The organism is Streptomyces sp. NPDC058326, assembly GCF_042879855.1.
GTDB lineage: Bacteria > Actinomycetota > Actinomycetes > Streptomycetales > Streptomycetaceae > Streptomyces.
On the sequence record NZ_JBHVZO010000001.1, the window covers coordinates 483,270 to 539,664 of the forward strand.

Consider the following 56,395-nt stretch of genomic DNA (forward strand, 5'->3'; position numbering starts at 1 on the left):
GGAGTGGATGTCGTTCTTCGGGGAGCCCGAGCGGGAGGCCCTGGAGGCCCAGTGCTGGGCGGCGCTCGGCGACTGGGGCCGGGCCGCCCGCCACGCCCACCGGGCCACGGTCCTGCAGAACCCGCACTTCGCGCGGAACCTGGCGCTCTACCGCGCCCACCTCGCCAAGGACCTGGCGCACGCGGGGCGCCCCGAGGAGGCGGAGGCGGAGGCGAAACGGGTGGTGGACTCCCTGGACGGCGTCGCCTCGGCCCGGGTCCGGGCGATGCTCTCCGAGACGCGCCGGGTGCTCACCGCGTACTGAAACCCCCCGCGGCCGCTACTGCTCCAGGTGGCCGGTGTCGTTCCAGCGCTCGATCGCCGGGGCGCCGTACGCCCAGCCGAGGACGGAGAGGCTCGTCGGGTCGAGGCGGATGCGGGAGGCGAAGGAGACGTCCTCGCCGAGCCAACGGGAGCCGATCGAGCGCAGGATGTGCCCGTGGGCGAAGACCAGCACGTCACGGTCGGCCGAGCGGGCCCAGTTGACGATCTCGTCGGCGCGGTCCGAGAGCTGCGCCAGGGTCTCGCCGTCCGGGACGCCGTCGCGCCAGATGAACCAGCCGGGCTGCACGGCCTGGATCTCGGACGGCGTCATCCCCTCGTACGCCCCGTAGTCCCACTCCATCAGCGCGTCCCACGGCTCGGCCCGGTCGCCGAAGCCGGCGAGGTCGCAGGTCTCGCTCGCGCGCACCAGCGGGCTGGTGCGCACCTCGACGCCGGGCAGGCCCTGCCAGGGGCCGCGGTGGAGGCGCTCGCCGAGCAGCTTCGCGCCGCGCCGCCCCTCGTCGAGCAGGGGAATGTCGGTCCTGCCGGTGTGCCGGCCGAGAAGTGACCACTCGGTCTGGCCGTGCCGGGCGAGCAGGATGCGCGGTGCCATGGGAAGGACGCTCCAGGGGTTTCACGGTGCGGACGTGCCTCTCCCATCATCGCCCACGTGGAATCCGGGTGACATGCGCGTACGGCTGGGGCGGCGGTGACGGGGACCGGTCCGCTGCCGACCCCGTACGTGCTGCGGCGCGCCGGGCGGCCGCGCGGAACGGCGGAAGCGCCTCCGGTTGTCAGTGGCGGATGCGAGACTTCCACGGGTGAGCGCATCCCTGGACAGCGGTCTGTCACGAGCACCGCGGACGACACGTCTACAGCTGTTCGCTGAGCTGCGCGGACCGGCCACCGTGCCGCGTCCGCTGGACGCGCGGGCGCTCGCGGCGCTCGCCGCCAACCCCGGCTGCCGGCGGCGGGCCCTCCTCGACGGCGCCGGTGTCGACAAGTCCGCGCTCGCCGCGAAGCTCGGCTCGCCCGCCCCGTTCGGGCAGTCGCAGTTCGCGATCGTGCGGGGCAACTCCTTCGAGGCGAAGGTCAAGGCGGACGGCGGCCGTGAGCTGCTGCGCCTGATCGGCGTCGAGGAGCCGGGCACGGTGTCCGTGCCCGATCTGGCGGCGGCCGGACCGGAGGGGCGGGTGGCGCGGACGGCGCTCGCGCTGCGTGAGGCCACCGGGGCCGGGGCGTGGACGCTGCTCGACCATCCGCTGCTCGCCCTCGATGTGGCGGGCTCGCCGGTGTATCTGGAGCCGGACGCGGTGGTGGTCCGTCCCGACGGCGGGTGGACGGTCGTGGAGATCAAGTCGTTCCCGATGGTCGACGGCGCCGCCGACGCGTCGAAGGTGGGCGCGGCGGCCCGCCAGGCCGCCGTGTACGTGCTGGCTCTGGAGCGGGTGGCGGCCCTGACGGAGGGCGCCCGGGTCGCGCGGTCGGTGCTGCTCGTCTGCCCGAAGGACTTCTCGAACGTGCCGACGGCGTCGGTCGTCGACGTGCGCAAGCAGCGGTCGGTCACCCGCCGGCAGCTCGCCCGGCTGACGCGGATCGACGAGATCGCGGAGGCCCTGCCGGAGGGCACGAGCTTCGACGTGGCGGAGCGCTCGCCCGCGGAGCTGACGGCCGCCGTGGAGTCCGTCCCCCACCAGTACGCGCCGGAGTGCCTGGCCGCCTGCGAGCTGGCCTTCCACTGCCGGACCCGGTCCCGGGAGGCGGGCGCCGTGGAGACCCTGGGCCGTTCGGTACGGGGTGAGCTGGGCGGCCTGCCGACGGTCGGCGCGGTCCTCGCGGCGGCACGCGGCGAGGCCGGCGACCCGGAGGACCCGGCGGTGGCGGCGCTGCGCAGGGCGCGGGCGCTGCGCGCGGAGGCGCTGTCGGAGGCCGCCCGAGTGCCCCGGGAGAGCGTCGAATGCCCCTCCTGACCAGTCGTTCCTGTGCCGCGCCCCGGAAGGCCCTCGCATGTCGCTGATCACCACGCTGGCCCGGATGGAGGCCGTCGAGTCGGGCCGGGCGCAGCCCCTGGCGACCGTCCGCCACCGGAGGATCTCCGAGCGGCCGCTCGTCCTCGTGCCGCTGACGACGGCCGGTGAGGCGGGCGCCCCGCTCGGCGCCCTGGTCGGCACCGACCGCGAGGAGCCCCGGCTCCTGGTGGTGGCCCAGCCCCGCGACCGTGACCTGCGGTTCGCGTTCCTCGCCGATCTCGCGGAGGAGGTCCTGCCGTACGTCGACTCCTTCGCGGACGTCGTCGAGGCGGCGGAGAAGAGCGAGGTCGACCCCGAGACCGGCAAGAAGGTGAAGGTCGAGGTCGAGCTGTGCGCGGACGCGCCGCAGCTGATCGTGCCGAGCCGGGCCGGCGTCGAGTACGTACGGCTGCTCGGGCGCTCCACGCGGTTCCGGCGGACGGCCGAGCAGGACCCGGAGACGCCGTTCCCCGCGCCGCCGCGCGTCCCGCTGCTCGGGCGCTGGCTGACGCACTTCGGCGACCGGGCGCGGGTGCCGGGCTCCTCGCTGCTGCTCGCGGCGACCGACCTCCTGGGCCGGCACTGGGCGACGGGCCAGTCCTCCCTTGAGGACCAGCACCTGGGCGCGCTGCTCGCCTGGATCGACCCGTACGACGGGGAGCCGGGCGCGGAGGCCGCGCTGCGGGCCGAGACGGGCCGGGACTCCCAGGGTCAGCTGCTCTGCCCGCCGGCCGGTCCGGCCACCGACCCCGCCTTCGACAACAAGCTCCTCGCGCCCGCGATCGAGCGGTACGACCGGGCCCGGCAGGCGCTCGGCGCGGCCCTGGACGGCGAGGCGGCCGACAGTGGCCTCGGCGAACTGCACCGGGCCGAGCGGGAGCTGCGCCGCCTGGTCGTCTCCCAGCTGAAGCCGACCTGGGACGCGGTCTGGCGGGCGGTCGACCTGCTGCGGGAGCTGCCGGAGGGGGCCAGGGTCGAGGACCGCTGGACCCGGGACCGCTGGTCCTTCACGGCTCACCGTGACCGGGTCGCGGCCGGCGAGCCGCCGCAGCCGCGCCGGGACGACGCCGTGACGGCGGCCCGCAAGCTCGCCGCGCGCGAGCAGGCGCAGGCCCAGCTGGAGGCGCAGGAGGCCCTCGACGATCCGCTGGTGCTCGCCGGGCGGAGACTCGCGGGCGAGGCGTTCACGGCCGAGGTGGCCGAGGTGACGATGGCGTGGACGGAGTCGAAGCGGCCCTCTCCGCGCCCGCTCCTCACCGTCCGCACGGAGGACCGGCCGCACCTGGGCGAGAAGCTGCGGGTGTACCGCTCGCTCGACGGGAAGCCGCAGACGGCGGAGTTCGTCCGGTACGAGGAGGACGGCTCGCTGCTGCTTCGGCTCCTCGACAGGATGGGCCGGTCCAAGGAGCCCGCGGAGGGCTCGGTGCCGGAGAAGGGCGAGCGGATCGCCTGGACGCTGTTCGAGCACGACCAGCGGGTCGGGCCGCAGCTGCCGGACCCGGAGGAGACGCCCTGGACGCACGGCGGTCCGCCCCGGACGGACACCGTGGAACTGCCCGACGCCGTGACACCCGAGGACGTGCTGTGAGCCTGACCGATACCGCGCCGGGGACCTTCGATCCTTCCGCCGAGGCCGGGCGGGCGACCGACGCCATCCTGGCGGACACCCTGCACGGCACCGCGCGCGGTGTCGTCGTGGACTCCCCGCCCGGCGCGGGGAAGTCGACGCTCGTGGTGCGGGCCGCGCTCGAACTGGCCGCCGCGGGGCGCCCCCTGATGGTGGTGGCGCAGACGAACGCGCAGGTGGACGACCTGGTGCTGCGGCTCGCCGAGAAGGAGCCCGACCTTGAGGTGGGCCGGCTGCACTCGAACGACAGCGATCCGTACGACAAGGCGCTCGACGACCTGGAGAACGTACGGAAGTCGGCGAAGGCGGGTGAGCTGGCCGGGCTTCCGGTGGTGATCTCCACGGCCGCCAAGTGGGGGCACGTGAAGAACGTCGAGCCGTGGGCGCACGCGATCGTCGACGAGGCGTACCAGATGCGCTCGGACGCGCTGCTCGCCGTCGCGGGCCTCTTCGAGCGGGCGCTGTTCGTCGGCGACCCCGGACAGCTCGATCCGTTCTCCGTGGTGGGTGCCGAGCAGTGGGCGGGGCTCAGCTACGACCCCTCGGCGAGCGCGGTGTCCACCCTGCTCGCGCACAACCCGGAGCTGCCGCAGCACCGGCTTCCGGTGTCCTGGCGGCTGCCGGCCTCGGCGGCGCCGCTGGTGTCGGACGCCTTCTACCCGTACACGCCGTTCCGCAGCGGCACCGGGCACGGGGACCGGAGGCTGTCCTTCGGGGTGGCGTCGGACGGTTCGGGCCCCGACCGGGTCCTCGACGAGGCGGCGGAGTCGGGCTGGGGCCTGCTCGAACTGCCGGCCCGGCACACCCCGCGCACCGACCCCGAGGCCGTCGGTGCGGTCGCCCTGGTGGTGCGCCGGCTCCTCGACCGGGGCGGGGCCGCGGTCTCGGAGCGCTCGGAGACCCCGGTGCCCCTGACCCCGGACCGCGTCGCCGTGGGCACCGCCCACCGTGACCAGGCGGCGGCGGTCAGGGCGGCGCTCGCGGAGCTCGGCGTGACGGGCGTGACGGTGGACACGGCGAACCGGCTCCAGGGGCGTGAGTACGACGTGACGGTCGTCCTCCACCCGCTGTCCGGCCGCCCGGACGCGACGGCCTTCCATCTGGAGACGGGCCGGCTGTGCGTCCTCGCCTCCCGGCACCGGCACGCGTGCGTGGTGGTCTGCCGGGCGGGGGTGGCGGAGCTCCTCGACGAGCATCCGTCGACGGAACCGGTCCAGCTGGGCGTCGCCGTGTCGTTCCCGGACGGCTGGGAGGCGAACCACGCGGTCCTCTCCCATCTGGAGGAACACCGGGTGAGCTGGAGGCCCTGACCTCAGGGACGGTTCGAGGCCGCGCGGAGGACCGAGGCGCCGACGGGCGTGAGGGTGTGCAGGACCGTCGCGGCGTGCCGGCTGCTCGTGATGAGCCCGGCGTCGCGCAGGGCCGTGGCGTGCCGGCTGGCCGAGGCCGCGGAGACCCCTGCCGCGCGGGCCATCTCGCCGGTCGTCGCCCCGGTGGCGGCCGCGCGCAGGGCCGCCGCCCGGGTCCGCCCGAGGAGTGCCGTCAGAGGCGCGGACGGTTCGTCGGCGAGCCGGTGGTCCGGGGGCAGGGCGGCGCTGTCCCGGCGTACCGGGTAGCAGAGGACGGGCGGGAGGTCCGGATCGGCGAGGCTGTTCGGGGTGCGCCAGCAGAAGTACGTGGGGATGAGTGTCAACCCGCGTCCGTCGAGGCACAGTTCCCGGTCGGGAGGAGTGAAGTCGACCTGTAAGGACGGCGGCCGCCAGCGGATCGAGGGGCCCACGCCGTCCAGGAGTCCGCCGACACCGCCGTCGAGGAACCCCCGGCCGAGCGCGGCCCGTTCGGCGTCGAAGCGTGAGCGGATGGACTCGGCGTACGGGGCGATGCCGACGTCGTGGTAGGCGCGCAGCAGCCGTACGAGCTCCCTGCGGTCCTCGAGCCCGCTGAGCCGCGCCGCCCACGGCGGCGCCCCGACCATGCGGTCGAGCCGCGCCACCTCCTGTGCCACCCGCCGCGGGGAGGTCGCCAGGATCGCGTCGAGCCCTTCGGCGAGACCGCCGACGCCCCGCCCGGGGGTCAGGAAGTCCGGGAAGTAGGCGGCCCGGGGGAAGAGCGGCAGGAGAACCGTGCGGAGCGCCCGTTCGAGCCCCTTCTCCCGCAGCCGGACCCGTACGGTCCGCAGCCAGCCCGCGTAGGCCCAGCGCCCGTCCCGGGTCTGGAAACGGTGCAGGCTCGTGGCGATCTCCCAGAACGGATTCGGCGCGGCGGCGACGCGGACAGCGGCCAGGTCGGCGTCCCCGAAGTGGATGCGGAGCATCTCGTTCCCCCTCGTGAGCTCGGCATTTGCGGTCAGCCGCAACAGCATGGCCGAGTTCCGCCGGGATCCGTCATGGTTGGCCAACGGCGCAGGACGGCGGGCGTGTCCGCGCCGCCGAGAAACACCGAACGGGAGGAAAAGACATGCGAACTCTCAAGACCCGTGCGGCCGTTGCCGCGACCACCGGCGCACTGGCCCTGGCCGGGATCCTGGGCACGGCCGGCACGGCGAGCGCGGCCCCGGCCGCCGCCGCTTCCGCGCAGCGGACGGAGGTCACCGAGGCCGGCGATGCCCAGGCGACGCTCGCCCTCTACAACCGCAAGGTCTGGAAGACGGTGAACCACCGGGCCGCGCCGGACGGGGACTCCACGCTCATCGGCAGGCTCTACGCGGGCACCTACTACACGGTGAGCTGCTGGAGGTACGGCGAGACGGTGACCGCCGAAGGCACCACCAACAACGTGTGGATCTTCTCCAAGAACGGCAGCGGCCGGTGGGGCTACGCCAGCGCCATCTACTTCTCGGGCAACAAGTACGCCGACCTGCCGCTGACGGCGAGGTGCTAGGCACCCCGCCCTGCCCGTGAGCACGCCCCGGAGCCGTACGGAGAGTCGTACGGCTCCGGGGCCGTGTCGGCGCCGGTCCCGTTTCCGGGGGCGCGCGCGGTGGAAGCCGCGCGCTCTTGCGGGGCGCGGGACAATGGGCGAAGGCCCGGGTCTCCGGGCCGTGCCTGTGCGAGGAGGAGACGGACGATGGCGGAACCCGGGGAACGGAGCGGACAGCGGCGGCTCAGGCCGGCTCCGCTGATCTTCGAGCCTGCCGAGGCGACCGCCGATCCGGAGCACTTCTTCGACCTGGAGTCGATAGAGGACCCGCGCGAGCTGCTGTCCCGGGCGACGGAGCTGACGCTCGCGTTCCGCGCGGCGGCGGACCGGGCGACCGAGTTCCAGGCGATCGCGGCGGCGCAGCTGGCGGATCCGCGCCGGTTCGACCGGCTGACGGCGGCGGACGTCGCCGAGCGGGCGCAGTGGACCGAGGACTACGCGAGGAAGATGATCGAGTTCGGTCGCGACCTGATCCGTACGAACGGCCGCCCCGCGGAGGAGTAGGCGGGGCAGGGCACTCGACGCGGCGCCTGGCATATGCGGGCCGCACGATACTCCTCGCCCACCCCTCCTGTCCGGGATTCGCGAACTCTCGGCGACGACGCCGTCACGCCCGGTAGACCTGCAGGCATGACGACGTGGCTGCGCGACGAGACCTCGCACGACATTTCGCACGACATCTTCCGGTTCCTCCGGGAGGGTGACGAGGGACGGCATCAGACCGCCCGGGTGACCGCCGACGGGGCCGCCTGGCTCGCGTCGGCCGCCGGGGGCCGCGGCGCCGACGCGCTCACCCGCTGGGAGGCCCGGCCCGCCTCGCCCGCGACGCTGCCGTGCGGAAGGGTCTTCGACGTCGTCAACGTGGACCCCGTCTTCGGGCGGCGGATGCTGGACCGCCTGTGGTCGGAGGGGCCCGGGTCGGGGCCTGTCGCCGTCCACCGGGGCCGGATGATGATGTTCGCCGCGCCGGGCACGGCTCAGCGGCTGCCGGCCCTGCTCGACTGGGAGGCGGGGATCCCCTCTGCGCGAAGTGCCTACGGGAGGCGCGAGGCGGTTCCTCAGCTTCTCTGTCACGGGGTCGGGGACGCCGTGACCGTGCCGCCGCTCGTGCCCTCAGGCCCCTCAGGACCGCGCTGGCTGGTGGCCCCCGACACCCGGAACCCCTGGCTGCCGGGCCCCGAGGTCGTGCTCTGGGCCTGTGTACGGGCCGTCCGGGCGGCCTCCGCCGCCGACGTGCGGGTATCGATTTTTCCTCCCGCCGATCCGGGTGCTAATGTCTACGACGTCAGCAGGCGCCGCTAGCTCAGTTGGTTAGAGCAGCTGACTCTTAATCAGCGGGTCCGGGGTTCGAGTCCCTGGCGGCGCACAGACGGAAGAAGCCCCTCGCGGAAGCGAGGGGCTTCTTCGTGTTCCGGCTCCGTCCCGGCCGGTCACCCGGTCAGTCGACAGCGGGCGGGGTGACCCTGACCGTCCAGCCGCCCGTCCCTGTGCGGTCCATGACCTCGACCCGGACCCCGGTCCCCGGCACGGTGAGGGTCTCGCCCTCGTCGAGCGGGGCGTCCGCCAGCGGCGGGTAGACGGAGCGGTCCCAGCAGGCCTCGGTCCGCGGGTGGGCGTCGATGACCTCGACCGGGCCGTCGCCGGAGGCCGCGGCGCCGTGCACCCGGTAGACGAGCACGCCCTCGGTGCAGGTGTCGGCGTTGTTCCCGGTGTCGGTCCTGGCCTCGACCGCGAGAACGGTGTCGGGTCCGGTGCGGACCACCGCGAGCCGGGTGCCGAGGGTGCCGCCGGACGGCGGCGGGGTGTCGGTGGGTTCCAGGGTGACCATCCGGGGCGCGGTGCCCTGGACACAGGCCACCTGGGCCGGGGAGAGCCAGCCGAGCTTCCATTTGTGCCAGCCGAAGAGGTCCGGCGAGAGTCCGAACTGGCTTCCCATGACGTCCCAGTCACCCACATGGGTGTCCCAGTCGCCCTTGCCGTCCTCCGGGCGGTGGTAGAGGTCGGGCAGGTCGAAGACATGGCCGGTCTCGTGGGCGAGCACGTTGCGGTCGGGCGGGTGCCGCTCGAAGACGGTGACGACCCGCTTGATCTCGGTGCCGTCGACCTCCAGGGGGCGTTCGAGGTTGACCACCTTGGTCGCGTCGGAGTCCACGCCGGGCGCGTCCGGGTCGGCGACCAGGTAGACGACGTCGTACCGGGCGAAGTCGACGCTGGCGTCGGCGGCGGCGACCGCGTCCCGGAGGTAGGCGGCGCGCTGCCCGGCGTCCCAGTCGCGCCGTATGTCGTACGCGCTCGACTCCCTGGGCATCGGGGTCCAGGCGGGCTGGGGGTGCGGGCGCAGGGTGAAGCGTCCGTAGGAGGCGCGCGAGAAGTACTCGCTGGTGGCGGGGAAGTGGTCGGCCGCGAGCTCGGCCGGTTCGATGAGCGGCTCCGAGTCCGGGAAGGAGAGGAAGATCATGACCGCGTCGAGTGCGCGGTCGGGGCGGGGGTACGACCTGTTCCAGGTGTCGAGGCCGAGCGAGTGATGGGCCGCGGTACGCGGCAGGGCGCAGGGGCCCGCCGCGGGCGCGCCGACGGCGGGGCCGGCGACGAGTCCGGTGGCGGCCAGGGCGGCGAGCGAGGTGAAGGCCGCCGCGCCGGCACGCAGCCGCGAGCGTTCCACTCCCCCGGGTGGCTGCTGACCCCTCACGTGGACCTCCGGATCGGGAATGCGGGACACCCCACCCACCTTGTGATGATTTGCGGCATTTCGCATGTTTCCGCTGCCCCGGTCGGGTGAGAGGGCGCCACCGGGTCGACGCGACACGGGCGCGCTTCAGCTCACGGAAAGTCACATTCGGTCACGCCGTCATCGACCCGTGTCAGACCCGTGCAGAAACGATCGCGCAGGGTTCCGTGGTGGGCGGCCTCACAGTGCCGGGCGGTCCCCTGAGGCGCCCTGGAGCTGGAAGGCTCCCCCGCGCTGGCTCTATGATCGGCTCACTCTTCCTTGGCCGACCGTCCCGACCACATGTGACCGGCCCGACTGCACTACGGGAGCGAGCGGTGAGCGGAACCCCCGAAGGACCGGTGCACCCAGAGCCGCCGGAGAAGCACGCGGCAGAGACCGCACTCACGGAGCGTCACCCCGAGCAGCACGGCGAGACTCGACCCGAGCTCACCCCCCGGCCCCACCCCGGGCGCCCCGAACAGCACGGGGGGCGTGGCGCCGCCGAACTCCGCGACTACCACGCCGCCTTCCGGGTCGCCCAGCTCGCCATGGCCGTCGTCGACCAGGACGGGATCGTCGTCGCGGCCAACGACTCCTTCGGCGCCCTCCTCGGCACCGAGGCCGGTGCGCTCCGGGAGCAGGCCGCGTCCGATCTCGTCGACCTCGCGTCCGACGGGCGCACCTGGCACGCGTACCGCGAGGTGCTGCGCGGCCGCCGCTCCCGCTTCCGCTGCACGCGCCGCCTCAAGCACCCCGACGGACGCTCGCTGTGGGCCGAGGTCACCGTGGCGCCCGTGCCCGACAGCCGGAGCGTCCTCCTGTCGATCGCGGACATCAGCGACCGCCGCGAGCTCCAGGCCCGGCTCCGTCACCTCCAGATGCACGACCCGGTGACCCGGCTGCCCAACCGCGCGCTGTTCTTCGAGCGTCTCTCCGCCGCGCTCGAAGCCTCGGCCCACGACGCCGAGGACGATCAGGAGCCGGAGGAGGCCGGGAGCTCCGGCCGTACGGGCGGGGCCGGGGCACAGGGCGCGGTCAGCTCGTCGTACGAGAGCTACGGGTATGGCAGAACAGGGCGGATCGGTCTCTGCTACCTGGACCTCGACGGCTTCAAGGCGGTCAACGACACCCTCGGCCACCGCGTCGGCGACCGGCTGCTCGCCGCCGTCGCCGGACGCCTGACGGAGTGCGCGGACAGCGACGGCTACACCCGCAGCGGTGGCCATCTGGTGGCGCGGCTCGGCGGGGACGAGTTCGCGATCCTCGTCGAGGACTCCACCGGCACGGAGCAACTCGCCGACCTGGCGCGCTCGGTGCTCGACTCCCTGCAGGATCCCTTCGACCTGGCCGGTCAGCGGCTCGCGGTCTCCGCCTCGATCGGCGTGGTCGAGCGCTCCGGGCACGGGACGACCGCGACGGCCCTGATGCAGGCCGCGGACACCACGCTGTACTGGGCGAAGGCGGACGGCAAGGCCCGCTGGACCCTCTTCGACCCCGAGCGCAACGCGCACCGGATGACCCGCCAGGCCCTCTCCTCGACCCTGCGGCCCGCCGTGGAGCGCGGGGAGTTCGGCCTGGAGTACCAGCCTCTCGTGGACCTGGCGGACGGGGCCGTGCGCGGGGTGGAAGCGCTGGTGCGCTGGAACCACCCGCAGTTCGGCGCCCTTGCGCCGAATCGGTTCATCGGAATCGCCGAGGAGGACGGCTCCATCGTGGAGCTGGGCCGGTGGGTGCTGCGCACGGCCTGCCGGCAGGCCCGGCAGTGGCAGAAGGACCATCCGCGCGAGCGCCCGATCTTCGTCAGCGTCAACGTGGCGGTCCGTCAGGTGTGGGACTCCGACCTGGTCGCGGACGTGGCGGGCATCCTCGCGGAGACCGGTCTCGCCCCGCATCTGCTCCAGCTGGAGCTGACCGAGTCCGCCGTGATGGGCTCGGCGGGCCGGCCGCTCCAGGCGCTCCAGGCGCTGAGCGACATGGGGGTGCGGATCGCGATCGACGACTTCGGCACCGGCTACTCGAACCTGGCCTATCTGAGCCGGCTGCCGGTATCGGTGCTCAAGCTCGACGGATCGTTCGTGCGCGGCTTCCAGGACGAGGAGCACGCCAACCCGGCGGACGAGCTGATCGTCGAGGCCCTCGTGCAGCTCGCGCACCGGCTGGGCCTCACGGTCACCGCGGAGTGCGTGGAGACCTCGGGGCAGGCGAGCCGGCTGCGCCGGATCGGCTGTGACACCGGGCAGGGCTGGCTGTACTCACGGGCGGTGGCCCCGGACCGCATCGCCGAACTGATCGGCACGGAGCCGCTCCCGGTGTGACCCTCCGGCAGGGGCGTCCCTCCGGCCGGACACATGGAACTGCCCCCGGCCGGAGGGACATTCCGGGCGGGGGCAGCGGTTCATGAGGGGTTCGGGGCGTCAGGCCGTCAGCAGGCGCCGAGGTCCTTCCAGACGCCCCACTCGCCGGTCGTGCCCGGCGTCTCGTTCTGGGTCCACCACTGGGCCTTGTACTTGCGGCCGTTGTGGGAGACCTCGTTGCCCGCGTTGTAGATCGTGCCGGCCACGTATGCCGGGAGCGAGCCGCAGCCCGTGGCGGGCGGCGTGGTCGGCGGGGTCGTGGGCGGCGTGGTCGGGGGCGTGGTGGGCGGCGTGGTCGGCGGGACGGTGGTGGAGCCGAGCGCGGTGTTGATCTGCTTCAGCAGGGTGGCGTTCTCGTCCAGGCCGAGGAGCGAGTACATCATCGCGCCGCCGAGACCACGCTGCTTGCCGTAGTTCACGCGCTCCTGGATGGACTTCTGGTTCAGGCCGGTGAAGAACTCGCCGTCCTTGTAGAAGTAGGAGGACTTGGCCTGGTCGTCCCAGAAGGTGGTCGACGCGTTGTCGACGATGCCGCCGAGCTCCTTGTAGTGGGCGATGCCCGGCTGCTGGCTGAGCGGGCGGGCGTTGGAGCCGCCGGTGGCGGTCTGGGCGAGACCGTTGGTGGTCCCGGCCGGGACGCCCTTCCAGCCGCGGTAGTAGAACTCGTAGCCCAGCGTCAGCTTGTTGGCGGGGAAGCCGCCGGCGATGCCATAGGTCGGGTTGCCGTCGATCCAGGAGTCGATGGCGGCGTCGACCGAGTACTTCTCCTGGCCCGGCGCGATCACGTCGGTCGGGTCGTTGGAGCCGGAGTAGAGCGGGGACTGGTGGTACGTCGGCCCGTCGCCGTCCCAGGCGCCGTGCATGTCGTACGTCATGATGTTGGCGTAGTCCAAGTACTGGCCGATCTTGTCGGTCTCGATGTACTTGATCTTGTCCTGGCCGGCCGGGAGGGCCGCGGTCAGCATGTACTTCTTGCCGCCGTTGGCCGCGCCGTGCGCGTCGAGCTGCTTGCGGAACTCGGCGAGGAGCAGCGTGAAGTTCTGCTTGTCCTCGGGGCCGTAGTGGTTGCCCAGGTGACCTTCGGGAGAACCGGGGTACTCCCAGTCGATGTCGATGCCGTCGAAGATGCCGGCCGCCGTGCCCGCGCCGCCGAAGCCGCCCTCGACCGGCAGGTTGCCCTTGATGTACTGGTCGATGCAGGAGGAGACGAGCTTCTTGCGGCTCGCGTCCGTCTTCGCCGCGTCGTGGAAGTACTTGGAGTAGGTCCAGCCGCCGAGCGAGATGTTGATCTTCAGGTGGGGGTACTTCGCCTTCAGTTCCTTGAACTGGTTGAAGACGCCCACGATGGGCTGGTCCCACTTGTCGGCGACGCCGTCGACGGAGTCGGCCGCACTGAAGGTCTTCTGGTAGTCGGCGTAGGAGTCACCCGCACCGTCACCCGCGTTGGGGTTGGCGTCGTCACCCGCGGCCTTGTTGGCCATGAAGCAGGTGAGGTTGGTGGGGTGGATGTTGCCGAACGAGTAGTTGATGACGTCCAGATTGCTCGCGATGCCCCGGGTGTCGAGGTGCTTGGGGTAGAACGCGTTGCCGTAGACGCTCCACTGGTCGTAGTACGCGATGCGCACGTTGCCCGCAGAGGCAGTGGTCGTCGTGTCGGCCGCCTGGGCGGAGCCGAGGCCGACGGTCGCCGCGAGGGCGCCGCCGACGAGGGCCGAGCTGAGGAGCGCGGCGATCAATGGCTTACGGGGGTGCACGTGCGGCCTCCATCGGGGGGGGAGTGCGGGGGTGGTGCCGTACAGGAGCTGGAGCAGTGATAACCGGCGCGTGAACAGTGCGTCAATGGTCTGAACCAGATTGAGGACTAGACCAATTCTCGAAAGAAAGGCCTTGTCAGAGAGGTGCAGCACAAAACGGAACCGCTCGCCACCATCGGTGACGAGCGGTTTAAGGTTCACTTAGGAGTGCCGGGAGGCCGGTTCGGGGAGGAACCAGCCGGCCACGAGGACCAAGGTTTTCACCCGCCCGACCCCGGCCGGGAACACGCCGCCGCGCCCGGCCCGATCGGCCGGACACTCCCTCCGGCCCGCCCCGCGGACCGTGGCCGGACGGGCCCTACGCGTCCGGCAGCTCCGGGAGTTCGTACGCGTCCGCGATGAGCTCGTAGCTCCGCAGCCGCTCCTCCCCGCCGTGCGCGTTCGCCGTGATCATCAGCTCGTCCGCGCCCGTCCGCTTCCGCAGGTCGTCCAGACCCGTCCGGACCTCGTCCGGCGTGCCGTACACGACGTTGCCCAGCCAGCCGTCCACGAACTCCCGCTCGGCCGGGCTGAATCCGTACGTCTCCGCCTCCTCCGGCGTCGGGATGAGCCCCGGCCGGCCGGTGCGCAGCCGCAGCATCGACAGCGCACCCGTGAGGACCTGCCTGCGGGCCTGCGCCGCCTCGTCGGCGGCCAGCGCCGAGACGCCGATCATCGCGTACGGGGTGTCCAGGTGCTCCGAAGGCCGGAAGGAGTCCCGGTAGAGGTCGAGCGCCGGGATCGTGTTCCTCGCCGAGAAGTGGTGGGCGAAGGCGAAGGGCAGCCCGAGGAGGCCGGCGAGGCGGGCGCTGAAGCCGGAGGAGCCGAGCAGCCAGATCGGCGGGCGGCCCTTCGGGCCCTGGACCGGGCCGGGCACGGCGTGGATCCGGGCGTACCGGTGCCCGTCGGGGAAGTCGTCGTCCAGGAACCGGGTCAGCTCGGCGAGCTGCTCGGGGAAGTCGTCGGCACCTTCGTTCAGGGTGGCGCTGCGCCGCAGGGCGGCGGCGGTCGCCCCGTCGGTGCCGGGGGCGCGACCGAGACCGAGGTCGATCCGGCCCGGGGCGAACGCCTCCAGGGTGCCGAACTGCTCGGCGATGACGAGCGGGGCGTGGTTGGGCAGCATGACGCCGCCCGAGCCGAGGCGGATGCGCCGGGTGTGGGCGGCGAGGTGGGCGAGGATCACCGCCGGGGAGGAGGAGGCGACGCCGGGCATGGAGTGGTGTTCGGCCACCCAGTGCCGGTGGAAACCGCGCCGCTCGGCGAGCCGGCTCAGCTCGACACTGGTGGCCAGCGCCTGGGTCGCGGTCCTTCCGCTGCCGACGGTCACCAGGTCCAGTACGGACAGCGGTACGGGCGCGGTTCCCCGCACCTCTCCTCGAATAGCGTCGGTCACCTTCGGGACCCTCCTCGGCACACGTGCGGGCACATCGTCAGGGGGGTAACAGGAGGCTGTCTCCGTTTATTCCGTCGCTTCTCGGCCACCGCCCGCCCGCGCCAGGGCCGCGAGAGCGCCCGCACGCCCCGGAGAAATCTTCTGTTCACCAGGGGCCGAACGCCTGCTCGACGCCCTCCGCGCACCGCGCTGACCTCAGACTCTCTCGCGCACTCATGACCCCGGCATATGCCAGGGTGGTGCGCCCCAGGACAGGGCCCTGATGCTCCGCATCATTCTCGCCAACAGCCGCCCCGCAAACGGCGCTTGGCGGCTATCGTGGTACGAAAGCTTGCGGTCACAACCTGGTAGGGGGAAACCGTGGCGTTGAAGCCCGAGCCCACCGCGCCGTTCCACTCGGTGCAATACGCCCTGCGCGTCCTCGAGACGGTCTCGCGGCACGGTGGCGGAGTGACAGACGTCCAGATCGCGCGCGAAACCGGCCTGCCCGTCGCCCACCTCTCCTCGCTGCTCCTCATGCTCCGCCGCGAGGGGTACGTCGAGCAGGTCGCCGACGGCGCGTACGTGACCGGGGACTCCCTCGTCCTCCTCGGCTCCGGCATGACCCGCCGCGAGGCCCTGGAGACCAAGCTCCAGGAGACCCTGACCGAGCTCCGCGACTCCGTCGGCGCGGCGGTCTACATCAGCCGGTACATCGACGGCGAAGTGAAGATCACCCAGTTCGCCGACGGCCCGCGCACACCCAAGGTCAACGAATGGGTCGACTTCCGCTCCGCGGCGCACGCCAGCGCGGTCGGCAAGTGCCTGCTCACCCAGCTCGACCAGAACGGCCGGCGCGACCACCTCTCCCGGCACAAGATCGCCCGGCTGACCTCCCGGACGATCACCAGCGAGCGGATCCTCTTCTCCAAACTCGACAGCCAGCCGCCGACCGTCCCCGTGCTCGACCTCCAGGAGTACGCGGTGGGCACCGTCTGCGCCGCCGTCCCCCTGACGGCGGGCTCCGCCGTGGGCTGCCTGGCGCTCTCCCTGCCGATCGAGCACGCCCACCGGCTGCGCTCGGCGGCCGACACGCTGAACCGCAGGGCCGCGCCGGTGGTGCTCTCGCTGGCGATCTGAGGCCCGGACGCGGCGCGAGGGAGGCCTGAGGGGTGTCTCGCGGGGTGGTCAGTGGCACCCCGCGGGACCAGGTAGTATTTTCTCTGTCAGCAGGCGCCGCTAGCTCAGTTGGTTAGAGCAGCTGACTCTTAATCAGCGGGTCCGGGGTTCGAGTCCCTGGCGGCGCACAGACGGAAGAAGCCCCTCGCGGAAGCGGGGGGCTTCTTCGTGTCCCCGTGCTCACCCCCTGAGGTACGTGAGGACGGCGAGGACCCGGCGGTGGGTGTCTCCCGCCGGCGGCAGGTCCAGCTTCGCCAGGATGTTGCCGATGTGCTTGCCGACGGCCGCCTCGGTCACCACGAGGCGGCGGGCGATCGCCCCGTTCGAACGGCCCTCCGCGACGAGCCCCAGAACCTCGCGCTCCCGCGGGGTCAGCGCCTCCAGCGGATCACGGTGCCGCCGCAGGAGCTGCCGTACGACCTCGGGATCGACGACCGTACCGCCGTCCGCGACCCGGGCCAGGGCGTCCAGGAACTCCTCCACCTGCCCCACCCGGTCCTTGAGCAGATAGCCGACGCCGGTGCCGTCACCCGCGTCGAGGAGATCGGCGGCGTAGCTGCGCTGCACGTACTGGCTGAGGACGAGGACCGGCAGGGCGGGCCGCTCGGCGCGGAGCGCGACCGCTGCGCGCAGCCCCTCGTCCTGGAAACCGGGCGGCATCCGGACGTCGGTGACGACGATGTCCGGATCATGTACGGCGACGGCCTCGCGCAGGGCGTCGGCGTCACCGACGGCGGCGACGACCTCGTGCCCGAAACGGGCCAGGAGTCCGATCAGCCCCTCCCGGAGGAGGACGCTGTCCTCGGCGAGGACGACGCGGAGCCTTCGGTCGGTGCGGAGTCTTCCGTCGGTACGGGACACGGGATCTCCACTCGCAGGAGGGTCGGCCCGCCCTTCGGGCTCATGATCGCCAGTGTGCCATCGAGAACCGCGATCCGGTCGGCCAGCCCCGTCAGACCGCTGCCCCCGGCCGGATCCGCGCCGCCCCGCCCGTCGTCCTCGACGTCGAGCCGCAGGACGCCGCCCTCGTGCCGGGCGGTGATCCGCGCCCGGCGGGCGCCGCTGTGCCTGCCGATGTTGGCGAGCGCCTCGCAGCCGGCGAAGTAGCCCGCGCTCTCCACGGACACCGGAAGCCGGGGCAGCTCGATGTCGAGGACCACCGGCACGGCGGACCGGTCGGCGGCGTCGGCGAGGGCCGGGCCGAGCCCGTAGTCGGCGAGGACCTGCGGATGGATGCCGTGGATCAGCTCGCGCAGCTCCGTCAGGACCAGCCCCGCCTCCGAGTGCGCCTTCGCCAGCCGGTCGGCGAGCGGGCCGCCCGGCGGGGCGTCCAGCCGGGCCAGGCCCAGGGTCATGGTGAGGGCGACCAGACGTTGCTGGGCCCCGTCGTGCAGATCGCGCTCGATCCGGCGCCGCTCGGCCTCGAACGCGTCGACGAGCCGGGCGCGGGAGGCGATGACCTCGCCGATGCCGTCACCCTGCCCCGACTCCCGGGGCGCGAGCAGGGCACGGGCGAGGGCGGCGCGGGCCCCGGCGACGGCGGTGAGCGGGTAGGCGAGGAGGACGAGGAGAAGCACGCCGACGAGGGCGGCGGCGAAGGCCTCCGGCCAGGAGGTGACCAGATACACCTTGACGACCTTCGCCTCCTGGCCGTCCACCGCGAACCGGACCGGGGTACTGAGGAGCGCGAGGGGCAGGCCGAGACCGACCGCGAGGGCGAGGAGGTCGAGCGGCCACAGGACGGTCGCGAGCAGCAGGGCGTACGCCAGCTCCCGCCAGGTCGCCTGCTCCCCCGCCCGCAACCGGAGCCAGGCGGCCAGACCGGGCGCGGCGGGGACGCGGTGCGGATCGGGGGCCGGGTCCAGGTCGACGAACCGGAGGCGCCGGCGCTCGATACCGCCGAGGGCGAGCCCGGAGAGCAGGAGCGGCGGCAGCCCGACCAGGAAGAGCGAGAACACGCCGAGGACGAGGAACACGAGGCAGGCGGCTCCCCCGAGGACGCCGCCGGTGGCGAGATATCCGACGGCCCGCCAGGGCCAGGAGCTCCGGGGGAAACGGGGGCGGGCGAGGGCCTGCCAGGGGGTGCGGGGGTCCATGGGCGCCACGGTAGGGGGCGGGGGCGGTGGTGCCCATGCCCCTGGAGGGCGTCCGGGTGGTGGGGCTGGGCCTACCACCCGGGGGCCGCGCCTTCACGGGGCTGGGCCTACCGCGGGGGGCCGCGCTTTCGCGGGGCTGGGCCTACCGCCGGGGCGGCGCGGGTGGGGCTCGCCCCGGTACGGCGGAGGCTCACGACGAGGGGGTGACGGCGGCCCCCGGGAGGGCCGCCGTGCTGAGCCGGAGCGGGGACTCCGGCGTGGTGTCGAGCGGGATGCCGAGGTGCGGCTCGCCCCCCGGCAGGGGTGGCATCAGGCCTGATGGGCCTGGCCTGCCGTCAGAACTTGACGTCCGAGCAGGCGTAGAACGCGTTCGCGGTGTCCGCGACCGTCCACACCGCCAGGATCAGGTGACGGCCGGTCTTGCCCGCCGGGATCGTCCCGGAGTGCGAGAGGGTCGCCGGCGGCTGCTGACTGTTGTAGGGGACGGTCAGGAACGGCTGGGGGTCGAGCGCGGCCCGGGTCAGCTTCTGCCCCGGGTTCCAGCCGTTCTTGGTGATGTAGTACCGGAAGTCGGTGGTGCGGTGCCGTGCCGTGAACTGCCAGCGGAAGCTGTAGCTCTGCCCCGCCGTGAGCCGGGTGGCCGGCCACGCGCCGCCCCGGGGGTCGTCGAGCTGGGCGAACTGCGTGAGCCCGGCCGAGCAGATCTTGCCGTCGGCGGGACCGGCGGCGGGGAAGCCCTTGAGGCCCTCGACCGACTGCGGCTCCCACTGGATGGGGCCGCAGTTGGTCACGGTGCCGTTGGCGCAGAGCTTCTGGCGGCTGATCGGCGCGTCGGTGTAGCCGTGACTGCCGGCGCTGCCGGAGGCGAAGAGGGTGGCGCCGGCGACGCCGAGCGCCACCACCGCCGCCCCGAGTGACTTTTTGCGCATGCTGTCGCTCCAGGAGAACGTGGGGGAGTTCCGTTGGGCCGTGCGCGCGCGTGCGGGTCGTGCGAGTCTGTCATTTTGGTCTGGACCAAGTACCAAGGTATGGACGGAAGTTGAACATGTCCATCCCCTCACACCCCCTCTACAGGACCCGTCCGACCCGTGTAGAACGCCACCGTCAGATCCTTGACCAGCGCCTTGCGCTCGTAGTCGTCCAGCTCCACCAGACCACGACTGGTCAGCCGGTGGACCACGTCGTCCACCGCGTCCACCACCGAGGTCAGCACACTGTCCCGGTGCTTCGCGTCGATCGCCGCGATCCGACGCCTCCGCATCGCAGCCGCCACCTCCGGCGCGTACTCGATCCGCGTCGGCTGCGCCGAGAACACGTCCACCCCGACCGGGGCGCACTCCGCCGACAGCATCCGCGTCAGGGCCTCGCCGACCGCCTCCGCGTCCCGGAGCGTCGGGGCGTCCTCGTGGAACGCGTCCGCGGGAAGCTGCGAGAGCACCCGGGCCATCGCAGCCTCCACCTGCTCCCGCAGGTAGTCCTCGTGCCCGTCGACACCGAGCGCCGCCCGGACCGTGTCCCGCACCCGCCACACCACGAGCACGACGACGTCGAGCGCGGTGCCCTTCGCGTCCACCGCCGACAGCGGCTCACTGCGCCAGTGCCGGAGCCGTACGTCGACCCTGCGGCGCAGCAGGAGCGGGCTGACCCAGAGCAGGCCCGTACGGCGGACCGTGCCGCGGTAGTCGCCGAACAGGGTCAGCACCCAGGCGTAGCCGACCCGGCCCCGGCTGAGACCGCCGAACGCGAACAGGGTGAGCACCACACCGAGCGCGAGGAGCGCCCACTGGCCGAGATGGATGCCGTGGTACGGGCGTTCCGGCAGCCGCAGCATCCGCGCGGCCTCCGCCGGGACCGCCCCGGTCCACCACACCACCGCCGCGCACCCCGCAAGCGCGAGGGCCCCGCCAGCCACCCCGACCCATCCGGGCAGTACCGGCCCCGACCGCTCGACGAGCGCGGGGTCGGCGGTGGGGGCGGGACGGGAGGCCGGCGCGGTGGCCCTGGCGTGAGCCCTCCCGGTCCGCGCCTTGACCTGCGTCCCGGCCTGTCCCTCCGCCTGCCCCTTGGAGCCGGGCTCGGGCACGACCCCGGTCTGGCCCTGCACCTTCGACGGGGCCGGGATGGCGGGCGCGCGGCCCTTCCCCGGCAGGGTGGGCGCGGCCATGGCGACGGTGTCGGGCCCCCCGTCGTCGTCACCCGCCGCCAGGGGTACGACGGTCCCCGGCTCGTCCCGGAAGAGCAGATGCACCGGGATGGAGCCGGTGGTCTCGGCGCCGATCACGTTCTTGCGCCGCGCCACCCGCGCGACGGCGGCGACGGGCACGGCGACGGTACCGACGCGCGCACCGGCGATGGACCCGAAGTCGGGCAGGGGGTCGTGGCGCTCGGCTGTCGGCTCCGGAGCGCCGGAGGGGAGTGCGAGGTCGACGACCGGCCGGGCGGCGGGCTTGCCGCCGGGCTCCCGCGGTTCGACGGTTCCGGTGCGCGTACGGGCGGCCCCTTCGGAGCGGTTCGCCGGCGCGCCGTCGGCGGACCCGGCCGGCCGGCCCTGGGAAGCGCCCGCGGTGCCCGCCGGGATGACCACCGACAGTCCGGACGCCCCTGCCGGCCGGTCCGGCGAGCTGCCGGACGCGGGCGCGGCCGGGCGAGCCGGCGACGTGCCGGAGGCGGGCCCTCCCGACTGCGTCGGCGACGCGCCGGAAGGTCCCGCCGCCCCGGCTGCCGCCGTACCGGCGGTTCCGGCCGAGGCACCGTCGCTCCGGCCCTGCGTGGACGGCCCGGCCGAGGCACCACCACTCCCGCCCGGCACAGACGGACCGGCCGAGACGCCGCCACTCCCGCCCGGCACAGACGGACCGGCCGAGGCATCGCCACTCCCGCCCGGCACAGACGGTCCCGCCGAGGCACCACCACTCCCACCCGGCACAGACGGACCGGCCGAGGCACCACCACTCCCGCCCGGCACGGACGGCACCGGCTCCCGGCCCCGCGCGGGCCCGGCCTCCGGACTCCCGGCAGCCCCGGACTCCCCGTCCGGCGATGACTCCTCTACTCCGGCCGTGTCCGGACCCGGCACACCGCCCGTGGCGGACGTCGGCGCACGGCCCACGAGGGAGCCCGCCTCGCCCGCGGCGGGACCGGAGGCCGGACCCCCCGAAGCGCCGGCCGCGCCGGGCGGCGCCGCCGTACCCGCGGCAGCCGCGCACACACCTCCTCCCCCGCCGGCCGCGGCACCGCTCACGGCGGAGGCCGCCGTGTCGGCTCCGGCGGGCGTCATCGCGGCGGGTGCGTGCGTGCCGCCGCCGGCGGGAACCGCGCCGTCGCCGGAGCCCGGCGACTCCCCACCACCCCCGGCCTGAGCTGCCGGGGTGCCCTCGGCGAGCGGTGTCGCGCCCGGCGACTCCCCGCCGCTCCCGGCCGGGGTCACCGCCGTGTCCCCGGGGGCGGCCGGTGTCCGTGTCTTCTCCTGTTCCGTCGGCGTTCGTGCCGGCGGGGTGCCCGGGGGCGAGCCCTGGGAGGTCGCGCGGGGGAGCGTGCCGTCCGTCAGGCGTCTGGCCGTGCGGGCCGCGTCTCGGGAGGCCGCCGCACCTGAGTCCGCGGGGTTCGGGGTCGATGCCGTCATTCGGGGTCCACCTCATGCTCTCGGGGTCATCGGAACAAGCGCCGCCAGGTCTCCGGGCCCGGGTAGCCGTCGGCCGCTGCGCCGCGCCAGCCCTGTGCCCGCTGGAACGCCTCGACGTTGCGGCGGTCCGCCTCCGTCCAGCGCGGACCGGGTCCCGACAGGTAGTGCTTGCCGAAGCCCCGCTTCACCAGTTGTTTGCCCAGCTTCTCCACATATGCGTTGGATTGGCCCGGACGGAAGGAGCCACGCCCGGGAAATCCCGTCGCATGCGCACTCGACCCGCCCGAACCACTCGAACCGCCGATGCTCTTCCCCTTGCCGGTGACGAGCAGCTGCCATGTGTCCGGGCCAGGCAGGCCGTCCGCCTCCTTGCCCTTCCAGCCCTGGGCCAGCTGGAACGCCCGGGTCGCGCGCCGGTCCGCTTCGCCCCACTTCGGGCCGGGTCCCTGGCTGTAGTACTTCTTGCCGCCGCGTTCGACGAGGAGCCTGCCGAGCTGGGTGATGTGCGCGTTGTTCGCGCCCGGACCGAACATGGCCACGCCGGGGTACGGCGTCGCCGTGGGCGCCGCCCCGCCGCCGGTCCCGCCGGTGCCGCCTCCACTGACGACACCCTTGTAGCGGTAGGCCACGTACCGGTTGGCGTTCTCCCAGTACGCCATCGGCGTCGGCTGCTTCCGCGTGCGCGGCTTGGTCTGCTCGTAGGCGACGTAGGCGGTGTGGGTGTAGTCGGTCCAGCCGCCGAAGATCGTGACGTGCGAGCCGCGCGTCGGGTTGGCCGGGTTATGGAAGAGCAGGATGTCGCCGGGCTGGAGTTCGGTGCGTTCGATCCGCTCGGCGAAGCGGTCGAGGCTGCCGGTCCACTCGTTGCTGCGCAGGTTCCAGGCCATCGAGATGTAGCCGGAGCAGTCCTGGCGGTAGCCGTCCGACCAGTACTTCTCCATGGAGTACGGGACCTGGGCGGACACCCACAGCTTGGCGCGGTTGATGATCTCGGCCCGGGAGGTCCGCCGCAGCGTCGCCGCCGAGATCTGACTGTCCGTCGGGGACGCGATCGGTGAGGGCTGGGAGCCGGGGCCCGGCGCACCGTGCAGCGGCGCCCGTCCTCCCTGCGGGGTGTCGGCCCCCGCGTCGGCCGGGGTCCGCGTCACCGCCCCGTCCGTCAGGTCCGCCGGGGTGAGCGGGCCCGTCGGCGGCGGGAGGGCCGTCGCCGCCCCGGCACCGCCCCCTCCCAGGACCACGCCGGCCGCCGTCACCAGGACCAGGGCCCGGCGGGCGCCGTGGGCGGCGGGGTGTCCGCCCGCCCGGACGGGCAGGCCAAGCGCGAGGTCACGCCGCTGTCGGGCGCACCCCGGGCAGCCGCAGTCGGCCGCGGGTTCGAACTCCTCGAAGACCGGCACGCTCATGGAATCCCCTCCACACTCGTCAAGATCTTTTGACCCTTGGTTTTGGGCGAGTGTCTCAACTGTCTGGCCACATCGCATTTTGACGGATTAAAGGGTCTATACGACCATTCGACAGGCCGGTGGTGACCGGTATTGGTCGGAAGCACACCCGCACGTCGGGTAGAGTTCTCTCTGTCAGCAGGCGCCGCTAGCTCAGTTGGTTAGAGCAGCTGACTCTTAATCAGCGGGTCCGGGGTTCGAGTCCCTGGCGGCGCACGCAGAGTCAAGACCCCCTCACCGATGGTGAGGGGGTCTTGGTCGTTTTCCGGCCTTGTTTCCTCTCGGCCTACCCCGTCAGATACGCCGAGACGACCACGTTCGCCGTGTACGCGCCGGTCGCGCGGTCGAAGGTGCCGCCGCAGGTGATCAGGCGGAGCTCGGCGCGGTGCGCTTCGCGGGCGCCGTAGACCTTCCGGGCGTCGAAGTGCTCCCGGGGGTAGACCTGGACGTCGTCCACGGTGAACGCGGCGACCGATCCGTCCGTACGGGTGACGCGGACCTCGGCGCCGGGCCGGGCCGCGCTCAGTCCGTAGAAGACGGCCGGCCGGGTGTCGGTGTCGACGTGGCCGACGAGGAGGGCCGGGCCGGCCGCGCCCGGCGGAGTGCCGGCGCCGAACCAGCCGACCGTGTGCGGCGTCTCGTACGGCGGCGGTTCGATCGCCCCCGTGGTGTCGAGGCCGCGCGCCACGACGGGCGCGCTGATGCCGAGGGAGGGTATCTCGATCCGCTGGGGTGCGACGGGCGGGAGCGGGTCGCGGGCCGGGGGCAGCGCCGCGCCGAGCGGCCGGCCGACCGCGGCGATGTCACCGGTGGTCGGCGCGGAGCTGCCCCCGGGGCCCTCGGCGGCCTCGCGGCCCCAGAGCCAGAGCCCGGACAGGAGCAGCGCCCAGGTCACGCCGGTGACGAGTCGCCCGTTGCCCGCCGGGCGGGTTCCGGACGGCACCGTCACTCCTGGCCCGTACCGGAGCCGTCGGCGCGGCGGCGGGAGCTGCGGAAGGCGACCGCGACGGCGGCGACGGCGGCCATGCCGAGGCCGAGCAGGGTGTACGGGGTGCCGAGTCCGCTCTCGCTCGTGGTCTGGGCGACGCCGGGGGCGGCCGGTGCGGCGAACGCGGCGGTGCCGCCGCCCGCGCGGACCGGGGCGACCGGGCTGACGTGGTGGCTCGGCCGGTGTTCCGGCTTGTCCGTGGGCTTGTGCGTCGGCTTGTGCGTCGGGTCCTGGGTGGGCTTCCGGTGCTCGACCCGCACGGTGCCGGCGTCCGGGTGGTCGTGGCCGTCGCAGGTCACGCCGACCTTGTACGTGCCGTCCCGGAGGCCGGACCTGATCGTGGTGTCGCCGAACAGCGGGGAGCCCCCGCCGTCCCGGCCGGTGAGCTCCGCGTCGGCGACGAATGCCGGGGACTTCACGGCACCGGTCGTACCCTTGCAGCCCTGGACGCGGACGTCGACGTCCGCGCCCGGCTCGGCGATGGAGGGGGTGACGGTGACCTTCACCCCGTCGTGGGCGTACGCGCCACCGGCGGCGGGTGCCAGTGCGAGTACGAAGGCCGCCCCTGCGGCACGGAGAGCAATGGGACCTGAACGCATCGTGACCTCCTGATAGGGGCAGGTTCACCCGGATCCGCACTGATCGCATCCGCAGGGGACGGGCGGGCGGCCCTTACACGCGGTCGACGATGTCCGCGATCGACGGGACGATCTTCGAGGGGCGGAAGGGGAAGCGGTCGATCTCCGCCTGCGTCGTCAGGCCGGTCAGCACCAGGAAGGTCTGCATGCCCGCCTCCAGACCGGCCAGGATGTCGGTGTCCATCCGGTCGCCGATCATGGCGCTGGTCTCGGAGTGGGCACCGATGGCGTTGAGACCGGTGCGCATCATCAGCGGATTCGGCTTGCCCGCGAAGTACGGGTCCTTGCCGGTGGCCTTCGTGATGAGCGCGGCGACGGAGCCGGTGGCCGGCAGCGGGCCCTCCAGGGAGGGGCCGGTCTCGTCGGGGTTGGTGCAGATGAACCGGGCGCCGGCGTTGATGAGGCGTACGGCCTTGGTCATCGCCTCGAAGGAGTACGTACGGGTCTCACCGAGCACCACGTAGTCCGGGGCGTGGTCGGTGAGGACGTAGCCGATGTCGTGCAGCGCGGTGGTGAGACCGGCCTCGCCGATGACGTACGCGGTGCCGCCGGGGCGCTGGTCGTCGAGGAACTTGGCGGTGGCGAGGGCCGAGGTCCAGATGTTCTCGACGGGGACCTCCAGGCCCATCCGGGCGAGGCGGGCGTGCAGGTCGCGGGCCGTGTACATCGAGTTGTTGGTGAGGACCAGGAAGGGCTTCCCGGTCTCCCGCAGCTTCTTGATGAACGCGTCGGCGCCGGGGATCGGCACGCCCTCGTGGATGAGGACGCCGTCCATGTCGGTCAGCCAGGATTCGATCGGCTTGCGCTCTGCCATGGGTGCGGGACTCCTGCCGTACAAACGTGCGGTGTGCTGGGGGCGCCGCGACAGCGCTGTGGCGACGCCCCCAAGCCTAGTCAGGATGTCCTGATCCTGACCCTGTCGTTCAGGACGCGGTGACCTTGACCCCGTCGATCGTCCAGTACCAGTTGTTGGCGCCGGTGTAGCGGAAGCGGAAGCTCACGCTGGAGGCGCCGGCGGGGACGGCGACCGTGAGGGACTGCGGCTTGGAGATCACGTCGGCCGTGTAGCTCTTGACCACGGTGGGCGTGCCCCCGTTGAAACTCGCCAGGACCTGGGCGGACTGGGCTCCCTCCTGGCGGTAGAAGGTCGTGAAGTCCAGGGTCACCGAGGACGACCCGGAGACGCCGTACGCGGGGGTCACCAGGGTCGAGTCGTACGTACCGGAGAAGGCCTTGTCGGCCCACTCGTCGGAGTCGGCGACGGCGAACACGCCCCGGGCCCGGACGTTGAGCTCGCGGGACTGGTCGCGCTGGGAACGGGACCAGAACTCGTCGGTGGCGAAGGACCAGCCGCGCCACTCGGTCATGCCACCGGTGCCCATGGCGTTGTTGATGACGGACCAGCCGCTGGGCGCGGTGTGGGTGAAGCCGAGGACGCCGGCGGGGATGCCCGTCTCGTCGACACGGCCGGAGAGGGACCCGTGGAGCGCGTCGAAGGGGTCGGTGGAGCGCTCCTGGATCGGCTTGCCGTCGAGGCCCCAGGACGGCGCGGGGGTGATGCCGAGCTGGTGGAAGACGGTGGCGGCGACATCGACGAGCCGGGTGTCGATGGGCCGGAGCCCGGCGGCGATGCCGGGGCCCTGGGCGAGGACGAAGGTGCGCCGCTCCTCGATGGCGGAGCCGCCGTGGCCGCCGCCGTCGGTGTGGCCGTGGTCGGTGGTGACGATGACCGTCCAGCGCTCGGTGGCGTACGCGGGGCGGGCCTTGATCGCGGTGAGCAGCCGTCCGAGGTAGCCGTCCTGGACGTCGATGGCGTCGAGGTACTTCTGGCTCGCGGCGCCGTAGCTGTGGCCGGCCGCGTCGGTCTCGCCGAAGTAGACGAAGAGGACGTCGGGGTTCTGTTTGCGCAGGATGTCCTCGGTGATGTCCGTGATCACGAGGTCGTTGACGGCGTAGTCGTTGTTGTAGACGAGTTTGGCGTCGGCGCCCGGGGTGACGGTGCCGTGGGTGTCGAGCTCGGGCCAGTCGACGGCGGCGAAGAGGGAGAGCTCGGGGCGGATCTGGTGCAGCCGGGCGAGGAAGCCGGGGTACTGGCCGTAGTTCTTGCCGGCGAAGCTGTTGTCCCTGACGCCGTGCTTGTCGGGCCAGACGCCGGTGGAGATCGTGGACCAGCCGGGACCCGACGAGGTCACGGCCATCGGGTTGGCATAGAGCAGGGAGCGGCCGAATGTGCCGTTCGCCATCAGGGACTTGAGGTGCGGGGCCTTCGCGGCGTCGATCCGGTCGTACCGCAGGCCGTCCATGCCGACAACGAGCACCTTGTCCTTGCTGGTGCCGTTGGGGAGCGTGGGCGAGGCGGCCGCCAGGGCGGCGGGGGCGGTGGCGAGTCCGGTGGCGGCGACGGCCGCGGTGGCACCGGCGGCGGCGAGCACGGTGCGGCGGGAGATGCCGGTGAGCGGCATGTCGGAGTCCTCCGTCAGGGGGTCGGTGTGAACACACGCCAACGCCCCTGAATACTCAGGGGCGTTGGTCCGTACCCGTTATCCTTCCGCGATGCACCCGGAGCTTTCCAGAGCCGTGCGGTGAACTCTCAGCTTCCGGTGGCGGACTTCCACGCGTCGACGTACGTCGTGAGGTTCTTGTCGATGTCGGCCCAGTCCGGCTCGAAGACCTCGACGCCCTCCATCAGCTTGGCGAGTGCGATGGCGTTGGCGTCGGTGGCCTTGACGTCCTCGCGGGCCGGGAAGCCGCCGCCGATCGCGCTGACCTCGCGCTGGGCTCCCTCGCTCAGCATGAAGTCGAGGAGCTTCTTGCCGTTCTCGGTGTGCGGGGCCTTGTCCACCAGGCCGGCCGCGTACGGCAGAGCGAAGGTGGTCGGCCTGCCGGTGCCCCTGGCCGGGAACCAGATGCCGAGGTTCGGCATGGACTTGGACTGGGCGAAGTTCATCTGGACGTCGCCGTTGGCCACGAGGAGTTCGCCCTTGTCCACCTTGGGGGCGAGCTTGGAGGTGGAGGAGGACGGGCCGACGTTGTTGGCCTGGAGCTTCTTCAGGTACTCCATCGCCGGTTCCTGGCCGCCGAAGTCGTGCATCGCCTTGATGAGGACGGCGGTGCCGTCGCCCGCGACACCGGGGGTGGAGTACTGGAGCCTGTTCTCGAACTCCGCGCCGAGCAGCTCCTCCCAGGTCCTCGGGGCCTCGGCGAGCTCCTTCTTGTTGTGGATGAAGCCGAAGTAGTTGTTGACGACGGAGGTCCACTTCCCGTCGCCGGACTTGTCGCCACCGTCGACCCGGTCGGCACCCTGGGGCTCGTACGGCTGGAGCAGGCCCTTGGAGTCCGCCTGCTGGATGAAGGGGGGCAGGGTCACGATCACGTCGGCCTGGGTGTTGCTCTTCTCGCGGAGGGCGCGCTGCACCATCTCCCCGGAGCCGCCCTCGACGTACTTGACCTTGATGCCGGTCTTCTTCTCGAAGTCGGCGAAGACCTTGTCGTACCAGCCGTCTCCGGCCTCGCCTTTGAGGCCGTCGGCGCTGTAGACGGTGACGGTCTTCTCGTCGGACGCGGCGGAGGAGCCTCCGCAGGCGGTGAGGGTGACGGCGAGGGCGAGCGCGCCGGCGACGGCGGCGATCGGCTGGGCGTACGTGCGCATAACGTTGTTCTCTCCTCAGACGGGCCTCAGCGGAAGGAAGCCCTGGTACGGACACGGGAGACGGCGAGCAGGGCCAGCAGGGTCGCGGCCATGAGGACCACGGCGAGCGCCGATCCGGTGAAGAGGGAGCCGCGGTCGGTGCGGGTGAAAATGAGCACCGGGAGCGGCGTCCAGTCCGGCGGGTAGAGCATCATCGTGGCGCTCAGCTCGCCCATGGACAGGGCGAAGCAGAGCCCTGCGGCCGCGTTCAGGGACGGCAGCAGGAGCGGCAGCTTCACCCGGAGCAGGACGTACGAGGGGCGGGCGCCGAGGCCGGCCGCCGCCTGCTCGTACATCGGGTCGAGCCGTACGAGGGCGGCCGAGACCGACTGGTGGGCGAAGGCCGTGACGAGGACGGTGTGGGCGAGGATCACGATCCAGTGGGTGCCGTTGAGGAGCACCGGCGGCTGGGAGAACGCGACGAGGACGGCGAGGCCGACGACCACGGACGGCACGGCGACCGGCAGCATGAACAGGGCGTCGAGGATCCTCTTGCCCCGCTTCCCCAGGGCGGCCCCGGCGAGCGCGGCCCAGGTGCCGACGGTCAGCGCGATCAGGCTCGCGGTGACGGCGGTGACCAGGCTGGTGCTGAGCGCCTGGAGGGACTCCCCCCGCACGGCCGCCGTGTAGTGCGCGGTGGTCGGCCCCGAGGGGAAGGCGCCGGACCAGTTCGTGGAGAACGACGCGGCGACGATGACGAGGAGGGGCAGCGCGAAGAGCGGGACGAAGAGGACGGCGAACCCCGCCCACAGCGCCCATCTGCCCGTACGGCTATGCACCAGCACGGCGGCTCACCCCCCGGTAGAGGACGTAGAGGCCCACGGAGAGGGCGACGTTGACGACGGCGACGACACAGCCGGCGGCGTAGTCGGATTCGAGGATCGCCTTGCTGTAGACGAGCATCGGGAGGGTCGTGACGCCTTTGGCGCCGGTGAAGAGGACGATCCCGAACTCGTTGAGGCACATGACGAGGACGAGGCTGCCGCCGGCGGCGAGCGCGGGCAGCGCCTCGGGCAGGATCACCTGCCGGACGATCCGCAGCGGCCGCGCGCCGAGCGAGGAGGCCACCTCCAGCTGGGCCGTCTCCATCTGCGAGAAGGCGGCGAGCAGCGGCCGCATCACGAACGGGGTGAAGTACGTGATCTCGGCGAGGAGGACGCCCCACGGTGTGGTGAGGAACCGGAAGGGTCCCGAGGGGTCGCCGGTGACGTCGGTCCAGACGCCGTTGGCCATGCCGACCGTGCCGTAGAGGAAGAGCAGGGCGAGCGTGATCAGGAACGACGGGAAGGAGAGGAAGACGTCGATGAACTTCGACACCGCCTTCCCGCCGGGGAACGGGACGAACGCGATCACGACCGCGAGGACGAAGCCGAGGACGAGACACCCGACGGTGGAGGCGACGGCGAGCCACACGGTGGTGCCGAGGGCCTCGCGGAAGGACGGGGAGGCGAGGACGTCGGCGTAGGCGCCTGGGGCCAGGGACTCCTGGACGACGAGGGCGAGCGGATAGAGGAAGACGAGGGCGAGGACGGCGACGGGCGGGAGGGCCCAGACCCAGGTGGGGAGCCGCCGTTCCGTACCGGTTGCGGGCAGGCGTTCCGCAGGGGCGGGAGCGCCCGTCGCGGGGCGCTCCTCGACGAGGCCTGGAGCCCTACCGGCCATCGTTCACCCCCGCCGCCAGCAGCACCGCGTCCTCCGGCGCGAAGTGCAGCGTCACCTCGGCCCCGAGCAGCGGCGTCTCCCGCAGCTCGCGGACGTCCGCCTTCACCCGGTGGCCGCCGACCTCGACGTACAGCCGGTGGGTGGAGCCGCGCCACTGGACCTCGGAGACACGGCCCCGCAGCGCGTTCGGCCCGTCGCCGAGCCCGACCAGGTGCGGGCGGACGCAGAGGGTGGCGCCCGCGCCGGGGGCCGCGTCGTCGGTGGCGACCTTCAGCTCGGTCCCCTCGAAGGCGACGCCCTCCGTGCCGACCGTCACCGGCAGCAGGTTCGCGTTGCCGACGAACGACGCCGTGAACTCCGTACGCGGCCTGCGGTACAGGTCCTGCGGGGTGCCGCAGTCCTGGAGCCTGGCCTTGTCCATGACGGCGATCCGGTCGGCGAGGGTCAGCGCCTCGACCTGGTCGTGCGTGACGTACAGGATCGACACGTCGGGCAGCTCGCGGTGGAGGCGGGCCAGTTCGGCGAGCATCCCGGAGCGGAGCTGGGCGTCCAGCGCGGAGAGCGGCTCGTCGAGGAGGAGCACCTTGGGCCGGACGGCGAGCGCGCGGGCGATGGCGACGCGCTGCTGCTGGCCGCCGGAGAGCTCCCGGGGGTACCGGCGTGCGTAGGCCGCCATGCCGGTCATCTCCAGGGCTTCGGCGACCCGGCCGGGGATCTCGCCCTTGGGGGCTTTCCGCGCCTTCAGGCCGAAGGCGACGTTGGCATCGACCCGCAGGTGCGGGAAGAGGGCGTACTGCTGGACGACCATCCCGATCCCCCGCTGGTGCGGCGGGAGGCGGGTGACGTCACGGTCGCCGATGAGCACCCGCCCGGAGGCCGGCCGCACGAATCCGGCGACGGCCCGCAGCGCGGTGGTCTTGCCGGAGCCGGAAGGCCCGAGGAGGGCCATGACCTCGCCGGGTTCGACGGTCAGGTCGAGCCGGTCGAGGACGGTGGTGCCGCCGTACGCGACGGACACGGCGTCGAAGCGGATGCCGCTGGTCATGCCTCGAACTCCTGGAGCAGCGCCGGGAGTTCCGCGACGGAGGCGAGGACGCGGTCGGCGCCGTGCTCGGTGAGCGCGGTCGCGCCGTGGGCGCCGGTCAGGACGCCCGCCACGATCCCGGCGCCGGAGCGGACGCCGCTGAGCATGTCGTACGAGGTGTCGCCGGCGACCACGATCGCGCGGACGTCGTCGACGGCGCCGGTGCGGAGGAAGGCGGCGAGAACCATGTCGGGGTACGGGCGGCCCCGGCCGCCGGCGTCGGCCGGGCAGAGGGTGAGGCCGACGAGGTCGCGCCAGCCGAGGGCGTCGAGAATGGCGTCCTGGGTGACCCGGGCGAAGCCGGTGGTGAGGACGACGGTCCTGCCCTGCTCCGTGAGCGTGGCGATGGTCTCGGCGGCGCCCGGGACCGGGGCGACGCGGCCGTCGGCGACGAGTTCGCCGTAGGCGTCCTCGAAGGCGAGGTTGGCCTTCCGGGCCCGGTCCTCGTCGCCGCCGAGGAGGTGACGGAAGACGGAGATCTTGGACTCGCCCATGGTGGCGCGGACGTGGTCGATCATCGTGGCGGGGTCTTCGCCGAGGCGTTCGGCGGCGAGGGTGAAGGCCTGCTCGACGAGACCGTCGTCGGCGACGGTGGTACCGGCCATGTCGAGGACGACGAGGCCGTGCTTCGGCTTGCTCAGGGTGCTCATGCGGTTCACCAGCCCAGTTCGTTCGCGGTCGTCTCGGCGATGGCGGGCGAGCAGGTCATGCCCCGGCCGCCGGGTCCGGTCACCAGCCACACGCCGTCGCGGACCCGCTGGCGGTGGACGACCCGGCTGGTGTCGGCGCACTGCGCGTACACCCCGGCCCAGCGCCGCCTGATCTTCGGCAGCGGGCGGCCGAGGAAGGACTCGACGACGCGGGTGAGGTGCTCGTAGGGGTCTTCGAGGGTGTCGAAGGCGAAGGGGTGCTCGTACTCGTGGGTGTCGCCGATGGTCAGTCCGCCGTCGAGGCGCTGCACCATGAGCAGCTGCATCTTGTGGGCGGCCGCGGTGGGGTCCTGCGGCTGCGCGGCCCGGAGCGCGTCGAGCGCCTCGGAGGCGTAGGCCGGGTAGTAGCGGAAGGAGTCGGCGTCGGCGACGGAGGTGGTGAGCGGCTCGCCGAGGGGCTCGGTCTGCATCATCTGGAGCCGGACGCGGCGGACGGGTATCTCGCCGGCGACCTCGCGGACGAGGCCGGAGAGCCAGGCGCCGGTGCACAGGACGACGGCGTCGCCGGTGTGGATCTCGCCCCGGTCGTCACGGACGGCGTTCTCGCCGACGACGTCCCGCACCTCGCGGTTCGGGAGGAACGTGTACGCCCCGGTGGCGAGCAGCGCCTCGCGGAGGGCGAGCTGTGCGAGGCGCGGCTCGACGGCCGCGTCCCGCTCGCACCAGAGCGCGGCCCGGAACGCGCCGCGCAGGGCCGGGTTGATCGCGCGGGCCTCGTCGGCGGTGAGCAGCTTGTGGCCACGGGCGGCGGCGTCGGGGCGGGCGGCGGCGGCCTCGGCGACGGCGAGCTCCCGCTCGTTCCGTACGGGGGTGAGGGAGCCGATGGGCCGGAAGCCGAGGCCGGGGACGCGGGCCCCGATGCCCTCCCAGAGTTCGCGGGCGCGGAGGGCGGTGTCGAGCTCCTCGCCGCCCGCCCGTCCGCTCACCCAGATCTGGCCGAAGTTACGGAGGGAGGCTCCGCGCGCCTCGGCCTCGCGCTCGATGTGTACGACCTCATGGCCGCGTTCCACTGCGTGCCAGGCGTGCATGGTTCCCACCACGCCGGCTCCTACGACGATCACCTTCATGCCGATGACGGTCGCGGCGGCGGGTGGCCCGGACGGGGCGGGTGGACGACGGGACGGTTAACAAACCGACAAGCTTGGACCAGACCCGTTATCGTTCCGTGACATTACGGGGGTCGGGGCTCCGGCGGGGATCGCTCACCGCCCGTCAGCCCTGCGCGCCCAGATGGGCGGTGAAGCTGAAGCGGTCGCCCCGGTAGAGGGTGCGGACCCGCTCCAGGGGGCGCCCCGAGGTGTCCCGGGAGACGCGGTGGAGCAGCAGCATCGGGAGCGCGGGCGGTGTGCCGATGAGGAGGGCCTCGCGCGGGGTCGCGAGCACCGTCTCGATGCGCTCGTCGGCGGCGCCGAACGAGATGCCGAGCCGGTCGAGGAGATAGGCGTAGAAGGAGGAGTCCGGGTCGAACTCGGTGTCCAGGTGCGGGGCGCGGGCCTCGGAGACGTACGTGCTCTCCAGACCGACCCGCTCGTCGTCGGCGAGCAGCACCCGCTCCATGTGCCAGACGGACTCGCCGGGTTCGGCGCCGACCTCGGGCGCGAGCGCCTCCGGGCAGGGGAAGCGGTCGAGGGTGATCAGAGTGCGGCCGGGGCGGCGGCCCTGACGGCGCACCCCCTCCGTGTAGCTCGCGAGCGACAGGGGCTGTTCGAGCTTCGGTCCCGCGACGACCGTGCCCCGGCCCTGACGGCGCAGCCGCCCCTCCAGGAGGAGTTCGCGCAACGCCTGCCGGACGGTCTCGCGGGACACCTCGTGACGCACGGCGAGGTCACGCTCGGTGGGCAGCAGCCCACCCTCGCCCAACTCGTCGATCATCAGGGCCAGTTTGCCCTTGACCGCGTAGTACTTGGGCACGCGGCCGTGCTCCGGGACGCCGGAGCGGACGGGGGCGCCAGGGGTGCTCTGGTAGTTCACCGGGGGATGGTCGCAGACGGGGGTGAACGGAAAGGTGTACGGGACATGACTCAGCGGTGCCGGGGGCGACGGCTCCGCACGAGGAGGGCACCGAGGCGCAGGCGGCTCCGGACGAGGAGCGCGCCGGGGCGCCGGGGCGGGCGGGCCCGGACGAGGAGGGTGCCGAGGTGCCGGCGGTGGCGGCTCCGGACGAGGAGCGCGCCGAGGAGGACGAGCGCCGCGGCGAGCGGGGCGAGGCGCTGCGCGTACGCCTCCGACTCCCTTCCGGTATGGGCGAGTTCGCTGTCCGGCGGGTGGGCGCCCGGGTCCCTGGGATCGGCGGTGGAGCCGGGCGGGCGCGGGGTCGCGCCGGGGGGCGGGGAGGGTTCGGCGGCTTCGGAGGTCTCGCCGGATTCGGCCGGGGTCTCGGGGCCGGCGGGCCCCACGGTCAGGCGGTAGTCGCCGGACTCCCCGACCCAGTCGCCGTCGGCGCCCCGGCGCTGCACGACGGCGGCGTTGACGACGACCTCGTCGGGAGCGGTCCCCGCGGCGAAGGCCAGCCGCACGGGCACGGTGAGGGTCCGGCCCGCGGGCACCGCGAAGCCGCCGAACCCGGTGAACGCGCCCACGTTCTCCGCCTCTTCGGTCGCCTCGAAGGCCACGGGCCGCCAGCGCGCGGCCCCGGCGTCGTAGAACTCGAACCGGATCTGCTCGGGGCGCAGCACCCGCTCGCGGTCGGTGAGGACGAGCACGGGGTGGATGCCGGAGCAGGGCGCGGCGGTGGTGTTGGTGAGGTCGAGCCTCCACTCCCGCGGCGCTCCGCCGGCGGCGTAGACGGCGGGCCCGCCGTGCAGCCGGGTGTCGAGGGGGAAGGCGGCCCCGGAGGGGAAGCCGCAGGTGGGGGCGGGAGGATCGGGGGCGGGGGCGAGGCTCACCAACGCGGGGGCCGACAGGCGGGGGAAGGCGGGGACGGCGGAGGCGGGGGCGGCGAGTGCCAGGGGCGACGGGGTCGGGGCGGCGGGGCGGGTGGCGGAGGGGCGGGTGGCGGAGGGGCGCGGGGGTGGGGAGCCCGGGGCTGTGACGCCTGGGGCTGCGACGCCTGGGGCTGGGGAGCCCGGGGCCGTGGCGCCTGGGGCTGCGACGCCTGGGGCTGGGGAGCCCGGGGCCGTGGCGCCTGGGGCTGGGGAGCCCGGGGCCGTGACGCCCGGCTCCGACAGGGCCGGGGTCGACAGACCCGGAGTCACGAGCCCCGGGGCCTGGGCGCCCGGAGACGACAGGCCCGGGGCCTGGGCGCCCGGAGACGCCAGAGCCGGGGCGGTCAGGGTCAGGTGGGCCGTGGCGGCGGCTGCCATCGCGGCTGCCGTCGTCAGGGTGCGGGCGCTGCGCGGTCGCAGGGGGGCGGATGCCATGGGGCGGGGCCTTTGCTGCTCGCGGGCGTACGGGTCGGCCGCGACGCTGCCACGCGGGGCGGGGCCGACCGGGCAGCGACACCGCGCGGCCCCTCGGACGACCCGGCGAATCCGCCCGATCAGCCTATTTTCCGAAGATCGGAGCGAGAGTGAGCCAGGCGGCCCCCACGGCCACCGCGTCCGCCTCCGCCGCGACCCCCACCGATGTCGTCAGACCGAGCCCCGTCAGAACCTCCCGCACCCCGCCCGAGAACACCCCCGGCGCCGCGAGCACCACCCGCCCGCCCAGGAGGACCTGGTCGATGTCCAGGAGCCGCACGAGGTTGGCCGCGCCCGTGCCGAGGACGCGGGCGGCCCCGGCGAGGTCACCGCGCCCGACCGCCGCGAGACACAGGACCTCCAGACAGCCGCGCCCGCCACAGCAGCACGGCGGCCCGTCGAGCTGCACGGTCTGATGGCCGAGCTCGCCCGCGCCCGTCCTGTCCCCGCGCAGCGGCGCGCCGCCGAGGACGAGGCCCGCGCCCAGACCCGTACCGAGGTGGACGTAGGCGAAGGAACCGGGGGCGGCGGGCCGGAGGGCGAGGCCGAGGGCGGCCGCGTTGGTGTCCTTGTCGAGGACGACGGGAAGCCCGAGCCGCCGGGCCAGCTCCTCACGGACGGGGTGACCGTCCCACTCGGGGAAGCCGGTCACCCTGCCCGGCACGCCCGCGCGGTGGTCCAGGGGCCCGGGCATGGCGACCCCGACCCCGAGAACACCACGGGCACGAACAGCACCGGCCGTGTCGGCCCCACCGGTCGCGCCGGTCGCGCCGGTCCTGTCGGCCACCCCCGTCCCGTCGACCCCGCCGACCCCGCCGACCGCATCAGCCGCCCCCACCCCGAGGGCCGCCCCGGCCACCAGGCCCCGCACCTCCTCCGTCACCGCGTCCAGGACCCGCCCCGTCCCCGCCCCCAGGTCCACCGGGCGCCGCCGCAGGGCCACCACCGTGCCCGCGAGGTCGGTGAGGAGCGTCGTCAGCTCGTCGCGGTCGAGGTGGACGCCCACGGCGTGTCCGGCGGAGGGCACGAGGCGCAGCACCGTGCGCGGCTTGCCGCCGGTCGAGGCGCGGTGGCCGGCCTCCGTGGCGAGGCCCTCCCCCCGGAGCCGCGCGGTGATCTTGCTGACGGCCTGCGGGGTGAGCCCGGTGCGCTCGGCCAGTTCGAGACGGCTGATGCCCGGCTCCCCCGCCGTGCGCAGCAGGTCGAGCACGAGCGCCGCGTTGTGGCTGCGCAGGGCCGGTACGTTCACTCCACCCAGGTCGGTCTTCACCCGCCCATTGTGGCGGGTGCTTGCACTTTGGCAACACCGTTGCTTAAGTGGCCGTATGACTGGCACCGACCCCCGTACCCCCCTCCGCGTCGGACTCGTCGGCTACGGCCTCGCGGGCTCCGTCTTCCACGCCCCGCTGATCGCCGCCTCCGAGGACCTCGTCCTCGCCACCGTCACCACCGGCAATCCCGAGCGGGCCGCCGAGGCGCGCGCCGCCCACCCCGGGGTCCGGGTCGTCGCCACTCCCGAGGAGCTGTGGGAGGAGGGGGCGGACGAGCTCGACCTGATCGTCATCGCCTCCCCCAACAAGACGCATGTGGCACTCGCCACCGCCGCCCTGGAGGCCGGCCTCCCGGTCGTCGTCGACAAGCCGCTGGCCGGGACCGCCGCCGAGGCCCGCGCCCTCGCCGCCCTCGCCGATGAGCGCGGCCTGCTGCTCTCGGTCTTCCAGAACCGCCGCTGGGACAACGACTTCCGTACCCTCCGCCACCTGATCGACGAGGACGCGCTCGGCGAGGTCCAGCGCTTCGAGTCACGCTTCGAGCGGTGGCGGCCGCTCCCCAAGGGCGGCTGGCGCGAGTCCGGCGCGGCCGAGGAGATCGGCGGGCTGCTCTACGACCTGGGCAGCCATGTCGTCGACCAGGCTCTCGTCCTCTTCGGCCCGGTGGTCTCGGTGTACGCCGAGTCGGACGTACGCCGGCCGGGCGCCGAGGCCGACGACGACACCTTCCTCGCGCTGACCCACGCGAACGGCGTCCGCTCGCATCTGTACGTGAGCGCCACCACCGCCCAGCTCGGCCCCCGCTTCCGGGTGCTCGGGCAGCGCGCCGGCTTCGTGAAGTACGGGCTCGACCCGCAGGAGGCCGACCTGCGCGAAGGGCTGCGGCCCGTGCCGGGCGGGGCGTGGGGCGTGGAGCCGGAGGAGCTGTGGGGCCGGCTCGGCGCCGGCGAGTCGCCGCTGACCGGCGGCGGTACCCCGGTCGAGTCGCTGCCGGGTGACTACCCGGCGTACTACGCGGCCGTCGCCGCCGCCCTGCGCGGCACCGGCGAGAACCCGGTCACGGCGTACGAGGCGGCGGCCGCGCTCGACGTCCTCGAGGCGGCGCGGCGTTCGGCCCGCGAGGGGATCACGGTGACGCTGTGAACGACGGCGAGGTCTCCCGACTGGAGGCCCAGGAAGCACGCCTGGTCCTCCCCCGGTTCACGTACGAGGACGCCTGGACGCTCGGCACTCTGCTCGTCGGCATGGCCCGGGAGCGCGGGGCGCCCGTCGCGATCGACATCCGGCGGGGGCCGCAGCAGCTCTTCCACTGCGCGCTGCCGGGGTCGAGCGCGGACAACGACGCCTGGATCGACCGTAAGCGACGGGTCGTCGAGCGGTACGGCACGAGCTCGTTCCTGGTCGGCGCCCGCTTCCGCGCCAAGGGGACGACCTTCGAGGAGTCCTCGCGCCTCGACCCCGACCGGTACGCCGCGCACGGCGGCTCGTTCCCGGTCGCGGTCGAGGGCGTGGGCGTGATCGGCTCGGTCACGGTCTCGGGGCTGCCGCAGGCCGAGGACCACGCCCTGGTCGTCGAGGCGCTGGAACGCCTGCTCGGCTCGTACGCCTCCGCCACCGGCTCCGTCTCCGCCTGAGGACCACGGGCGCGGCCGCCGCCGAGGGCGGGACCGGCGGCGGCGCTCCCTCCCTGACGGCCCTTCCGGCGCCGGAGGGTCAGGCGCCCTTCAGCTCCTGCCGCTGCCGGCCGAGACCGTCGATCTCCAGCTCGACGACGTCGCCGGGGCGCAGGTACGGCTTGGGCTCCGGCTGCCCCATCGCGACGCCCGCGGGCGTGCCGGTGTTGATGATGTCGCCGGGGTAGAGGGTCATGAACCGGCTGACGTACCGGACGACCTCCGCGACCGGGAAGATCTGGTCCGAGGTGTGACCGTCCTGCTTGAGCTCGCCGTTGACCCAGAGCCGCAGCCCGAGCGCCTGCGGGTCCGGCACCTCGTCGGCGGTGACCAGCCAGGGGCCGAACGGGTTGAAGGTCTCGCAGTTCTTGCCCTTGTCCCAGGTGCCGCCGCGTTCGATCTGGAACTCGCGCTCGGAGACGTCGTGGGCGACGGCGTACCCGGCGACGTGGGCGAGGGCCTCCTCGTCGGTCTCCAGGTAGCGGGCGGTGCGGCCGATGACGATGGCGAGCTCCACCTCCCAGTCGGTCTTCACGGAGCCGCGCGGTACGAGCACGGTGTCGTCGGGGCCGACGACCGTGTCGGCGGCTTTGAGGAAGACGACGGGCTCGGCGGGGGTGGCCTGGCCGGTCTCGGCGGCGTGCCCGTGGTAGTTCAGCCCGATGCACACGACCTTGCCGATCCGGCCGACGGGCGGGCCGACGCGCAGCCCGGTGGCGTCGAGCGCGGGCAGCACACCGGCCCCCGCCGCGGCCCTGATCCGGTCGAGGGCGGAGGCGTCGGCGAGCAGACTGCCGTCGATGTCGTCGACGAGGGCGGACAGGTCGCGGAGCGTTCCCTCCTGGTCGAGCAGGGCGGGACGCTCGGCTCCGGGCGGACCGACACGCAGCAGCTTCATGGACTTCTCCCTGTGGTCGAGGCGGGCCCGGCAAGGGCCCTGAGGTACCCCGGCCGATGGAGTGCGGCCATCGGAGGATTGGTCGATCCTCCAAGACAACGGGTCACTCTGCAAGACCCCGTTCACGCAGTGGACCCTTACGCGCGAGTAGCAACGGCCTGGGGGCTCTTCTCCTCGCGGAAGAGAAGGGCCCGTTCGACGGCCGCCCACGCGGTGCTGGTGACCACGTAGAGGGCAGCGGCGAGGGGGACGACGGCGACCGTGACGAGGGTGGCGAAGGAGAGCAGCGGCATGACCTTGGCGATGGCGCCGGCGCCCGGGGTGGGCTGCCCCAGGTCGAGGGGCTGGGCGGCGAGCTGCCGCTTCGTACGCCGGTAGGTGAACGTGGCCACGGCGGCGACGAGCGCGAAGAGGACCAGGTAGACCACGCCGGCCTGGCCGAGGACGCCGCCGTGGGCGAGGGCGTCGGCCCAGTGGTCGCCGAGCGGGGCGGCGAAGAGGGTGTGCCCGGTCATCCGGTCGCCGGCGAACAGGTGGTACATGAGCAGGAACGCGGGCGCCTGGAGGAGGGCGGGCAGGATGCCGGCGAAGGGCGAGACCTTCTCCCGCGCGTGCAGCTCGGTCATCGCCTTCCTGAGCCGCTCGGGGTTCTTGGCGTGCTTCTTCCGCAGCGCGGCGAGCTGCGGCGCGATCCGCGTGCGGGCCTTCTGGCCACGGGCCGAGGCCCGGGACAGCGGGTGGATCGCGAGCCGGACGAGCAGGGTGAAGAGGACGATGGCGGCGGCCGTCGCGGTGGTGGCGAAGAGCGGCTGGAGGAGCTCGGCGAGCCGCTCGACCAGGGAGGCGAAGAGGGACAGGAGCGCGGACATGGTGGACCCTCCGTGGGTCTCGTCGTGCCTGGAGAAAGGGAGATCTCGGCATGACGGATCCGCGTGAGGTGCTCGGGGAACGCTCCCTACGCGGCCGTCGGGAGGAGACGGCCGGGAGCGCGGGGTCTGCGCCGGCCCGCGGCGTCGGGATCGCGCTGGGGCAGGAAGGCGGTGCGCCGCTCGCGGTCGCGGATGGCGGTACGGACCCGGGTCGGGGGTACGACGGGGGCGGTACGGGCCGCGCCGGAGAGGGCGCAGACGACGGCGGTCGCGGCGAAGGCGACGGCGGTGGAGAGGCCGCCACCCTCGGAGAGGAGGAGATCGGCGAGCGCGAGCAGGCCGAACAGCGACGCGCCGACGCGCAGGACCAGGTCCTTGGCCATCCCGTACCCCCCTCCCACGTTCCTCTCACGCTCTCTGCCCAGATGGACGTGCGGCGGCGCCGGGAAGTTCCTGCCCGGCGGGGGAGGTTCCTGCCCGGCGGGAGGTTCCTGCCCGGCGGGAGGTTCCCGCCCGGCGGGAGGTTCCTGCCCGGCGGGAGGTTCCCGCCCGGCGGGAGGTTCGGCGGGAGGTTCCTGCCCGGCCGGGAGGTTCCCGCCCGACGGCATGCGGGGGCACTCCGGACGGGATGCAAGGGGGGTGCTCCGGCGGCAGGCGGGGACCCTCACGCGGGATGCAGGCGGGGACCCTGACGCGGGATGGGTGGACGCTCCGGCGACAGGCAGCGACACTCAGGCGGGATGCAGGGGTTCGAGGAGCCGGCGCGGCCGGAGGAGGGCGCGGCTGACGGGGTCGGCCGGGTCGGGGTCGAGCCCGGCACCGGGCCGCGTCTCGACGTCGGCGGGCGGCACGGGGACGCGGCAGGCCGGGCATTCGCCGTACGGGCCGAGTTCGGTGCCGCAGTCGGCGTGGTGGAAGTGGCGCACCGGTACGGCTCCGGGGACCTCTGCCGTGCCCCAGGCGCCGAGCGCACGCAGCACGGGCCAGAGGGCGAGCCCGCGCGGGGTGAGGACGTACTCGTCGCGCGGGGGCGACTCCTGGTAGCGCCGCCGGTCGAGGACGCCGGCGTCGACGAGGGCCTGGAGGCGGGCGGCGAGGACGGCCCGGGGTGCGCCGAGGTGAACGAGGAAGTCGTTGTAGCGGCGGATGCCGTAGAAGGCGTCGCGGACGACGAGCAGGGTCCAGCGCTCGCCGACGACTTCGAGGGCGCGGGCGATGGAGCACTGCTGATGGGCGTAGTCCTTGCCGAGAGCCATGGGACCCATCGTAACCAATGAAGGTTCGTTGACTGAACTTACCTGCTACGGTGAGCCCCACCCGATGGGTTCATTCACCGAACTGACAGGCGGAGGTCTTCGCAGTGCCCCAGCTCGCGTCCACCGCCCGCGCCTCCGCCCCGCCCCGGGACTCCCGCCCCGGGACCGCCCTGGCCGTCACCGCGACGGCCACCGCCGTCGCGCTGATGAACTACACGGCCCCCATGCTCACCCTCCCCGACATGGCCGCCGCCTTCGCGACTCCGGCGTCCGCGCAGGCCTGGCTCCTCAACGGCACCCCGCTCGGCCTCGCCGTCCTCCTCCTGGTCGCCGGCAGCCTCGCCGACGCGCACGGCCGCCGCCGGGTCTTCCTCCTCGGCACCCTCGCCCTCGGCCTCACCACCGCCCTCGGCGCCTTCGCGGGCTCCACCCTCACCTTCACCGCGGCCCGGATCGCCCAGGGCGCGGCGAGCGCGGCGGTCCTCGCGGGCAGCCTGGGCCTCCTCGCCCACGCGTACCCGGCTGGACGGGACCGGATCAGGGCCACCGGCATCTGGGGCGCGTCCGTCAGCGGCGGCATCGCCCTCGGCCCGCTGCTCGCGGGCGCGCTGAGCCTGGTGGACTGGCGGCTCGCGTACGCGGCCCTGGGAGCGGCGGCCCTTGCGACGGCGGCGGCAGGGACGCGACTGCTGCCGACCGACCGGCCACAGGGCCGGGCGAAAGGGACCCGCCCCGACATCGCGGGCGCGACGGCTCTCGGCCTGGCCCTCGCGGCGCTGCTCACGGCGCTCACGCTCGGCCGGGACGGCTGGCTGCGCCCCCCGGTGGCCCTGCTCCTGCTGGCCTCCGCCGCCCTGACGGCGCTGTTCGTGGCGGTCGAGCAGCGGAGCCGTACGCCCATGGTGGAGCTGGCGCTGCTGCGGAGGCCCGCGTTCCTGGCGTCGACGCTGGGGGCGCTGTTCACGGGCCTTGCGGTGATCGGCCTGTTCAGCGTGGTGCCCGCGCTGCTCCAGGGCGGGGCCGGGATGTCACCGCTGGGGGCGGCCTGGCTGTTCGTGCTGTGGTCGGGCACGGCGTTCGTGGCGGCACTCCAGGCGCGACGCCTCCCCGGCCGGTTCTCCGCCCCGTACCAACTGGCCCTGGGCTTCGCCCTGTCGGCGGCGGGGATCCTGGCCCTGCTCGGAGGCATGGAGGGCCCCTGGGCGCGGCTCGTCCCCGGCCTCCTCGCGGCGGGCGTGGGCAGCGGCCTCCTGAACGCGGCGCTGCCCCGGCTCGCGGTCGACTCCGTACCGCCGGAACGCGCGGCGATGGGCTCGGGCGCCAACAACACCGCGCGCTACATCGGCTCCTCGGCGGGCGTGGCCCTGACCCTCGCCCTGGCACCGTCGGGACCGGACACGGCTCTGCTCGTGTCGGCGGGCCTGGCCCTGGCCGGCGCGGCGCTCACCCTCGTACTGGGGCGCCGACGGACATGAGCCGCGCCCAGACGACCAGCCGGTAGGCGCTGCTGAACTCAGGAGTGCAGGTGGTGAGGGTGAGATAGGCGCCGGGAGCGTCGTACCCGTACGAGGGCCTGACGAGGGACCGGGGCACGGCCCGGATGACCCCCACGTCACGGGGAACCGTCCGGGCGAGAATTTGATCGACGCGATACGTGTACGTGGCGTCCCGGGTCCGTACGGAGATCTCGTCGCCCTTCACCAGCCGATTGACGTACCGGAAGGGCTCGCCGTGGGTGTTCCGGTGCCCGGCGAGGGCGAAGTTCCCGGTCCGGCCGGGGCCGGCGGTGCCGGGATAGTGCCCGACGTACCCCTTGTCGAGGACGGAACGCTTGGAGACGCCGTGGGCGACGGGCGCGGTGAGACCGATCCGGGGGATACGGAGGACGGCGAAGGCGGCGGAGGAGTCGGGCACCGGGTCGCGCGGGGCGGGACCGGCCGCCGGCCCGCTCGGATCGCCCCCTCGCTCCCTCCCCCCGCCATCCCCCTCACCCGGCGACGCCGCAGCGGACGGCTCGGCCGTACCGACGACGGAAGGAACGGGGGACGGTACGGGGGAGGACGGGGCCGGGGGAGACATCCCCCACTCCCGTTCCAGAGCACTCACCTGCTGACGGGCCACGGCACGAGCCTGCTGGTTGGTCCACCACAGCTGGTGGGCGACGAGAAGCAGCAGGACGACGCCACAGGTGACGAAGGCCTCCGCGCCCACCCACAGCACCCGGGCACCCCTGCGGCGCCGCCCTCGCGACTGGACGACGACCGGCACCCGCTGCCCCACCCTGGCCCGCACGCGGGGCACGATAAGCGCTGGGGTGCCAACTCTCCAGGCGCGTACAGCAGTACGGTGGAGCGCATGCGCCCCGACACGCCTGCCGCCCACGCCACCGAAGCCGAGCGCCTGCTGCGCACCGCCGCGCAGTACCCGGAGGACCGGGAGCCCCTGCTCCTCCAGGCCGCGGCCCATCTGGAACTGGCGGGCGACCGCCCGGCCGCGACCGCCCTCTACGACTCCCTCCTGTCCCCCGAGCCTGCGAAGCCGCACCTGATCAGGGCACTGAAGGCGGCGAACCTGTGGGAGTACGGCCACGAGGCCGAGGCGCGGGCGATCATCGACGGCCTCCGCAGGGCGCGGCCCTCGGACGCGACCCCGTGGGAGATCACGGCGGAGACGCTGGAGGCGCACGACGAACTGGAAGCGGCGGAGTCCACGCTGACGGAAGCGGCGGAGCTCCTGGCCACCGCTCCGGAACTCCCCCACGCGACCCAGTCGCTCCTGATCACCCGCCACCGGGTCCGCAGGATGCTGGCGCTCCCGCACGACGACTGGGACGTACGGGCGGACCGCCTCCACACCGGAGCGGTCCCCCTGGACGAACTCCACGACCCGAAGCGCCTGTGGTCGCTCGGCTCCGAGGACCCGGCGGAACTCCAGGCGGAGATCGCCCGCCTCCGCTCGGAACTGGGCACCTACCGCACGGCCCTCTCCCGCCCGTTCCCGGTGGCGGTCCTGCACTGGCCGGAACCGGAACTGGACGAGCTGCTGGCGGCGTACCCGGAACTGGAATCCGAGTACCCCACGTACCGCGCGCACCTGACAGACCTCGAAGCCTCCCTCCGCGAACTCTCCCAGGCGGGCACCCCCAACCTGGGCATCGTCCGCGCCACGGTCCCCTCCTACGAAGCCTTCGCAGCCTCGGAATCCACCCACCCGTCGAACGCGGACCTGCTCCCCCAGTACGCCACCACACTGGCGGCCCGCGGACGGGCGGCGGCTTGGCCACCGGCGCGCACGGCTCCGTGCTGGTGCGGGTCCTCTCGGGGCTATGGGGAGTGCCACGGGGCGGAGTGATCACCACACCGGCATGGCGTCTCGTCAAAGCTCTGTCGGTGGCACCTGATACCAATGGTGCGGTTGGTCAGGGAGGGGAAAACGATGAGCGAACTGTCAGACTCCGGGGGGCCGGTTTCTGGTCTCTATGAGCAGTTGATGACTCTGCGGCTCGAAGCCCAGCTCAAGGCGCTTGCGGTTCGTGGTTGGCATGCGATCGACGATGTCGTCGGCCCCAAGTCTTCCCCCCGCGTTCTTGCGAAGCATGTGGCCGACACCGTGCGTCACATTCTGGAGGGGCTGCCTCCAGAGGAGCACGTGCACGCGGCCAACCACATCCTCGAATCGATGAACACCATCGAGGGCGCCCGAGAGTGGGTGCAGCTCGTCGCCGACGGTCCACGCCAGCTCCTTGCCATCGCGGAGCAGGAGGCTGAGGGCGTGTACCGAATCCGCCCTGCCACCCCACTAGCGGAGACTGCCCTCCTCACCAATGCCCCCGAAGATCCCAGCCTAGGATTCGAGCTGCGGGCGGAGCTGGCCACAGCTGACCGGGTCGATCTCCTCTGTGCCTTCGTGAAATGGCACGGTCTGCGGGTCATAGAGCAGTCACTCGAAGCAGCTCATGCGCGGGGCGTCCCCATCCGCGTCATCACGACGACCTACATCGGAGCTACAGAGCGGCAGGCGCTCGACCGTCTCGTCCAGCGATTCAACGCCGATGTCAAGGTCAATTACGAGCTCCGCTCGACGCGCCTACACGCCAAGGCTTGGCTCTTCCGTCGACACAGCGGCTACGACACCGCGTACGTCGGTAGCTCCAACCTTTCGAAGGCCGCCCTCCTTGACGGCCTGGAATGGAACGTTCGCCTGTCGTCCGTCGCGACGCCGGACGTCATCCGCAAGTTCGAGGCGACCTTCGACTCATATTGGAGCGACCCCTCTTTCGAGACGTACGACCCCGAGCGCGACGCCGCACGGCTCAGCGAAGCACTCCAGGTCGCAGGTCAGGGCAAGGGCCTAGCAACAGACCAGCGGATCACTCTGTCCGGTCTGGAAGTACGGCCGTACCCCCACCAACGGGACATGCTGGAGCGCCTCCAGGTCGAACGCGAAGTCCACGACCGACACCGCAACCTCCTCGTGGCCGCAACAGGTACGGGAAAGACCGTCATGGCTGCGCTGGACTACAAGCGCCTTCGGCAGCAGCACGGCCGCGACCTGCGGTTGCTGTTCATCGCACACCGACAGGAAATCCTGCGTCAGTCGCTGCGCACGTACCAGGACGTACTGGTGGACGCCAACTTTGGGGAGGAGCTGCACAGTGGGCTCTCACCCGACAGTTGGCAGCACGTCTTCGCGAGCGTGCAGTCTCTGAAGGGAGAGAGACTGGAGCGGCTGTCCCCCGACCACTTCGACGTCATCGTCATCGATGAATTCCACCACGGCGTCTCCTCAACCTACCGGAAGATCATCGAGCACTTCCGCCCTCTGGAGTTCCTCGGGCTCACCGCAACCCCCGAGCGTATGGACGGTCGCAATGTCCAGGACGAGTATTTCGACGGGCGCATCGCGGCAGAGATACGACTGTGGGAAGCACTGGAAAACGACCTGCTGAGTCCGTTCCACTACTTCGGGATCACCGATACCACCGACATGACCGCTGTCGAGTGGAAGCGCGGCGCTTACGATGCATCGGCGCTCAGCAACTTGTTGACTGGCAACGACGCCAGGGCACGACTCGTCGTTCAAGCCGTTGTGGAGAAGGTGGCAAACCCTGGCGCCATGCGCGCGCTCGGTTTCTGCGTCTCCGTTGCTCATGCCACCTTCATGGCAGAAATCTTCCGGCGCGCGGGCCTGCGTGCTCTTGCCCTATCTGGGGAGACTCCGCAGGAGGAGCGTAAGGCGGCGTTGGCCGCTCTGCGCGCCGGCGAGATCCAAGTAATTTTCTCGGTTGACCTCTTCAATGAGGGGCTGGACATCCCCGATGTCGATACGTTGCTCCTGCTGCGCCCGACCTCCAGTGCGACTGTCTTCCTTCAGCAGTTGGGCCGCGGGCTCCGCCGCACGGAGAACAAGGCAGTCCTCACAGTGCTGGACTTCATCGGCCAGCACCGCAAGGAGTTCCGCTTCGAAGAGCAGTTCCGCGCCCTCACCAACCTGACGCGCAACCGCCTCCTTACCAACATCGAGCATGACTTCCCCCAGCTGCCGTCCGGCTGCCAGATCATCCTTGAGTCGAAGGCCAAGGAACTGATCATCGACAACATCCGCAGCCAGATCAGCATCAACGTCACGCAGCTTGCCCGCGAGGTAGCCCGGTACGGAGAGCCCCGACTCGCCGAATATCTCCACGAAAGCGGACGCGAACTCAAGGAGATCTACCGCGGCGGCAACTCCTGGACCGGCCTGCTTCGCCGTTCAGGCCTGCTCCCCGCAGCCGGCCCCGACGGCGAAGAAGCACTCCTGAAGCGCGTTTGCGGGTTCCTTCATGTCGACGACCCCCGGCGGGTCGCCGCGTACACAAAGCTCCTTGCGGACGACGCCCCTTCCTACCGCGAGCTCGACGAGACCGAGCAGGCATACGCCCGCATGTTCTTCTTTGCGCTGTGGCCCTTGGGAGGTGGCTTCTCCCAGTATCAAGAGGCGCTGGACTCGCTCCGTCCGCAGCGTGCCTTCCGTGACGAACTCCGCCAGGTCCTGGCCCACGCCCTCGACCGGGCCGATCACGTCCCCGTCCCGCTCCTCGGCCCGCTCGCCGACCTCCCCCTGACGATCCACGCCTCCTACAGCCGGGAAGAAATCCTCCCTGCACTGGGGCAGTCATTCATTGGCGGCTTCATGCCGGGCCACTTCCGCGAGGGGGTCAAGTGGTGTGAGGGCATCCAGACGGACGCGCTGCTGATCACGCTGGAGAAGGATGAGAAGGACTTCTCCCCGCAGACCCGCTACCGGGATTACGCGCTGAACGAAAGCCTCTTCCACTGGGAGTCGCAGAACCAGACGTCGGAGACGTCACCCACAGGCGTCCGCTACCAGACCCACAAGGACAACGGCTCTCACGTCCTCCTCTTTGTCCGCCGCTACAAGAAGACGGACATCGGCGGCCCTCAGCCCTGGATGCTCCTGGGCCCGGCTGAGTACGTCGATCACAAGGGCAGCAAGCCCATGGGGATCACCTGGAAGCTGAAACACGATGTCCCTGCCGACGTGTGGACCTACTCGGCCATTGCCGCAGGATGAAGCCGAGGCCAGCGGGAGTCGAGATTGCGATGCCGGCCCCGCTGGGCCTCCTATTCAGCGGTAACTGCGACGTCATCCACGACTTGCACGATCTCCTTGGCCAGACTTGACCCTGCCTCGATCGCCGTCTGCAGCTGTGTCGCGCCTGCCGTGAACACAATCGACGCCGTAAGAAGGCCGAAGAATGCCCTCTTCCACCTACCACCGACTTGGGCGTCAACACCTGTCAGCAGCGATGTCGCCTGAGTCAGTGATCCAAGCACCTGGTTCGTTTCATTCGACACCCGCGCCACCCCGAAGAGCTCGGCATGGTCGATAAGCCAGAGAAGGTGGGTGATCTGCGCAACGATCTGACTCTTGAGGGCTGAGGGCAGTTCGGCGTCGGAAGTCTGATCCAGAATCTCCAGCCAGGAGTGACAGCTCTCGGCAATTGACTGCAAATTCTCACCAGCAGGCGCCGAACCCGTGCCGCGCATGACGGCCTCCAGCACGTCCGCAGCCGACGCCAGATGATCGAGCGTCTCCTGCGCAACCAACACACGTGCCGGGCGCCCGGTGTCGGACCAGCCTGCATCAGGCTGCACCACAGCCGTCCACCACTGAGGGGCATAGCGCGAGAATCTGACCCGCTGCGCCTCCGGCAAAGCAAATATCTGCTGGATCGTCTCAGAGAGCAGCGCAGCTACTTCGGCATGTCGCCGAGCGAACTCGTCGGTCCCCCAGTCCGCGCCGAGCACCTCAACCCACCCGTCACGGAAAGTCCGCGCACCCGACGCCTGCACGCGCGACAGAATCTCGTGCAAGCCATGCGGGCTTGTAGCGGAAGCCGTATTCCCCATCCCCCCACCTTACGACTCGAACGTCAGTAAACAACCAATTTATCAGACCGAGATCACCCAGCCAACACATACGCACACATGCCTACAAATGCGGATACTCCACAGATTTGGGATAGATTGGCAGTTGCTTGTCAATCTCCCTAAAGCGACCCCTCGAGCGCACCCAACCAGACACATTCTCGCGAAGCTGCACACTCGCGCGCTATTCTCATCGAGAACTCGGGGAGGATAGTCCATGGCCATCATCAAGTACGCCGCCCGTCAGACTCTCGGGCAACTCATTGGAGCCAACAACCCTCCAGTGGAGGTTCCGGACGACAGTCAGCGGCAATACGCTTGGGGGAAGCTTGAGGTCGATACCTACTGGGCCGACATTCAAAAGTTTATGCGAGCACGCCGGACGGGAAGCGAGGCGTCCGCAGAATATTTCATCGGCCCCATAGTCACCATCACGGACGACAAAGTTACGAGCCGGTCCCTACTCGATGGACAGCAACGCCTCACCACCTCGACGATTCTCATAGCTGCCATCAGGGACACGCTCGGCAGCATGTCGTCGACAGAGGCTCGAGTAATGGCGAACAACATCCAGCGAGATTACATCGCCCGCAAGGACGGCCGGCACTCCCTACCGCAGTACTTTCTGACGCTCTCCCTTTTCGACCGTGACTTTTTCAAGAACTTCATTCAAGACTGGAACGAAGCGACAGGGAAGGTCGCTCACACCGAGATACCCTCCCGCCCCTCCCATAAACTGATTAAAGCCGCCTATTCACTATTCGAAGGACATATCTCCTCCGCTCTCTCCTCGATTCATTCGGACGACGAGCGGATCGACTGGCTTGAAGAGCTTCGGGACTGCCTGGTAAAGGGACTCGTGTTCGTTGAGGTTCAAACGCCGACTTCCAGTGATGCCAACGAAGTCTTCGAGACCATAAATTCTCGCGGCAAGGACTTGTCCACCGTCGACCTTGTCCGCAATTTCCTCATGGAGAAGAGTCGACACGACGAGGAAAAGGATCGCGTAAACAATGCATGGCGCTCCCTCCTTGACGGATTCGAGCGCAGGGAAGACATAGAGAAGTTTTTGCGTCATTTCTGGGTAGCTGGGCACGGGGACGTACGGTCGCACAGCCTCTACACCACCATCCGGAAGGAACTGACCGAGCGCTTTGAGAAGGATCTCCCTCGGTACGAAGTACGGATGTTCGCTGCGGAGTTGCAGAATGCATCCGGAAGGTACATAGAGCTGATCACGTCTGGAACCGGCTTCGAGAAGCTCGACTGCCTACTGGACGAAGTCAGGACACTGGGAGCCGACGCCGCCTATCCGCTTCTCCTCGCCATATCGACAAGGTCCAACCACAGCGAGGTGGCAAGGGTCGCAGAGGCCCTCCTCAGCTACTACGTTCGATGGACGGTCGTCGGGCGGCGCGAGTCAACGCTTCTTGAAGAGAAGCTCTTCGACCTCGCCAAGAGAGTTAGTTCCAATCTCTCCATCTCGGATGCTTTCCAACAGATCGTCGACTGGACTCCAGATGACGCGGCATTCCAATCCGACTTCGAACAAGCGCCCATTCCGAGAAGCACCCAAGCGCGCTATTTGCTGACGACGATCGAGCAGTATCTCAGGCAGCGTGAGGGCGTAGACGACGTAGTCGTAGCTGGGGCAAGCAGCGTACATGTTGAGCACATATACCCTCAGTCGCCAGAGGCAGTCTACCGACTCACTGATCACGCCTCATGGATGAACAGACTCGGAAATCAAACCTTGCTCCACGGCAGGAAGAATCGCATGGCTTCCAACAAGGCTTACCCTGAGAAGATTCATGCGTACGAGTCTTCGTCGTTCCTCATAACCCGGGAGACCGGGATCGGCCGCCTCTGGGATGCCGATAACGGGGGCTGGCGCCCTCAGGGTATCGATGAGCGCCAGGCCGATCTGGCAAAGATTGCTGTTGATGTGTGGCCTATTGGCTCACGGGACACAGGCGAGCTCTCCCTCTAGCTCCAGAAGATCCACAATCCGCTTGAAGTGGCTCTGGCGCGATCCAGGGCGACTTCCGGGTCGCAGCCCCTTCGGGTGGGCCGGGTTTGTGGGCTTCTGGTGGGACCGCCCTCTTTCCGAGAGTCGCTCCCTGGAGGTGGTGCGGGGGTCGGGGTCATCGCCGGGGCTCGGGCAGTGTTCGGGGCCCCGCGGCCACTCCCCCCGGCCGCCCTCCGAGTGTGAAAAGGCGGCCTGCACCGCACTCGGGAAGAGGGCGGCCGCGCCAGAAGCTCGCCTGTTCCCCGGCCCGTTGGACCCGCCCGTCACCCACACGGGCGATCTTCATCTGACGTGTGCACTTGAGCGCAAGCAGTGTCGTACGGTCGCGCAAAACGGCCCCCGTCGATGGCGCCAACCATCGGCGAGGGCCTGAACCACTCGTGGAGTAGGAGTCCACCGTGATCTACCGGCACTTTAACGCGCCCTCCCGTGCCTTCAGCCAGTTCTCGCACGAGATCATTCGGCATCCCCGGCTCAGTTCCGACGCCGTCCGGCTTCTGACCTGGCAGCTTTCCCTGCCCCAGGACGCTCGCGAGTCGCTTTCCCGGACCGCCGAACGTGCCCGGATCGGGTCATGCGCCTTCACCCGTGCCAAGCGGCAGCTCAAGGAGGAAGGGTTCGTGCATGAGCGGCGGATCCAGGGCGCCGGAGGGCATTGGGTCACCCAACAGCTTGTCTCCAGTACCCCGTTGACCGCCGACGAAGCCGCCAAGCTGCTCGCGGGGACACCCCGCTCCAAGCCCGTAACCGCGCAGGTAGTACCGAGTCCCCGGAAACCGGCCGCCGGTACGCAGACCGCCGGTGCGCCGGTGCCCCCGCCCGCCGACCGTCATCCAGAGAAAGACCTGAAGGAAGACACCTCCAACCTTCCCGCCCCCCAGGCGGGCCAGGCGGACGAGACCGCCCCGCCGGAGGAGACCACCGGCGAAACACCCCACCTCGAAGACGCCCGCGCCCTCATCAGCGTCCTTCCCCTCCTCTCCCCCTCCCTCCGTCACATCCCGCCCGGCATGCGCGACGAACTCGCCCGCCTCGCCGCCCGCTGGCTCGACGCCGGACACACCTCCGCCGACCTCCACCAGCACATCCTCCGTGGCCTGCCCGGTGCCGGGACGTCCGTCCACCGGCCCGGCGGGCTCGTGCGGTACCTCCTCCGTGACGTGCCGCCCCGCACCCTCCCCACTCCGCCCGCACCCGCCCCCGACGGCCCCCGGCTCTCCCCCCGCCTCCTGGGCACCCGCGAATGCGCCGGCCACCACACCCAGCCCATGCTCTTCCGGCCCCGCACCGACGAGACCCTCTGCCCCGAATGCGCCCTGTCGGTGCCCGGCGGGGAGCTCGTTCTCGCCCCCTCGTAGGCTCGGAGGAGGACGATCCAGCTGTCAGGAAGGCTTCCGCCATGCGCCGTATCCCCTCCCCCGCCGTCGCCGCCGTCGGGCTCGTCGGCGGTTACGCCGTTGCCCGGTGGACCAAGAAGCGGCCCCTCGGCGGGGTCGTGCTCGCCGGGGTCGGGGCCGTGGCCGTTCGAGAGTGGCAGCAGGTGGGTGGGGGGAAGGTGGCCGCCGGGCTCGGCGCCGCCTATGTCGCCGCCTTCGCCGGCTCCCATCCCCTCGCCAAGAAGATCGGGGCCTGGCCCGCCGTGTTCTCCGTGGCCGGCGGGATGGCTGCCGCCTCCTGGGCCGTCACTCGCGGGAAGTAGCCCCTCCGGCCCCCACCGCGTAACACAGCAGGCCCCCTCGGCCACCGGAGCCGCGCACCCGCGCCGTCCGTCCGTCCGTCGATCCGACCATCCGACCGGGCGGACGGGCGACAGGGCAAGCCCGCCCTCGTCACGGCTCGAGGTCGACGACCCCCTTGCCGCCCGGGATGTCCAGCGGCACCGAGACCTGGTCGTGGGTGATCAGCCATGCGCCGTCCACCTTCCGGAAGCCGAAGGTGGCCCGGACCCACATGCCGTCCGCCGTCGTCCCGTCGGGCAGCGTGCCTCTGAGACGGCCGAAGCCGTGCGTGAACGCCACGTCTTCGCCCACCGTGGACATCAGGCCGCGCACCTCGTAGGTCACCTCCCGGAAGAACGCGAACACGTTCGCCCAGTTCTTGAGCTTCGCGTCGATCCCCACGTGCTGGAGCGGCGGATCGATGTCGAAGGACACGACGTCCGTCGAGTAGAGCCGCCTCAGGGCCTCAAGGTCCTTGGCCCGGATCGCGTCGATGACGCCGTCGATGTGGCGGCTGATCGCGGCTTCGTCCGTCTCACGCCGCGCGGGCGGGACCGTCTGTCCTTCCGCGCTCCGGGCGACGACATGATCCAGCAGTGTGTCCAGGACGCCGGCGTGGTGGGCGCCCGGCTTGAGTGTCGTGTGGTCCTCGAAGTCGGTGTGCAGGGACAGCGAGACCTGCGGCGTCACCGCACCCATCCGAAGTTCCTCGCACACAGCCCGCAACTGCCGGGCCGCCCGGCCGCCGCTATGAGCACCGCCGTAGGAGACGAACCCGACGGCCTTGTGGGTCCACTCCGCGTGCAGGTAGTCGATCGCGTTCTTGAGCACGCCGGGGAGGGAGGCGTTGTACTCGGGGGTGACCATGACGAATCCGTCGAAGCGGGCGACGGTGTCCGCCCATGCCCGGGTGTGACTGTGCTGGTACTGCCCGGCGAACGCGGGCAGCGGCTCGTCCAGATGGGGCAGCGGGTGGTCGAGCAGGTCGATCACCTCGAATGCGGCGTCGCCGCGGCGGGCGGCCCGCTCGTGGACCCACCGGGCGACCTGCTCGCCCCTGCGGCCCGGGCGGGTGCTGCCGATGAGTATTCCGATCCTGGTCATCGCTGTCTCCTGAGGTGTCCCACCCGGGTTCTCCGGGCTGGTGGCGTCTCCGAGCAGTAAGACGAAGTGACCCCGTGGAACGTCAGGGAGAGTCGCGGACTGACCATCGGACGTGCGCTGTCTCGTCGTACCGGCGCGTGGATCCCCGAGCCGCTGCCCGAGCGGACCGACTGGCTCAGCGGCGCCCGGCAACCACCGCGGCGACGCGCGCTACGTATCGGGGCCGGCCGGCCGGAGGCGATGGCTGCCGCCTCCCGGCCGTCACCCGTACCGAAGGGCGGCCCTCAGCCGCCCACCCCGTGGCTCACCGTGTAGATCAGCAGGCCCGCAAGCGCGCCCACCACCGTGCCGTTGATACGGATGAACTGGAGGTCGCGGCCGATGTTGGCCTCGATCTTCTTCGAGGTCTGGGTGGCGTCCCAGCCGGCCACCGTGTCGGTGATCAGGGACGTGATCTCGTGGCGGTACGTCGTGACCACGTACGCCGCCGCGTCCTCCGCCCAGCCCTCGACCTTGTCCTGGAGGCGGGAGTCCGTCGCCAGGCGGTTGCCCAGGGAGATCAGGGAAGCGCGGGCGCGGAGGCGGAGCTGGCTGCGGTCGTCCTCGGCCGCCGCGATGATCAGGTTGCGGACCGAGGACCACGCCGAGGCGATGATGTCCTGGACCTCCGGGCGGGCCAGGAGGTCCGACTTGAGGCGTTCGACGCGGGCGCGGGTGTCCGTGTCGGCCTGGAGGTCGGCCGCGAAGTCGGTGAGGAAGCGGTCGATCGCCCCGCGCGCCGGGTGGCCCGGCATGTCCCGCATCTCGGTGACGAAGCGGAGCAGCTCCTTGTAGACGCGCTCGCCGATACGGCGGTCCACGAAGCGGGGCGTCCAGCCGGGCGCGCCGCCCTGGACGGCGTCCATCACCGACTCTCCATGGGTGACGAGCCAGTCGTGGGCGCGGGTGCAGATCAGATCGACGGCCCGGTGGTGGGCCCCGTCGGAGACGATCTTCTCCAGGGTCTTGCCGAGGCCCGGCGCGATCTCCGCCGCCTCGGCCCGCCGGGTGATCGCCTCCCCGACGACCGCCTGGACGTCCGAGTCCCGCAGGACGGTCAGCGCGCCCCGTAGCGCCGTCGACGCCTCCGCCGTGACACGGTCCGCGTGTGCCGGGTCCGCGAGCCAGGCGCCGAGCCGGCCACCGATGCCGAAGGCGTGCAGCCGGCCCCGTACGACGTCGGCCGAGAGGAAGTTCTCGCCCACGAAGGTGCCGAGCGAGGCGCCCAGCTGGTCCTTCTTCTTCGGGATGATCGCCGTGTGCGGGATCGGCAGGCCCAGCGGGTGCCGGAAGAGGGCGGTGACCGCGAACCAGTCGGCGAGCGCGCCGACCATCCCGGCCTCGGCCGCCGCCGCGACATAGCCCGCCCACGCCCCCCAGCCCGCGCTCTCCGCCCAGGTGGCCAGGGCGTAGATCACCGCGACCGCCGCGAGCAGGGACGTGGCCAGCGTCTTCATCCGCCGGACACCCCTGCTCTTCTCCTCGTCCGCCAGCGTGTACGAGAAACTCACCATCAAGTCGACCTCCTACCTGAGGGACTCCCGGCGCTCGTCCCGAGTTCCCCCGTACATCTTCGCGATCACCGACTCGATGTCCGGCTCCCGCACCGAGAGGTCGAGGAGGGGGTACCTCGCCGCGACCGACGCGACCAGCGGGGCCGCCGAGGCGGTGGCGGGGAAGGCGAGCCACTGGCGGGCGCCTTCCGACCGTACGTGGCGGGCTCCGGGCACATCGGCGATCGGGGGCAGCACGCGCTCCAGGTCCACCACCAGGAGGCGTTCGCTCTCCCCCACGGCGTGCAGGCCGGCCAGCTCGCCGTCGTACATGAGCCGTCCGTGGTCGATGACCATCACCCGCGAGCAGAGCTGCTCGATGTCCGTGAGGTCGTGGGTGGTGAGCAGGACCGTGGTCCCCTGGGTGGTGTTCAGGTCGCGGAGGAACTCCCTCACCCGTGCCTTCGAGACGACGTCGAGGCCGATCGTCGGCTCGTCCAGGTACAGCACCTCCGGGTCGTGCAGCAGCGCCGCCGCGATGTCCCCGCGCATCCGCTGGCCCAGGGAGAGCTGCCGGACCGGTACGTCGAGCAGCTCGCCGAGTTCCAGGAGCTCCACGCAGCGGGCGAGGTTCTCCCGGTAGCGGGCGTCGGGGATGCGGTACATGCGGTGCGTCAGCCGGTACGAGTCCTTCAGCGGCAGGTCCCACCAGAGCGTCGTCCGCTGGCCGAAGACCACCCCGATCCGCTGGGCGAGCCGGGTCCGCTCGCGCGCCGGGTCGATGTCCGCGACCCGCAGCCGGCCGCCGCTGGGGGTGAGGATGCCGGTCAGCATCTTGATCGTGGTCGACTTCCCGGCGCCGTTCGGGCCGATGTAGCCGACCATCTCGCCGCGCTCGACGCCGAAGCTGATGCCGTCCACCGCCCGGACCTCCTTCTTCTCCCGGCGGAACAGGCCCGCCTTCCGGCGGACCGTGAACGTCTTCTCCAGTGAGTCCAGTTCGATGAACGGCACGGGGCTC

49 protein-coding genes and 3 tRNA genes (1 of these 52 running past the window's edge) are annotated in these 56,395 nt (G+C 71.9%); 20 read left to right on the forward strand and 32 right to left on the reverse strand.

Annotated features, from left to right (window positions below; genetic code table 11):
- Positions 1–304, forward strand: the final stretch of a protein-coding gene (locus tag ACFVYX_RS02040; RefSeq protein ID WP_389679332.1) for a tetratricopeptide repeat protein. The gene continues 983 nt to the left of window position 1, outside the view; only the last 304 of its 1,287 coding nucleotides appear in the window; its start codon lies off the left edge, out of view; it ends in the stop codon at positions 302–304.
- A gap of 15 nt (positions 305–319) precedes the next feature.
- Here the strand turns inward: ACFVYX_RS02040 and ACFVYX_RS02045 are convergent, their stop codons facing one another.
- Positions 320–916: a histidine phosphatase family protein gene (locus ACFVYX_RS02045; protein ID WP_389679333.1), complete on the reverse strand. Its 597-nt coding sequence runs from the start codon at positions 914–916 to the stop codon at positions 320–322.
- 208 nt (positions 917–1,124) lie between these two features.
- Here ACFVYX_RS02045 and ACFVYX_RS02050 point away from each other — a divergent pair, with 208 nt between their 5' ends.
- Genes ACFVYX_RS02050 through ACFVYX_RS02060 form a run of 3 tightly spaced genes read left to right on the forward strand, consistent with a single transcriptional unit; the run spans position 1,125 to position 5,249 of the window.
- Entirely contained in the window at positions 1,125–2,273 is a 1,149-nt protein-coding gene (locus ACFVYX_RS02050) for a hypothetical protein (protein WP_389679334.1), read from the forward strand.
- A 37-nt stretch (positions 2,274–2,310) separates the two neighbouring features.
- Positions 2,311–3,900 carry a hypothetical protein gene (locus ACFVYX_RS02055; RefSeq protein WP_389679335.1) on the forward strand — a complete coding sequence of 530 codons (1,590 nt, stop codon included), beginning with the start codon at positions 2,311–2,313 and terminating at the stop codon, positions 3,898–3,900.
- Between the two features lie 2 nt (positions 3,901–3,902).
- Positions 3,903–5,249 (forward strand): AAA family ATPase, encoded by a 1,347-nt coding sequence (locus ACFVYX_RS02060; RefSeq protein WP_389679503.1) that lies wholly within the window; start codon positions 3,903–3,905, stop codon positions 5,247–5,249.
- 2 nt (positions 5,250–5,251) lie between these two features.
- On the opposite strand, the gene ACFVYX_RS02065 is transcribed toward ACFVYX_RS02060, so the two are convergent.
- Positions 5,252–6,253, reverse strand: a complete 1,002-nt coding sequence (locus ACFVYX_RS02065) for an ArsR family transcriptional regulator (RefSeq protein ID WP_389679504.1) — start codon at positions 6,251–6,253, stop codon at positions 5,252–5,254.
- A gap of 143 nt (positions 6,254–6,396) precedes the next feature.
- On the opposite strand from ACFVYX_RS02065, the gene ACFVYX_RS02070 reads away from it, so the two are divergent.
- The 4 genes from ACFVYX_RS02070 (at position 6,397) to ACFVYX_RS02085 (ending at position 8,224) form a co-directional block, all read left to right on the forward strand.
- A complete protein-coding gene (locus tag ACFVYX_RS02070) occupies positions 6,397–6,819 on the forward strand; it encodes an SH3 domain-containing protein (RefSeq protein WP_389679336.1) in 423 nt (140 codons plus the stop codon).
- A gap of 186 nt (positions 6,820–7,005) precedes the next feature.
- On the forward strand, positions 7,006–7,362 hold the full coding sequence (locus ACFVYX_RS02075; protein WP_389679337.1) for a hypothetical protein: 357 nt from the start codon (positions 7,006–7,008) through the stop codon (positions 7,360–7,362).
- 126 nt (positions 7,363–7,488) lie between these two features.
- Positions 7,489–8,160 carry a hypothetical protein gene (locus tag ACFVYX_RS02080; protein WP_389679338.1) on the forward strand — a complete coding sequence of 224 codons (672 nt, stop codon included), beginning with the start codon at positions 7,489–7,491 and terminating at the stop codon, positions 8,158–8,160.
- Positions 8,151–8,224: transfer RNA gene (locus tag ACFVYX_RS02085), tRNA-Lys, on the forward strand. The genes ACFVYX_RS02080 and ACFVYX_RS02085 overlap by 10 nt, the downstream gene beginning before the upstream one ends.
- A 72-nt stretch (positions 8,225–8,296) precedes the next feature.
- On the opposite strand, the gene ACFVYX_RS02090 is transcribed toward ACFVYX_RS02085, so the two are convergent.
- Positions 8,297–9,577 (reverse strand): M6 family metalloprotease domain-containing protein, encoded by a 1,281-nt coding sequence (locus ACFVYX_RS02090; protein WP_389679339.1) that lies wholly within the window; start codon positions 9,575–9,577, stop codon positions 8,297–8,299.
- Between the two features lie 539 nt (positions 9,578–10,116).
- Here ACFVYX_RS02090 and ACFVYX_RS02095 point away from each other — a divergent pair.
- Entirely contained in the window at positions 10,117–11,883 is a 1,767-nt protein-coding gene (locus ACFVYX_RS02095; RefSeq protein ID WP_389679505.1) for a putative bifunctional diguanylate cyclase/phosphodiesterase, read from the forward strand.
- Positions 11,884–11,990: 107 nt separating this feature from the next.
- Here ACFVYX_RS02095 and ACFVYX_RS02100 read toward each other — a convergent pair whose 3' ends face one another.
- Together ACFVYX_RS02100 and ACFVYX_RS02105 are read right to left on the reverse strand one after the other, a co-directional pair.
- Entirely contained in the window at positions 11,991–13,676 is a 1,686-nt protein-coding gene (locus ACFVYX_RS02100; RefSeq protein WP_389679340.1) for a glycosyl hydrolase family 18 protein, read from the reverse strand.
- Between the two features lie 358 nt (positions 13,677–14,034).
- Positions 14,035–15,108, reverse strand: coding sequence for an LLM class flavin-dependent oxidoreductase (locus tag ACFVYX_RS02105; protein WP_389679341.1), 1,074 nt, complete (start codon positions 15,106–15,108; stop codon positions 14,035–14,037).
- 360 nt (positions 15,109–15,468) lie between these two features.
- On the opposite strand from ACFVYX_RS02105, the gene ACFVYX_RS02110 reads away from it, so the two are divergent.
- Positions 15,469–16,227 carry an IclR family transcriptional regulator gene (locus ACFVYX_RS02110; protein ID WP_389679342.1) on the forward strand — a complete coding sequence of 253 codons (759 nt, stop codon included), beginning with the start codon at positions 15,469–15,471 and terminating at the stop codon, positions 16,225–16,227.
- A gap of 93 nt (positions 16,228–16,320) precedes the next feature.
- Positions 16,321–16,394, forward strand: a tRNA-Lys gene (locus ACFVYX_RS02115).
- Between the two features lie 52 nt (positions 16,395–16,446).
- Here the strand turns inward: ACFVYX_RS02115 and ACFVYX_RS02120 are convergent.
- The 5 genes from ACFVYX_RS02120 to ACFVYX_RS02140 form a co-directional block, all read right to left on the reverse strand.
- Positions 16,447–17,127, reverse strand: coding sequence for a response regulator (locus ACFVYX_RS02120; protein ID WP_389679343.1), 681 nt, complete (start codon positions 17,125–17,127; stop codon positions 16,447–16,449).
- Positions 17,040–18,362, reverse strand: a complete 1,323-nt coding sequence (locus ACFVYX_RS02125; RefSeq protein WP_389679344.1) for a sensor domain-containing protein — start codon at positions 18,360–18,362, stop codon at positions 17,040–17,042. Before ACFVYX_RS02125 ends, ACFVYX_RS02120 begins: the two co-directional genes overlap by 88 nt.
- Positions 18,363–18,697: 335 nt before the next feature.
- Positions 18,698–19,291 (reverse strand): lytic polysaccharide monooxygenase, encoded by a 594-nt coding sequence (locus ACFVYX_RS02130; protein ID WP_389679345.1) that lies wholly within the window; start codon positions 19,289–19,291, stop codon positions 18,698–18,700.
- Positions 19,292–19,419: 128 nt separating this feature from the next.
- Complete coding sequence (locus ACFVYX_RS02135; protein WP_389679346.1) at positions 19,420–20,946, reverse strand: SPFH domain-containing protein; 1,527 nt, start codon at positions 20,944–20,946, stop codon at positions 19,420–19,422.
- Between the two features lie 1,064 nt (positions 20,947–22,010).
- Complete coding sequence (locus ACFVYX_RS02140; RefSeq protein ID WP_389679348.1) at positions 22,011–23,387, reverse strand: peptidoglycan-binding protein; 1,377 nt, start codon at positions 23,385–23,387, stop codon at positions 22,011–22,013.
- Positions 23,388–23,568: 181 nt separating this feature from the next.
- Between ACFVYX_RS02140 and ACFVYX_RS02145 the strand changes: the two genes are divergently transcribed.
- Positions 23,569–23,642 (forward strand) — tRNA-Lys (locus tag ACFVYX_RS02145).
- A 70-nt stretch (positions 23,643–23,712) separates the two neighbouring features.
- Here ACFVYX_RS02145 and ACFVYX_RS02150 read toward each other — a convergent pair.
- The 13 genes from ACFVYX_RS02150 to ACFVYX_RS02210 form a co-directional block, all read right to left on the reverse strand.
- A complete protein-coding gene (locus tag ACFVYX_RS02150; protein ID WP_389679349.1) occupies positions 23,713–24,375 on the reverse strand; it encodes a class F sortase in 663 nt (220 codons plus the stop codon).
- Positions 24,372–25,013: a hypothetical protein gene (locus ACFVYX_RS02155; RefSeq protein ID WP_389679350.1), complete on the reverse strand. Its 642-nt coding sequence runs from the start codon at positions 25,011–25,013 to the stop codon at positions 24,372–24,374. The genes ACFVYX_RS02150 and ACFVYX_RS02155 overlap by 4 nt, the downstream gene beginning before the upstream one ends.
- Positions 25,014–25,086: 73 nt before the next feature.
- On the reverse strand, positions 25,087–25,866 hold the full coding sequence (locus ACFVYX_RS02160) for an HAD-IIA family hydrolase (RefSeq protein WP_389679351.1): 780 nt from the start codon (positions 25,864–25,866) through the stop codon (positions 25,087–25,089).
- A 109-nt stretch (positions 25,867–25,975) separates the two neighbouring features.
- Positions 25,976–27,514 (reverse strand): alkaline phosphatase family protein, encoded by a 1,539-nt coding sequence (locus ACFVYX_RS02165; RefSeq protein WP_389679352.1) that lies wholly within the window; start codon positions 27,512–27,514, stop codon positions 25,976–25,978.
- A 128-nt stretch (positions 27,515–27,642) separates the two neighbouring features.
- Complete coding sequence (locus tag ACFVYX_RS02170) at positions 27,643–28,701, reverse strand: 2-aminoethylphosphonate ABC transporter substrate-binding protein (RefSeq protein ID WP_389679353.1); 1,059 nt, start codon at positions 28,699–28,701, stop codon at positions 27,643–27,645.
- A gap of 26 nt (positions 28,702–28,727) precedes the next feature.
- The gene (locus ACFVYX_RS02175) at positions 28,728–29,525 is read right to left on the reverse strand and encodes an ABC transporter permease (protein ID WP_389679354.1); all 798 of its coding nucleotides are present in this window, start codon (positions 29,523–29,525) and stop codon (positions 28,728–28,730) included.
- A complete protein-coding gene (locus tag ACFVYX_RS02180) occupies positions 29,512–30,402 on the reverse strand; it encodes a 2-aminoethylphosphonate ABC transporter permease subunit (protein WP_389679355.1) in 891 nt (296 codons plus the stop codon). Before ACFVYX_RS02180 ends, ACFVYX_RS02175 begins: the two co-directional genes overlap by 14 nt.
- On the reverse strand, positions 30,392–31,447 hold the full coding sequence (locus tag ACFVYX_RS02185; RefSeq protein ID WP_389679356.1) for an ABC transporter ATP-binding protein: 1,056 nt from the start codon (positions 31,445–31,447) through the stop codon (positions 30,392–30,394). The genes ACFVYX_RS02180 and ACFVYX_RS02185 overlap by 11 nt, the downstream gene beginning before the upstream one ends.
- Complete coding sequence (locus ACFVYX_RS02190; RefSeq protein WP_389679357.1) at positions 31,444–32,136, reverse strand: phosphonatase-like hydrolase; 693 nt, start codon at positions 32,134–32,136, stop codon at positions 31,444–31,446. Before ACFVYX_RS02190 ends, ACFVYX_RS02185 begins: the two co-directional genes overlap by 4 nt.
- Positions 32,137–32,141: 5 nt before the next feature.
- Positions 32,142–33,263, reverse strand: a complete 1,122-nt coding sequence (locus tag ACFVYX_RS02195; RefSeq protein WP_389679358.1) for a TIGR03364 family FAD-dependent oxidoreductase — start codon at positions 33,261–33,263, stop codon at positions 32,142–32,144.
- Between the two features lie 145 nt (positions 33,264–33,408).
- Positions 33,409–34,167 (reverse strand): GntR family transcriptional regulator, encoded by a 759-nt coding sequence (locus tag ACFVYX_RS02200; RefSeq protein WP_389679359.1) that lies wholly within the window; start codon positions 34,165–34,167, stop codon positions 33,409–33,411.
- Between the two features lie 50 nt (positions 34,168–34,217).
- Positions 34,218–35,081 (reverse strand): hypothetical protein, encoded by an 864-nt coding sequence (locus tag ACFVYX_RS02205; RefSeq protein ID WP_389679360.1) that lies wholly within the window; start codon positions 35,079–35,081, stop codon positions 34,218–34,220.
- A 598-nt stretch (positions 35,082–35,679) separates the two neighbouring features.
- The gene (locus ACFVYX_RS02210) at positions 35,680–36,843 is read right to left on the reverse strand and encodes an ROK family protein (RefSeq protein ID WP_389679506.1); all 1,164 of its coding nucleotides are present in this window, start codon (positions 36,841–36,843) and stop codon (positions 35,680–35,682) included.
- Between the two features lie 76 nt (positions 36,844–36,919).
- On the opposite strand from ACFVYX_RS02210, the gene ACFVYX_RS02215 reads away from it, so the two are divergent.
- A complete protein-coding gene (locus ACFVYX_RS02215) occupies positions 36,920–38,008 on the forward strand; it encodes a Gfo/Idh/MocA family oxidoreductase (RefSeq protein ID WP_389679361.1) in 1,089 nt (362 codons plus the stop codon).
- Complete coding sequence (locus ACFVYX_RS02220; protein WP_389679362.1) at positions 38,005–38,499, forward strand: heme-degrading domain-containing protein; 495 nt, start codon at positions 38,005–38,007, stop codon at positions 38,497–38,499. Before ACFVYX_RS02215 ends, ACFVYX_RS02220 begins: the two co-directional genes overlap by 4 nt.
- Before the next feature lie 79 nt (positions 38,500–38,578).
- Here the strand turns inward: ACFVYX_RS02220 and ACFVYX_RS02225 are convergent, their stop codons facing one another.
- From ACFVYX_RS02225 to ACFVYX_RS02240, 4 genes are all read right to left on the reverse strand, one after another.
- Positions 38,579–39,436, reverse strand: a complete 858-nt coding sequence (locus ACFVYX_RS02225) for a fumarylacetoacetate hydrolase family protein (protein ID WP_389679363.1) — start codon at positions 39,434–39,436, stop codon at positions 38,579–38,581.
- A 137-nt stretch (positions 39,437–39,573) separates the two neighbouring features.
- Entirely contained in the window at positions 39,574–40,305 is a 732-nt protein-coding gene (locus ACFVYX_RS02230) for a YidC/Oxa1 family membrane protein insertase (RefSeq protein ID WP_389679364.1), read from the reverse strand.
- Between the two features lie 86 nt (positions 40,306–40,391).
- The gene (locus tag ACFVYX_RS02235) at positions 40,392–40,688 is read right to left on the reverse strand and encodes a DUF6412 domain-containing protein (protein ID WP_389679365.1); all 297 of its coding nucleotides are present in this window, start codon (positions 40,686–40,688) and stop codon (positions 40,392–40,394) included.
- Between the two features lie 348 nt (positions 40,689–41,036).
- Positions 41,037–41,561, reverse strand: a complete 525-nt coding sequence (locus ACFVYX_RS02240; protein WP_389679366.1) for a winged helix-turn-helix transcriptional regulator — start codon at positions 41,559–41,561, stop codon at positions 41,037–41,039.
- 104 nt (positions 41,562–41,665) lie between these two features.
- Here ACFVYX_RS02240 and ACFVYX_RS02245 point away from each other — a divergent pair, with 104 nt between their 5' ends.
- Positions 41,666–43,036 carry an MFS transporter gene (locus ACFVYX_RS02245; protein ID WP_389679367.1) on the forward strand — a complete coding sequence of 457 codons (1,371 nt, stop codon included), beginning with the start codon at positions 41,666–41,668 and terminating at the stop codon, positions 43,034–43,036.
- Here ACFVYX_RS02245 and ACFVYX_RS02250 read toward each other — a convergent pair.
- On the reverse strand, positions 43,005–43,853 hold the full coding sequence (locus ACFVYX_RS02250) for a class E sortase (protein ID WP_389679368.1): 849 nt from the start codon (positions 43,851–43,853) through the stop codon (positions 43,005–43,007). The genes ACFVYX_RS02245 and ACFVYX_RS02250 overlap by 32 nt on opposite strands.
- Before the next feature lie 63 nt (positions 43,854–43,916).
- On the opposite strand from ACFVYX_RS02250, the gene ACFVYX_RS02255 reads away from it, so the two are divergent.
- Together ACFVYX_RS02255 and ACFVYX_RS02260 are read left to right on the forward strand one after the other, a co-directional pair.
- The gene (locus ACFVYX_RS02255; protein WP_389679369.1) at positions 43,917–44,912 is read left to right on the forward strand and encodes an SEC-C metal-binding domain-containing protein; all 996 of its coding nucleotides are present in this window, start codon (positions 43,917–43,919) and stop codon (positions 44,910–44,912) included.
- 84 nt (positions 44,913–44,996) lie between these two features.
- The gene (locus ACFVYX_RS02260; protein ID WP_389679370.1) at positions 44,997–48,134 is read left to right on the forward strand and encodes a DUF3427 domain-containing protein; all 3,138 of its coding nucleotides are present in this window, start codon (positions 44,997–44,999) and stop codon (positions 48,132–48,134) included.
- A 50-nt stretch (positions 48,135–48,184) separates the two neighbouring features.
- Here ACFVYX_RS02260 and ACFVYX_RS02265 read toward each other — a convergent pair whose 3' ends face one another.
- On the reverse strand, positions 48,185–48,937 hold the full coding sequence (locus tag ACFVYX_RS02265; RefSeq protein ID WP_389679371.1) for a hypothetical protein: 753 nt from the start codon (positions 48,935–48,937) through the stop codon (positions 48,185–48,187).
- Between the two features lie 271 nt (positions 48,938–49,208).
- Here ACFVYX_RS02265 and ACFVYX_RS02270 point away from each other — a divergent pair, with 271 nt between their 5' ends.
- From ACFVYX_RS02270 to ACFVYX_RS02280, 3 genes are all read left to right on the forward strand, one after another.
- Positions 49,209–50,981: a DUF262 domain-containing protein gene (locus ACFVYX_RS02270; protein WP_389679372.1), complete on the forward strand. Its 1,773-nt coding sequence runs from the start codon at positions 49,209–49,211 to the stop codon at positions 50,979–50,981.
- A gap of 728 nt (positions 50,982–51,709) precedes the next feature.
- Positions 51,710–52,378 carry a hypothetical protein gene (locus tag ACFVYX_RS02275; RefSeq protein ID WP_389679373.1) on the forward strand — a complete coding sequence of 223 codons (669 nt, stop codon included), beginning with the start codon at positions 51,710–51,712 and terminating at the stop codon, positions 52,376–52,378.
- 41 nt (positions 52,379–52,419) lie between these two features.
- A complete protein-coding gene (locus tag ACFVYX_RS02280) occupies positions 52,420–52,719 on the forward strand; it encodes a hypothetical protein (protein WP_389679374.1) in 300 nt (99 codons plus the stop codon).
- Positions 52,720–52,849: 130 nt separating this feature from the next.
- Here the strand turns inward: ACFVYX_RS02280 and ACFVYX_RS02285 are convergent, their stop codons facing one another.
- The 3 genes from ACFVYX_RS02285 to ACFVYX_RS02295 form a co-directional block, all read right to left on the reverse strand.
- Positions 52,850–53,842 (reverse strand): NAD(P)H-dependent oxidoreductase, encoded by a 993-nt coding sequence (locus tag ACFVYX_RS02285; RefSeq protein WP_389679375.1) that lies wholly within the window; start codon positions 53,840–53,842, stop codon positions 52,850–52,852.
- 284 nt (positions 53,843–54,126) lie between these two features.
- A complete protein-coding gene (locus ACFVYX_RS02290) occupies positions 54,127–55,395 on the reverse strand; it encodes a DUF445 domain-containing protein (RefSeq protein ID WP_389679376.1) in 1,269 nt (422 codons plus the stop codon).
- Between the two features lie 12 nt (positions 55,396–55,407).
- Positions 55,408–56,388, reverse strand: coding sequence for an ATP-binding cassette domain-containing protein (locus ACFVYX_RS02295; RefSeq protein WP_389679377.1), 981 nt, complete (start codon positions 56,386–56,388; stop codon positions 55,408–55,410).
- Positions 56,389–56,395: the final 7 nt, after the last annotated feature.

What these genes read in the sequence shown, in the direction of transcription:
- ACFVYX_RS02045 (WP_389679333.1), bottom strand. Translation starts at nt 916, where the DNA reads ATGGCACCGCGCATCCTGCTCGCCCGGCACGGCCAGACCGAGTGGTCA.
- ACFVYX_RS02055 (WP_389679335.1), top strand. Translation starts at nt 2,311, where the DNA reads ATGTCGCTGATCACCACGCTGGCCCGGATGGAGGCCGTCGAGTCGGGC.
- ACFVYX_RS02065 (WP_389679504.1), bottom strand. Translation starts at nt 6,253, where the DNA reads ATGCTCCGCATCCACTTCGGGGACGCCGACCTGGCCGCTGTCCGCGTC.
- ACFVYX_RS02070 (WP_389679336.1), top strand. Translation starts at nt 6,397, where the DNA reads ATGCGAACTCTCAAGACCCGTGCGGCCGTTGCCGCGACCACCGGCGCA.
- ACFVYX_RS02075 (WP_389679337.1), top strand. Translation starts at nt 7,006, where the DNA reads ATGGCGGAACCCGGGGAACGGAGCGGACAGCGGCGGCTCAGGCCGGCT.
- ACFVYX_RS02080 (WP_389679338.1), top strand. Translation starts at nt 7,489, where the DNA reads ATGACGACGTGGCTGCGCGACGAGACCTCGCACGACATTTCGCACGAC.
- ACFVYX_RS02095 (WP_389679505.1), top strand. Translation starts at nt 10,117, where the DNA reads ATGGCCGTCGTCGACCAGGACGGGATCGTCGTCGCGGCCAACGACTCC.
- ACFVYX_RS02125 (WP_389679344.1), bottom strand. Translation starts at nt 18,362, where the DNA reads ATGGACCCCCGCACCCCCTGGCAGGCCCTCGCCCGCCCCCGTTTCCCC.
- ACFVYX_RS02130 (WP_389679345.1), bottom strand. Translation starts at nt 19,291, where the DNA reads ATGCGCAAAAAGTCACTCGGGGCGGCGGTGGTGGCGCTCGGCGTCGCC.
- ACFVYX_RS02140 (WP_389679348.1), bottom strand. Translation starts at nt 23,387, where the DNA reads ATGAGCGTGCCGGTCTTCGAGGAGTTCGAACCCGCGGCCGACTGCGGC.
- ACFVYX_RS02155 (WP_389679350.1), bottom strand. Translation starts at nt 25,013, where the DNA reads ATGCGTTCAGGTCCCATTGCTCTCCGTGCCGCAGGGGCGGCCTTCGTA.
- ACFVYX_RS02160 (WP_389679351.1), bottom strand. Translation starts at nt 25,866, where the DNA reads ATGGCAGAGCGCAAGCCGATCGAATCCTGGCTGACCGACATGGACGGC.
- ACFVYX_RS02165 (WP_389679352.1), bottom strand. Translation starts at nt 27,514, where the DNA reads ATGCCGCTCACCGGCATCTCCCGCCGCACCGTGCTCGCCGCCGCCGGT.
- ACFVYX_RS02170 (WP_389679353.1), bottom strand. Translation starts at nt 28,701, where the DNA reads ATGCGCACGTACGCCCAGCCGATCGCCGCCGTCGCCGGCGCGCTCGCC.
- ACFVYX_RS02180 (WP_389679355.1), bottom strand. Translation starts at nt 30,402, where the DNA reads ATGGCCGGTAGGGCTCCAGGCCTCGTCGAGGAGCGCCCCGCGACGGGC.
- ACFVYX_RS02185 (WP_389679356.1), bottom strand. Translation starts at nt 31,447, where the DNA reads ATGACCAGCGGCATCCGCTTCGACGCCGTGTCCGTCGCGTACGGCGGC.
- ACFVYX_RS02190 (WP_389679357.1), bottom strand. Translation starts at nt 32,136, where the DNA reads ATGAGCACCCTGAGCAAGCCGAAGCACGGCCTCGTCGTCCTCGACATG.
- ACFVYX_RS02195 (WP_389679358.1), bottom strand. Translation starts at nt 33,263, where the DNA reads ATGAAGGTGATCGTCGTAGGAGCCGGCGTGGTGGGAACCATGCACGCC.
- ACFVYX_RS02215 (WP_389679361.1), top strand. Translation starts at nt 36,920, where the DNA reads ATGACTGGCACCGACCCCCGTACCCCCCTCCGCGTCGGACTCGTCGGC.
- ACFVYX_RS02225 (WP_389679363.1), bottom strand. Translation starts at nt 39,436, where the DNA reads ATGAAGCTGCTGCGTGTCGGTCCGCCCGGAGCCGAGCGTCCCGCCCTG.
- ACFVYX_RS02230 (WP_389679364.1), bottom strand. Translation starts at nt 40,305, where the DNA reads ATGTCCGCGCTCCTGTCCCTCTTCGCCTCCCTGGTCGAGCGGCTCGCC.
- ACFVYX_RS02235 (WP_389679365.1), bottom strand. Translation starts at nt 40,688, where the DNA reads ATGGCCAAGGACCTGGTCCTGCGCGTCGGCGCGTCGCTGTTCGGCCTG.
- ACFVYX_RS02240 (WP_389679366.1), bottom strand. Translation starts at nt 41,561, where the DNA reads ATGGCTCTCGGCAAGGACTACGCCCATCAGCAGTGCTCCATCGCCCGC.
- ACFVYX_RS02255 (WP_389679369.1), top strand. Translation starts at nt 43,917, where the DNA reads ATGCGCCCCGACACGCCTGCCGCCCACGCCACCGAAGCCGAGCGCCTG.
- ACFVYX_RS02260 (WP_389679370.1), top strand. Translation starts at nt 44,997, where the DNA reads ATGAGCGAACTGTCAGACTCCGGGGGGCCGGTTTCTGGTCTCTATGAG.
- ACFVYX_RS02270 (WP_389679372.1), top strand. Translation starts at nt 49,209, where the DNA reads ATGGCCATCATCAAGTACGCCGCCCGTCAGACTCTCGGGCAACTCATT.
- ACFVYX_RS02280 (WP_389679374.1), top strand. Translation starts at nt 52,420, where the DNA reads ATGCGCCGTATCCCCTCCCCCGCCGTCGCCGCCGTCGGGCTCGTCGGC.
- ACFVYX_RS02285 (WP_389679375.1), bottom strand. Translation starts at nt 53,842, where the DNA reads ATGACCAGGATCGGAATACTCATCGGCAGCACCCGCCCGGGCCGCAGG.
- ACFVYX_RS02290 (WP_389679376.1), bottom strand. Translation starts at nt 55,395, where the DNA reads ATGGTGAGTTTCTCGTACACGCTGGCGGACGAGGAGAAGAGCAGGGGT.